Source organism: Bartonella sp. W8151 (genome assembly GCF_016100385.1).
In the GTDB taxonomy this organism is placed as follows: Bacteria; Pseudomonadota; Alphaproteobacteria; order Rhizobiales; family Rhizobiaceae; genus Bartonella; species Bartonella apis.
Map to the genome: position 1 here is coordinate 526,187 of NZ_JACFSO010000003.1, position 45,403 is coordinate 571,589.

Consider the following 45,403-nt stretch of genomic DNA (forward strand, 5'->3'; position numbering starts at 1 on the left):
CGCGATTCCTGAATCGGAACGGCGCAAACTTTCGTTGTTTTGTAACGTCCGTCCATCGGCCGTTATTCAGGCGCTTGATGTCGATGCAATCTATGATGTTCCGATTGCCTATCATCGCGAAGGGTTGGATTCGGAAGTTCTGGCTGCATTCGGTATTGATCCTGCTCCGGAGCCGAAAATGGATCGGTGGATTGAAATCAACCGCCGTCTTCATAATCCGGAAGGGCAGGTTACGATCGCCGTGGTCGGTAAATATACCGGCTTGAAGGATGCTTATAAATCTCTCAATGAAGCTTTGACGCATGGCGGCCTTGCCAATAAGGTCAAAGTCAATCTTGAATGGATTGAATCCGAAATCTTCGAGAAGGAAGATCCGGCACCATATCTTGAAAAGGTTCACGGCATTCTTGTTCCCGGAGCTTTCGGTGAGCGTGGTGCAGAAGGTAAGATTATGGCCATACGTTTCGCCCGTGAACGTAAAGTTCCATTCTTCGGCATATGCTTTGGCATGCAAATGGCTTGCATTGAGGCGGCTCGTAATCTTTGTGGTATCGAAAATGCATCATCCACCGAATTCGGTCCAACGGATGAACCGGTTGTTGGCCTGATGACGGAATGGCTTAAGGGGGATGCATTGGAAAGACGTGCAGAGTCGGGAAATCTCGGCGGCACAATGCGCCTTGGAGCTTATGAAGCTGTTTTAAAAGAAGGCAGTGCTATCGCAAAAATATATGGGAAAACCGACATTTTCGAGCGTCATCGCCACCGCTATGAGGTGAATATCGATTATAAAGAGCGGCTTGAAAATTGTGGCCTCGTTTTCTCCGGTATGTCACCGGACGGTGTTTTGCCCGAGACAATCGAGTATAAGGATCATCCCTGGTTCATCGGCGTTCAATATCATCCGGAATTGAAATCCCGGCCTTTCGAACCGCATCCTCTTTTTGCTTCATTTATCAAGGCTGCAATGGTTCAGAGCAGACTTGTATAATCGCTGTTTAGAAAACTGGAAGCTTGAACCTTGCAAAAACCTTCGAAACTGGTTTTTGCAGGGTTTTTTATTAAAAACAAAAGGCTTCTGGCGAAATATAACTCTATTTCAATATTTGCTTAATGGGCTAAGGCTATTTCCGGTGCTAAGAACTGCCCACCTTATAAAAAGGATTTTCGTGAACTCGATTTGATTTTTTATGCCCTGCGAATCCGAACCATTATTTGCCGGATAACAGGGGGCTTCATAAAATCCGATAAAATCGTTCAATCATGTTTTGTTTAAAAATATCGTAACGCCCCCCATCACATGAATATTCGCCCGGCATTGATATGAGAGCTTAAGTTTGATGCAGGAGATTATGAGAAACATCTTGCCGGAAACTGTTTGAAGAATGTTTCGCATTAATCGTATTGAACAGTTTGTATTTTATAAGGTAAAGTCTGCCAATCAGCGAAGATCAGATCAAAATGATTAGATTAGAGGAATAAATGACGAAACCGAATAGCACTGTCACCGTGGGTAATGTTAAATTTTCCAATAGTGCGCCCCTTTCAATTATTGCAGGCCCATGCCAGATGGAAAGCCGCGAGCACGCTTTCGATATGGCGGGCAAGATCAAAGAGATTACAGAAAAACTGGGCATCGGTTTTGTTTATAAATCGAGTTTTGACAAAGCCAATCGTACGTCTTTGAACAGCAAGCGCGGCATCGGTCTTGAAAAGGCGATGGATGTTTTTGACGATCTGAAACGGGAATTCCATATTCCGGTATTGACGGATATCCATACAGAAGAACAATGTGCAATTGTTGCTCCTCATGTCGACGTTTTGCAAATTCCGGCGTTTTTGTGCAGACAAACCGATCTTTTGGTTGCAGCAGCAAAAACCGGCCGCGTGATCAACGTTAAAAAAGGCCAGTTTCTTGCCCCTTGGGATATGAAAAACGTTTTGGCAAAAATTACCGAAAGCGGAAATCCCAATGTTATGGCATGTGAACGCGGTGTTTCTTTCGGTTATAACACATTGATTTCGGATATGCGTGCGCTGCCGATAATGGCGCAATTCGGCTCACCAGTTATTTTTGATGCCACCCATTCTGTTCAGCAACCGGGTGGGCAGGGGACATCTTCCGGCGGACAACGCGAATTTGTTGAAACTCTTGCACGTGCTGCTGTAGCAGTTGGTGTTGCCGGTGTCTTTCTCGAAACACATCAGGATCCCGATCATGCCCCGTCTGACGGGCCGAATATGGTCAAACTTGAAAATTTGCCACATCTGTTGGAAACGTTGATGGCGTTTGACCGGTTAGCAAAAAAACTTTAATCGATTTTACTATGCAATAGATATTCCCTCGCGAAGAGAGTTTGTCTATTCAATTGAATAATAACTAACCCTTATCGGGAAGGAACCGTGAGATGACTGCAATTATAGATATTGTTGGCCGTGAAATATTGGATAGTCGTGGCAATCCGACTGTCGAAGTCGATGTTGTTTTGGAAGATGGTGCGTTTGGTCGGGCTGCAGTCCCCTCAGGTGCTTCAACCGGCGCTCACGAAGCAGTGGAATTGCGCGACGGTGGAACACGTTACCAGGGCAAAGGTGTTGAGAAGGCTGTTAGCGCAGTCAATGGGGAAATTTTGCAGGAAATTGGCGGGCTTGATGCTGAAGATCAAATAGCAATCGATCAGGCAATGATTGCACTTGACGGCACGCCGAACAAGTCGCGCCTTGGCGCTAATGCTATTCTCGGAGTTTCATTGGCGGCGGCAAAAGCCGCAGCAAATTCGGCCGGTTTGCCGCTTTACCGTTATGTCGGCGGTACACAAGCCCATTTGATGCCCACCCCCATGATGAATATTATCAATGGCGGAGTTCATGCAGACAATCCGATCGACTTTCAGGAATTCATGATTTTGCCTGTTGGTGCGCCAACTTTGAAGGAAGCCGTCCGGTACGGAGCCGAGATTTTTCACACATTGAAGAAACGTTTGAAAGACGCCGGATTTAATACCAATGTCGGCGATGAAGGCGGTTTTGCTCCCAATCTCAAGAGCGCAGAAGCAGCGCTCGAATTTATCGTAGAATCTATCAAGGCAGCCGGTTACAAACCGGGCGAACAGGTGGCACTCGGCCTTGATTGTGCGTCATCGGAATTTTATAAGAACGGTTCTTATGTTTACACTGGCGAAGGCAAAACACGCAGTGCCGAACAACAGGCCGATTATCTGGAAAAACTCATTAGCGATTTCCCGATTATCACAATTGAAGATGGTATGGCTGAAGACGATTGGGATGGTTGGAAAATTTTGACCGACCGCATCGGTGAAAAATGTCAACTCGTTGGAGATGATCTGTTCGTCACCAATTCTGCTCGTTTACGCGATGGTATCAAAATGGGTGTTGCCAATTCTTTGCTCGTCAAAGTCAACCAGATTGGTACTTTGAGTGAAACACTTGATGCTGTGGAAACGGCTCATAAGGCCGGTTATACCGCAATTATGTCGCATCGTTCAGGCGAGACTGAAGATTCGACCATTGCCGATCTTGCTGTTGCTACCAATTGCGGCCAGATCAAGACGGGATCTCTTGCCCGTTCTGACAGACTTGCAAAATATAACCAGTTGATGCGAATCGAAGAAGAGCTCGGCAATCAGGCTCACTATGCCGGTATTTCGGCTTTTCGTATCTGATTGAAGACTAGCAATACCAAAACTCTGTTTTTGAAGAGCGGACTTCAGAGTCCGCTCTTTGTTCATTTTTATATAAATTTTTATCTCGGACTAGTTTTTTAAAACACGCAACTTATTTAAACCAATGGTCTGACCCCACAAAATAGCAATGTTTATCAAAAAGCAGAGCTGAATGCTCACTCAACTGAAGCACTTTGCTTTTTAAAAAAAAGATCAGGAGTTTTTATGCGCGGTTCGATTATAAGCTACACAAGGAACAAAGGTCTTATCTCGGGAGCTGATAACAATCGTTACGAATTTACGCGGCTTGACTGGAGTGGACAAGGCGAACCGTCGGCCGGAATCAAGGTCGATTTTGTGGCAGAAGGAGCGATTGCCAAAAATATCTTTCCCTTAAGCATTGATAGCAAGCATTCGAAAGTTGTTATGGCAATCGTCTGCTGGTTCTTCGGGGTTTTCGGAGTTCATCGTTTTATGGTCGGAAAAATCGGTACCGGTGTATTGATGCTTCTGCTCACAATCACAGTTATCGGTTCGATAATTTCGTTTATTTGGTCAATTATCGATTTTATTCTGATCCTCATGGGAAAATTCAAAGATAAAGACGGAAACCCGATCACAAGCGAATATCTTTGACTTGGAAATGATCACTAGAAAGGTCAACACCGGAAAACAGAGGGGAACATTTTTGCGATTGTCTGTCAGGCGATGAACTTTGTGAAGTTTTGAGTTCAATGTGTCAGCACGCGGCAAGTGGTTGAAATAACACCGGTTAAAATGTCTATATCGGTTATTTTTAAAAAAATTTCAAAAAATCAACCGGCAAAAGCTTTTCGTCATTTTGTTTTTTAGGAATTTACCACTGCGGTAATCTATCTTTAATCAAAATCATGCATCAATGATTAAAGCTCTATAGGGACAGAAATACAAAAATGATGTGGACGAAACAGAAACGCAGATCAATCAAGGGGCGGTTTATATTGCCGCTCATGACAATTGGTGTGCTGAGTTATTTTGGCTATCACATCTATCACGGAGAATATGGATTATATTCTCGCGTTAAAGTAGAACAGCATATAGATAGTCTCAATAGCGAGCTCAAATCCCTTGAAGAACAACGCAAGGGAATTGAAAAAAAGGTTTCGCTTTTAAAAGATGGACATATCGAGCGCGATATGCTTGACGAATATGCCCGCAAAAACCTTAATCTTTCAAAGCCGAATGAATTTGTTATTCTGACTGGTCAAGGTGATCTGTCAAATTAGGAAAAATTCTGTTTATTTCTAAAAAACAATCAAATCAATATTTTACACAGAGTTTTGCAACCATTTATAGTGCTTGTAACTTTGGCGGGGAAAGCGTATTTTTTGAAACACCAATTAAGGGAGTTTAATATGGCAGCACGGGCTAAAAAAACTTCTGCGAAAAAGACGCAGACCGTATTAACCAATACCGCCAGATCACCTGAGCCGGCGGAATTTACCAAAGAAGAAGAACTTCAATTTTATCATGATATGCTTTTGATCCGACGGTTTGAAGAAAAAGCCGGTCAACTTTATGGTATGGGTGTTATCGGAGGTTTTTGTCACCTCTATATCGGACAAGAGGCGGTAGTCACCGGAACTGTCAAAGCAATCAAACAAGGCGATCAGGTTATCACCTCCTATCGTGATCATGGGCATATGTTGGCAACAGGCATGAACCCTCGCGGCGTTATGGCTGAACTAGCAGGCCGCAAAGATGGCTTTTCCAAAGGGAAAGGCGGTTCCATGCATATGTTTTCCAAGGAAAAGAATTTTTTTGGCGGACATGGTATCGTTGGTGCACAGGTGCCGATAGGGACAGGATTGGCTTTTTCCAATAAATATCTTGGGCGGGATAATGTAACGCTTGTCTATTTCGGTGACGGAGCGGCCAATCAGGGGCAAGTCTATGAAAGCTTCAATATGGCTTCGCTTTGGAAACTACCCGTTGTCTATGTTATCGAAAATAACCAATATGCGATGGGTACGGCTGTTTCTCGTGCTTCTGCCGAAACCGATTTTTCGCGTCGTGGTCTGTCGTTTGAAATTCCTGGTTATGTTGTCGATGGTATGGATGTTTGCGCTGTAAAATCGGCAGCCGATGAGGCCGTGGCTTGGGCTCGTTCAGGAAAAGGACCTATTATTCTGGACATGCAGACTTACCGCTATCGTGGTCACTCAATGTCGGATCCGGCCAAATATCGCACGAAGGAAGAGGTCGAAAAAGTCAAGACCGAACATGATCCGATCAATCAGGTGAAGAACCGTTGTATTAAAAAGGGTTGGGCAACAGAAGACGAGCTGAAAGAAATTGACAAAAAGGTTCGTGCTGTCGTTGCAGATGCGGCAGATTTTGCTGAAAATGATCCCGAGCCGGATGTATCCGAGCTCTATACCGATGTTCTTCTTTAATAGCGAGGAAAGCGACTATGTCTATTGATATCTTGATGCCGGCGCTTTCGCCCACAATGGAAGAAGGCAAAATTTCTAAATGGGTCAAAAAAGAAGGCGATAAGGTTGAAGCTGGCGATGTTATTGCCGAAATCGAAACCGATAAAGCCACTATGGAAGTGGATGCAGCCGATGAAGGAACACTCGGCAAGATTCTTGTTCCCGAAGGAACAGAAGGCGTAAAGGTCAACACGCCTATTGCTGTTCTGCTTGAAGATGGTGAAACAGCGGCCGATATTAAAAACGCCGTTAATCCGGCAAGACAAGCGGCACCACAGGCACCACAGGCACCACAAGCTGCGGCATCCGCACCTGTGGCTCCCTCTGCACCGGCCGCACCGAAGCCTGCAGAGCCAGTCGTTCAATCAGACCCTGATATTCCGGCAGGAACAGAAATGGTCAAAATGACCGTTCGCGAAGCTTTGAACGAAGCTTTGGCTGAAGAAATGCGTCGTGATGACAAGGTTTTCCTGATTGGTGAAGAAGTTGCTCAATATCAGGGCGCTTATAAGGTCAGTCAGGGACTGCTTGATGAATTCGGTGCACGCCGCGTCATTGATACGCCGATTACCGAACAGGGGTTTGCTGGCCTTGGCGTTGGTGCAGCTTTCGGTGGCTTGCGTCCGGTCGTTGAATTCATGACATTCAATTTTGCCATGCAAGCAATCGACCAGATTGTGAATTCCGCCGCCAAGACCCATTATATGTCCGGCGGGCAGATGCATGCCCCTATGGTTTTCCGCGGTCCGAATGGCGCGGCCGCTCGTGTTGGTGCCCAGCATTCCCAATGCTATGCATCATGGTACAGTCATGTGCCGGGCTTAAAGGTTATCATGCCTTATACAGCTGCCGATGCCAAAGGACTTTTGAAGGCGGCAATCCGTGATGACAATCCTGTCATCTTCCTTGAAAATGAATTGCTTTACGGTCATCAGTTCGATGTACCGAAGCTCGATGATTTTGTTTTGCCAATTGGTAAGGCCCGTATCCATAAAGCCGGTAACGATGTAACAATCGTCGGTATGGGTATGGGGATGAATTACGCGGTTGAAGCGCTGCCGGAATTTGAAAAACTCGGGATTGATGTCGAGTTGATAGATCTGAGAACTGTTCGTCCGATGGACTTGCCGACAATTATTGAATCGGTGAAAAAAACAGGTCGTCTGGTCACAATCGAAGAAGGCTTTCCACAGTCATCTGTCGGAACTGAAATTGCAACGCGCGTGATGCAGCAGGCTTTTGATTATCTTGATGCGCCGATCGCTACAATTGCAGGCAAAGATGTTCCTATGCCTTATGCAGCCAACCTTGAAAAGCTTGCCTTGCCGAGTGTTGCCGAGGTTGTTGATGCCGTAAAATCTGTCACCTACAAAGCCTAAAGGAGAACGCACTATGGCTATAAAAATCACGATGCCGGCGCTTTCCCCGACAATGGAAGAAGGCACTTTGTCAAAGTGGGATATCAAGGTAGGTGACAAAGTCTCGCCTGGTGATACTGTTGCCGAAATTGAAACTGATAAGGCGACAATGGAAGTTGATGCCGCCGATGAAGGAACACTCGCAAAAATCGTCGTTCCGGCTGGAACGCAAGGCGTAAAAGTTAATGCTTTGATTGGTATTCTGGCAGAAGACGGCGAAAGCGCCGAGGATGCAATAAAAGCAATCGAAGAGGAAGAAAAGAAACAAGCTTCTGCTCCGTCGACAACAGCAGCGCCTGCTGTGGCCGCAAAAACAGACGCCGCTCCCGTTCAGCCTGCTCAGGCATCTTCGGCTTTAAATCAGCCTGCCACTGTTACTTCCCAAGCGCCTGTTACAGAAAAAGGCAACCGCATATTTGCTTCACCATTGGCGCGGCGTCTGGCCAAGCAGAACGGACTTCAACTGTCGCTTATTTCAGGCACAGGTCCGCATGGTCGTATCATCAAGCGTGATATTGATAGTGCGCTTGCTAACGGTATCGGTAAGACCGCAACCAATGCAACGCAGCCTGCGCAATCTGCTACACCGGCCGAAAGCTCGTCTTCAGACGAATTGACAATGAAGCTTTTCAATACCGATGAATACGAAATCGTACCTCACGACGGTATGCGAAAGACCATTGCCAAACGTCTTGTTGAATCAAAACATACAGTTCCGCATTTTTATGTAACAATTGATTGCGAGATTGATGCATTGCTGAAATTGCGTGCAGAATTGAACGCAGCAGCCCCTATGGTTAAAACAAGTGCAGGCGAAAAACCGGCCTATAAGCTTTCAGTGAATGATATGGTGATCAAGGCCACAGCATTGGCACTCAAGGCTGTGCCGGATGCCAATGTTTCCTGGCTCGATAGCGGGATGATGCGCCACAAATTCGTGGACGTGGGAGTTGCTGTTTCCATTCCGAACGGCTTGATTACTCCGATCATCAAACATGCTGAGGAAAAATCGCTTTCGACAATTTCCAATGCAATGAAAGATTTGGCAAAACGGGCGCGGGAACGCAAGTTGAAACCCGAGGAATATCAGGGCGGAACGACAGCGGTTTCCAATATGGGAATGTATGGTGTCAAGGATTTCTGCGCCATTATCAACCCTCCACATGCGACGATCTTTGCGATCGGTGCAGGTGAACAGCGCGCTGTCGTTAAAAACGGTGCCTTGGCTATTGCAACGGTCATGTCGGTGACATTATCAACCGACCATCGCGCAGTAGACGGAGCATTGGCAGCCGAACTTGCACAGGCCTTCAAAAAGTTCATTGAAAACCCGATGAGCATGCTGGTGTAATAATGTTAAAAACTGTTCTGGCTTATGGAGATTCCCTGACATGGGGATTAAATCCGATAAACCAAACACGTTATACCAACGAAATTCGTTGGCCGCGTGTGCTGGAACAGCAATTCAACGGTTCGATTGAAGTTATCGAGGAAGCATTGTGCGGCCGCACAACCTGTTTCGATGATAAAACTTCAATCGACGACCGGAATGGCGCAGCAATCCTTCCGACAGTCTTGGGGTCACGGCATCCGCTCGATCTGGTGATCATAATGCTTGGCACTAATGACTTGAAAAAATTTGTTGCGGGTTCGGCAATGGCCGCATGTCTGGGCATGAAACGGCTTGTCAATATTGTCCGTTCCTATCCCTATATGTCGCAGACCGAACCGCCGGAAATTATTATTGTTTCTCCGCCCCATCTGGCGGAGACCATCCACCCTTTAAGTGGCGAGCGTTTCAGTGGTGCTATTGGAGAATCCAAAAAGCTTTCGATTTTTTATTCGGATCTTGCTGACGAGATGGAATGTGCCTTCTTCGATGCTGCATCTGTCGCAGTCGCGTCACCGCTGGATGGTGTTCATCTTGACGAAAACAACACAAAAGCAATTGGCAAAGGGCTTCAACCATTGGTACATGTCGTTCTCGGCCTTTAGTTCTATCTTTCCCCATGGAGGAAAAATTGGCAAATTCATATGATGTTATTGTTATCGGTTCTGGCCCTGGCGGATATGTTACCGCAATTCGTTCTGCTCAATTGGGCTTCAAGACTGCAATTGTCGAACGCGAACACCTTGGTGGTATTTGTTTGAATTGGGGATGTATTCCGACAAAAGCGCTGCTTAGAACCGCAGAAATCAAACATTTTAGCGAACATGCAAAAGATTACGGCCTGAAACTCAACGGTTCGATTGATGCAGACATCAAGGATGTCGTGCAACGCTCCCGCACTGTTTCTGCCCGCCTTAACGGCGGTGTCGGCTATTTGATGAAGAAAAACAAGATCGACGTTATCTGGGGTGAAGCAAAGCTCACCAAGGCAGCTTCCGGCGCCGGTCTTGGTGAAATTGTCGTTGGCAAAATCACCAAAAAAATTATGCAGCCACAAAACCCGATTCCGAAGGGCACTTTGGGCGAGGGGACATATCAGGCAAAACATATCATTGTAGCAACCGGTGCTCGCCCACGTACATTGCCAGGTATCGAACCGGACGGGAAACTGGTTTGGACCTATTTTGAAGCGATGGTTCCTGAAACTATGCCAAAATCTATTGTCGTTATGGGGTCGGGCGCTATCGGAATTGAGTTCGCTTCCTTTTATCGTGATATGGGGGCGGAAGTCACGGTTGTGGAAATGATGCCGCAGATTATGCCAGTTGAAGATTCGGAGATTTCTGCATTTGCGCGTAAGCAATTGGAGAAAAAAGGCATCCGGATTCTTACCGAAGCAAAGGTTTCGAAAATCGAAAAAACGTCCAATTCTGTGACAGCTCACATTGATATAAATGGCAAAACCGAGACCGTTACTGCAGATCGTCTGATTTCTGCGGTGGGGGTGCAAGGCAATATAGAAAATATCGGGCTTGAAGCGTTAGGCGTGAAAACCGAACGTGGTTGTGTGGTAATTGACGAATGGGGACGCACCAACGTTCCCGGTATTTATGCTATCGGTGATGTCGCGGGTGCTCCTATGCTTGCCCATAAGGCAGAAGAAGAGGGCGTTATTTGCGTCGAGCATATTGCAGGCCTTGAAACAGCAGAACCTTTGGACAAGAGAAAGATTCCCGGTTGCACCTATTGCACACCGCAAGTTGCTTCCGTTGGATTGACCGAAGCAAAGGCGAAGGCCGCAGGCTATGACATAAGGGTCGGGCATTTTTCGTTCTCGGCAAACGGCAAGGCAATTGCCATGGGGGAGGATCAGGGAATTGTCAAAACCATATTTGACCGGAAAACCGGCCAGTTGCTTGGTGCGCACATGGTAGGAGCAGAAGTAACCGAGCTGATTGAAGGTTTTGTGGTTGCGATGAATCTTGAAACCACAGAAGAAGAGCTGATGCATACAGTCTTTCCTCATCCGACGCTTTCGGAAATGATGAAGGAAAGTGTCCTTGATGCTTATGGTCAGGTTTTGAACGCCTGACGAGCATCAAGATGTGAATTGCATTCTTGTTGCTTATACTCCATATGAGGGGAGAAAGAGCGTGAGGTACTAAATGGTTACCGTTGTTGACACTTTATCGCAGAAACGGGTCCGGCATCCGGAAAAAGCCAATCGACCGGATTCAGAGGTTTTAAAAAAGCCTGATTGGATCAGGGTGAAAGCGCCGTCGTTGCGTGGGCAATATGCCGAAACCCGTCATATCGTGCGTGATAACAATCTGGTGACAGTTTGCGAAGAAGCAGGATGCCCGAATGTTGGCGAATGCTGGACTCAGAGGCACGCAAGTTTTATGATTTTGGGGGCAATATGCACCCGTGCATGTGCCTTTTGTAATGTTGCAACCGGTATACCTCTTCCTGTCGATAAGGATGAACCTGAACGTGTCGCCGATGCAGTCAAACAAATGGCGCTTAAACATGTGGTTATCACCTCTGTTGATCGTGATGATCTTCCCGATGGTGGTGCCCAGCATTATGCCGATGTCATTCATGCAATCAGAAGAAAGTCACCTGGTACCACCATTGAAATCCTCACACCTGATTTCCGTCATAAAGAGGGCGCTCTTGAAACTGTGGTTGCGGCCAAGCCGGATGTATTTAACCATAATCTTGAAACAGTGCCGTCGAAATACCTGACCGTGCGTCCAGGTGCGCGCTATTTCCATTCGATCAGGCTGTTGCAGCGGGTCAAGGAGCTTGATCCATCAATCTTTACAAAGTCCGGTATTATGGTCGGACTTGGTGAAGAACGGAATGAAGTACTCCAATTGATGGATGATTTGCGTTCGGCCGATGTTGATTTCATGACCATTGGTCAATATTTGCAGCCGACGCGTAAACATCATCCTGTTATCCGTTTTGTTACGCCGGAAGAATTCAAATCCTATGCCATTATCGGCAAAACCAAGGGTTTCCTTCATATGTCTTCAAGTCCACTAACCCGTTCGTCACACCATGCGGGTGAGGATTTTGAAGCCCTGAGAAAAGCGCGGGCGGAAAAGCTTGCCCATCAACGCGGATAAAGAATGCCGAAATTCAATACTAACCGGAAAGTTCAGCATACCGATCTTGAGATGTTCAATCTCGTTTCGGATGTTGAACAATATCCCGAGTTTTTGCCAATGTGTGAATCCCTCAACGTTCGCTCGAGCGAAGAGAAGGGAAATAAAACGCTGCTTACTGCCGATATGACAGTTGGTTATAAAATGATTAGGGAAACTTTCACGACGCAGGTTCTGCTGGATAAAGAAGAGCGACGTATTGATGTCCGTTATATTGACGGGCCATTCCGCTACCTTGAAAATCGCTGGATATTCAAGCCCCTTGACGATGGCAAATCATGCGAAGTTGAATTCTATATTGATTACGAGTTTAAAAGCCGGATGCTTGGCATGCTTATGGGCGCTATGTTCGATATAGCATTCAAACGTTTTACAGAAGCATTCGAGATGCGGGCAGACAAGATTTATGGGGCTCAACAAGCCTGAAGCCGAACTGTTTGTGAAGTTTGCCATTTGATTTTGAAACAGTTTTGAAAATAGTTTCAAAAGTTTCTTTAAAAAAACTGGATAAAAATTGTAAAGTTTAATGAAATCAATATATTAAATAAGTTTAAGTTTTAATTTCGCTCGTCCCATTCTATTTTCTGATGAAAACAGAAAACAGGTTATGGCTCTTGATGAGAAATTTGAAGATTTCGTATTTTGTATTCATTTTTATTTGTATCGCGGTTTGGTTGGCAACCGGCGAATTCTACGGTATCAATAATGGTTATTTTGCGTTCAGGCGAGAAGCTATCCAACTCACAGGTCTTCTTGCCTTTGTGGCAATGACTATGGACGTGGTGATCGCCTGTCGTCTTAGAGTGATAGATGATGCATTGGGAGGGCTTGATAAAGCCTATCGGCTTCATAAATGGCTCGGCATTACTGCATTGGTAACGGCTGTCGGGCATTTTCTTCTCACCAAGGGTACAAAATGGGCCGTCGGCTGGGGATGGCTTGTAAAGCCTGTTCGTCAACATGTCGATATAGCCAATTTGCCTCAGAAAGTCGGGCTTGAATATGTTTTTTCCATCTTTAGAAAAAATGCAGAAGTTTTCGGGGAATGGGCTTTTTATATAGCGGTTGTTTTGTGTCTTGTTGCGTTGATAAAGCTTATTCCTTACCGGTTTTTTGCTCATGTCCATACAATTTTTGCAGCGGTATATCTTGTTTTAGTGTTTCATGCGATTGTGTTGACAAAATTTGCCTATTGGGGCGAGCCATTCGGTTTGCTGGTAGGTGTTTCATCAGTTTTCGGTTCGGTTGCTGCACTTACAGTTTTGCTCAAACGGTTTGGCTTTGGCCGGCACATTGCGGCGATAGTCACGGACTATGCGATTGATAAAGCCAATGATGCAGTACGCTTGACTTTAAAAGTTTCCAATAAATGGGCTGGTCACAAAAGCGGCCAATTCGCATTTGTTACATTGGATAAAGGCGAAGGCGCACATCCTTTCACAATAGCTTCCCATTGGAATCCGCAAAAACCCTTTTTGACGTTTTTTGTGAAAGGTTTGGGGGACTACACTGATAAACTCGTAAAACAGAATCTAACCGGCAGGACAGCGCGCATTGACGGGCCTTACGGAAAGTTTTGTTTTAGCGACGACAAATCACACGAACAAATATGGATTGGCGCAGGCATAGGAATTACGCCATTTCTTGCAAGACTTGACGAGTTGGCTTCATCAAAGAAAAACAATAAAGCGCAAATAGACTTTGTTTATGTTGCCCAAACGATCAGTGAAAGCGAGAAACAAAAGCTTGCCGAATTGGCACAATCGGCAGGTGTCAGACTGAAAATTTGGCTAACGCCTGAAGAGGGAAGGTTCAACGGATCTTTGTTAAGGCATCTGTTTGGGAACTGGAAACAATCGTCAATATGGTTTTGCGGGCCTATAAAATTCGGTGAGACGCTGGAAGATGACATGGTTAAAAGTGGCTTTGCCCGTCGGCATTTTCATCGCGAATTATTTCAACTGCGATAGGTTCACATAGCTCCAAAAGGTTGTACAATTTTATTCTTGGAAAGGTGCAACCTTGTTCAGGAACGCTTTTAAATTGGATAGTTCAAGGCCGCACTCTTCATGCCGATTTTAAGGCACTATCAAGATTGCCTGTATTAAATCTGAAAAACTTTAACTTATGTCAGAGGGGAGAGCGCCTAATAGCATAATGTTGCGGGTGAAAAAAATTGGCGACAAATATAGATTTCGCCAAGCTTGATTAAGAATCGTTATTTGATTTCCTCCGGTCCGGTTTAAATTCCCCGAGGAGCTTTGACCGTAACCGGTGGTCTGAAGTCAATCTCCATCGCAAACTGCGATTAAAGCTAAGGAAGGTAGTGATTTCCGTACCAGACTGAAATCGCACTGGCCGCTTAGTGGGAGTAACGTGCAGCAATCATCATAAGGCTAAGCTTTGTTGATCGCTTCTAGAACAAGGTCCAATGCCCGTTCAACAGTTGCATGACGAACGTTTTCGCGACCAAGATCGCCAAATCGGGCTTCAAAATGAAGTGTCGGCTTATTTGTCAAAGCAACAGCCATGTGGACAAGTCCGACCGGCTTTTCGGCACTGCCGCCACCCGGTCCCGCAACCCCTGTAACCGAAACCGCAATATCGGCACCTGAGTGTGTGACACCACCTTTGGCCATTGCGATCGCGACCTGTTTCGATACGGCACCGAAGGCCTCTATCATATCGGAAGGCACACCGACGAGCCTATTTTTTGCTTCGTTCGAATAGGTAATGAAGCCACATTCCACAACGTCGGACGAGCCTGCAATATCGGTCAGGCTACCGATGATCAAACCGCCCGTGCAGGATTCCACAGTTGCGAGTTTCAAATGGTGTAAACGGCAGGCTTCAAGAACTTTTGTTGCCTTTGCTTCAGCAATAAGTGTCATTCTGGAACACTCCCCGGATAGATAACTGTCGCAGTTGCGATCGCAGCAATCCCTTCTTTACGCCCGACAAATCCCAATTTTTCGTTGGTTGTGGCTTTGACCGAGATACGGTCGGCGGATATGCCGAGCATATCCTTAAGTTTTTCGGTCATTTCCTTGCGGTGTGGACCGACCTTGGGAGCTTCGGCTATCAACGTAATATCCACATTGGCGATGCGCCCTTTGGCTTCTTTTATAATGGAGACCGCATGACGCACAAAAATATCGGACGAGGCACCCTTCCATTTCGGGTCGGAAGGGGGAAAATGTGTACCAATATCTCCGGCACCCCGTGTGGCAAGCAATGCATCAGTCAAAGCGTGAAGAGCAACGTCGGCATCCGAATGGCCGCTCAATTTCTTTTCATAAGCTATTTTTACGCCGCAAAGCGTTACTCCGTCGCCCGGTTCGAATGGATGAACATCATATCCGTTACCGGTGCGAACATCCGGAAGTTGGAAAGAAGCGGAGGTCTGATTTTCCTGATTTGTCATAGCTTCCCTTTTCATACGCAATTCGGCAATAGCAAGATCGGCAGGCCAGGTAATTTTCATATTTTCACTGCTGCCAGTGACAAGTTTTATACCGAACCCCGCCCATTCCGCCAAGGCGCAATCGTCGGTAAAACCGGTTAATCCGAGTTTCGCGGCTTCTTCATGCAACGCTAAAATTTTTAGAAAAGGAAACGCTTGTGGCGTTTGCGCCCCGAAGAGATGATCGCGCGGAACTGTCTCGACAACGATACCATTATCATCCGCACGTTTAAGTGTATCGGAAACGGCTACAGCAGGTAAGATTCCGAAATCTTGAGACAGCGCATCATTAATCCGTTCAAGAAGCGAATGTGAAACAAAAGGCCGTGCACCGTCATGAATAAATACATATTGAGGTTTGTTGGCTTCGCCCAAAGCATTCAATGCGCGGAGACCGCAAAGGGTCGATATCTGTCGTGTGTTTCCACCGTGAACAATCGTGACATGGTCTGCCAAGTCACCAATTGCTTTATGACAAAGTATTTCATCATCGTGATGGATGACCAATATAATGGTTGAAAATAACCCGCTATCAAGAAAACGCTTGAGCGTATGAAAAATGACTGCATGACCGCCAAGCGGGCGATATTGTTTGGGGCCATTTTCAGGCGAACCAATGCGTTCACCCCTGCCAGCGGCTAATATGATGGCTGCGTTGGATATGATGCGCCCCTTCACAAACGGTTATAAACAACAAAACATGAAATTATTATGTGAATTCCGATCGGGATATTAGTTTAAAACTTTCACGTTTTCATCATGTGCATCGTGCTCATGGATACCGAGACGTTCCCTGAACGTTGGTCTTTGCAAATCGGCAATGGAAGTTGCCTTCAATACGTCGAAAAAAGCTTTCAACGCTTTGCTCAATGTTGCATTGAGACCGCACGAATTCACCAACGGACATTCGATGGCACCACTTTCAAAGCACTCCGCCATTGCAAAATTTTCTTCTGTAACTTTTACAACGTCGGAAACAAAAATCTCGTCAGCTGGCTTGGCGAGCTTAACACCGCCATTACGTCCACGTACGGTTTGCATGAGCCCGGCTTCGACCAGTGGATGAAGAATTTTGAACAAAAACAGTTCGGAAACCGAATAGGCTTTGGCAATTTCCGGTACGCGGCTCAACTCTCCTTCGTTAGCAGCGCAATACATCAACATCCGGATGGCGTAATTCGTCTGTTTTGTGAGCCGCATTTCCATTCCTTTCTGTTAGAGACATCTCTCTATAATTTAGAACGATTCTTAAAAATGTGAAGATGTTTTCTTTACTTTTTTTAGAAGGTTTTACTAAAACATAGCTGAAATGACTATTCCACCCCGACTTCGAGGGGGAATCTAATAAAACAACGTTTTTTGCTAAAGGCGCCCAATTTTAACACCTCTCCGGTGTTTAATTGGCAACGCATTCATAGAAATGCAAAATTCGGTTTTATAGCTCCTCAATCGTTCACTGAGTGTGAACAACCAAAAATCAATCCGAACGGTAATTCAAAAATAGCTTGAGGAAGATTTTGACACATTGCGCATGTGGAATGTGCGAGCGGTTTTTCGATGCATCATTAATTCGATTTAACAAAGTGGAATGAAAATCTCTGCCCATGAAATTATGTGCAAGCGGATAGACGTTTTTGATTCCATTAAAACCATATAATACTAGAAAGCCAATTCGGGTGAAAAAGTTCCTTAATGAAGGAGAGGGGAGGCAGGACATCCGATAGCGTACTGACACTAGAACAGCAAGAACAGGTCATGGACGAGTTTGAAAAGGCCGCTTTTGCTGGTTTGAAGCCAGACCAATACGTTATTTATAAGTTCGGCATCCACATACCGAAGGCGGCCGCATAGAATTGCATTTTGTGACGACGCGGACGGAACTAACAACTGGCAAACCCTAAAAATATTGCGCCGCCAAATTGGCAAAAGTTTTTCTATCCTCTGCAAAATGTGCTGAATTCAGAAAATCAGTGGGCTAACCCGTATTCACCTGAACATGCCGGAACCATAAAGAAAGTCACAGAGAACGCCCTGAGGACGCGAGATAGGGAAAAATTGATCGGCAAATAAATAGAAACGCTCGTGGAAGACTCTCTGGTGTTAAATAGGCTGAAATATCAAGGTTCTGGAGGAAGAAGGCTGAAAACAGTTGAAACGCGGCTAACGAATATTGAGAAAACATTAGCCGAAGTGTTCAAACCATTAATTCAGCGGTTGGAAAATTATCAAGTACAAATCGGGCAATTGAATAAATTAAATCAATCGTAAAACAACACGAACAGGTAAGAGAACAAACCCGCTCAAAAAAATATTTGAAAAAATTTGAAAAAAAAAGACCTAAAAGGCTTAGTAAAAGGGTTCTTTGTTGTTCGAAAATTTTTGACCTTTAACAATCTTCATTTTTGTTGCTTGTACCATTGCATTTCACGTGTGAAAACGCTGTGCGTATTTGTGATTTACAAGTTTTTAGAGGTTTAAAAATAGTGAACTATGATTTGGTTTAAGTTAATCTACATATTTGGGTAAACTTGCCATATTGAAACTTAACATTGAACCGTTTAGACAAACTTGGAGCCAAGTATAGGCTCTAAATTAAGGGAAGGAAAACTTGATGAATATTTGGGCAATGCGTACTTCGCGAAATTCAGAAAAACATATTAATTTTGTAAGAAATGAATTGGAAAATAAAGGCATACTTCGGCAGGGGTGGGGCTACTGTGACGAACAAGATTTAAGAAAAATATATGCTAAACAAAAAGCTCCTAATTTTGATTGGAAAGAATATTCATCTCATGAACTAGATGCATGGAGGAACGCAAAGATGCTTGGAAAATATCTTCCAGCTTCTTGGAATCCTATTCAAGTAGGTGATATCATCCTCGTTCCTAATATGCCTAATGATGGCTTCTTTACTTTATGCCGTGTCACTGGTGATTATTCTTATAGTAAGGATACAGACGTTCATGATTTGAGGCATATGCTTCCTGTTGAAGTTATCACCAAAGGTGGAGTTGCCTATTCTAATGAAAATGTTGATGCAGCATTGCGACAGTCTTTAAGATGTAGGGGAAGATTGTGGAATATTAATCCATACAAAGATTGTGTTGATAAGATTATTTCATTGGTAGAAAAAGGAAAGGAATCCGTTCTGCGTGAAGGGGCTGATCATGTGGACCGCGCTAAGCGGACCGTGGCCGCGGATATTATAACAAGTGTAGATAATTTATCAGAGACGATTGTCAAAAAATTACGTAGTGTTTTACAAGGAGCAGAGTGGGAACCTGTTTTGTGCTATGCTTTGGATCCATTAATGAGAAATATTCAGATTGAGCATACCGGTGGACCATCGGAATGTGGAGCTGATATTGTAATTAACATTCCAAATCCGTTTGACGAACTAGCCCCATGGATAATCGTTATTCAAGTAAAAAACTACATTGGTGAAATAGGTGTTGAAGTAGCAGAGCAATTGAAACAAGCAATTGATTCGAGGTCAACTCAAGGACAAGTTATAGCTGCATATGTTTTAACAACAGCGGATAAAATCAGTGAAGATCTTAAAAACGCTCTAAAGGACATTTATGTAGAATACAAAATACCAGCACGTTGTTTAAATTTATCTCAAATAAAACAAATAATAACAAAGGGTATGCTTGTCGCTTCTATATCTAATTAGTATGAGCGCTTTTTAAAAATGACCAGGATCGGAGGTTTTTGGTTCGTTAACAGCCTAAAAGATATAATATCATATTATATAGTATTATATCTCAATAGAAATCGAAGAAATTAGTTCATCATAGTGCTATTTTTTCCCACTGAGGCCATGATACATTTTGTGTTTGCTCTCACCACGCATAACGATTTTTTAAAATCATCAATTATGCTGGTAGCAGCTTCAAGTTCAGCCTCTAAAACAGCTAAATACATGTGTGTCGCATGAATAGGGTGCGCAGGGATGAGCGTTGCTTGGGCGATAGGCCAAAAGCATGTTCACTGCGCGCCCGATGGGCGCTCAGCGAGCAGTACAGGTACAACCATTTAATCCTTGATAAATCTACTTGGCGCCAGATTTAGTATGGATGCAGTGTTTTGCCTCATGCACTTAGCGGTAATTAAGTGTTATTTGTTTGTCCTTTAGGTGTTTTGCGATATTCACACGTAAAGGCAATTCGATCTCCCTTAAAAAATAGAGCAGGATTTACCTGATATTGATTTGGAGCTTCGGGATATAAAAACGCTTTTCCAATGAGTTCTTTTTAGGTCAGATTGAAAAGAGTTTTCAGACATATCAACAGGAGCACCATTCAAGCCATCACGCAAGAAAAAGAGGACGACCATATCGCTGTAACCTCCTGTCATCTTTGATAATTGATAGTCTTGAAGAATGGTCTGAAATAAACGGTATCCGGTCTTTGTTAAGTCAAACGCTGCTTTAACGCCATCAGCAAAAACATTTACAAAATGGTCTTCATCAGCCTTCTCTATAATATGAATTATAGATGCCATGACTGCTTCACCGGTTTCTGCGTCAATCAACTCTTTCGGCTTCAAGATACCAGTACGTGTAGGCATCTTCTTTATCACTTATTGTGACGGGTGGACGTGATTTGATTTTTTAGGTCAGGAAACAATCCCGATGCTCGGGAAAAAAGATATAACGGTGTGCAAAAACTCCGTTTTCAATTTTGAAAACCGAAATTTGCGTATATTTGATGGTAGTTCGATTGTTTCTGTTGCATTTTCGCCACAAAGTGTTGCATCATTGATACGACAATTGCTCGAAACGGGAAGAATCGCAAATTGGCAAAGCCTGTAGAAAAAAGCGTATATAGCGGCAAGCGGCGCAATATGCACGCATTTTTCGGTATTATGGTCATTGCCTTGGCGCTACTGACAGCGGTCGTCTCTTTCACGATCATGTTGGGCTTTACGCCGATTATACCGAGTACTTTTGTTACTCTTGTTCTCATTGGCGTAAATAGCGTTTGGGTGCTCGGGCTCATAGCAATCGCCTGTTATGAATTGATGCCGATTATTCAGGCATGGCGGGCACGGCGGGCAGCTTCGAGACTGCACGTCAGAATTATTTCACTTTTTGCGCTGGTCGCGACACTTCCCGCCGTTGTGGTTGCAATTGTTGCCGGTGTCACGCTCAATCAGGGGCTTGATCGCTGGTTCGACACAACAACTAGACAAATTGTTGCTTCGTCGATTGATCTGGCGAATGGCTACGCTGATGAAACTCTACAAAATTTGAAAAATTCTTCATACGCTATGGCATTGGCACTCGACAATAGACAATTGCTTGCTTTGAATCCGACTGAATATCGTTTGCAACTTACCCGCCATGCAGCCGGTCGTGACTTGAGAGGCGCATTTTTGTTAAGCCCCAACGGCACGGTTTTTTTGCAAAGTAATCTCGGCGGCGAGGACAAGCTTCCGATCCCGCCAGCAAACCTTATTGTTCAGGCAACAAAAGGAAGTCCTTTTACTTTCCAACCGGGTGAACATGATTATTTCGGTATTATTCTGAAGCTCAATGATATTCCGAATACGTTTCTCTATCTGGTGCGGGATGTTGACCAGCGTGTTTTATCGGCTTTGCGCCTGACCGAAGCAAATACTGCCCGTTATCACGATCTTAACGAAAATCGTATTCCGACCCAGATTGCTTTTGCAGTTCTTTATTTGTGCCTTTTTCTGAGCTTGCTGATCTCGGCTATCTGGACGGGTATTGCGGTAGCTGACCGGTTGGTCCGGCCTATACGACTGCTGATCGGTGCCGCCGATGATGTTGCATCAGGAAATATGGATGTCGTTGTTCCTGTAAGAGCAAAAGACGGTGATGTCGGCCAGCTGTCAAGAACCTTCAATTATATGGTGAGCGAACTTAAAAGCCAGCGCAACGAGCTTATCGCTGCGCGTGACCAGATTGACGAAAGGCGCCGGTTTTCAGAAGCGGTGCTTGCCGGTGTTAATGCCGGTGTGGCAGGAATTGACGAAAATGGCGATGTGACAACGATCAACAGGGCTGCCCAGGTGATGTTCGATCTTGATCCGGAAAAGGTTATCGGAAAAAGTCTGATGTCGCTCAATCCGGATATCGGACAAGTGTTTGAAGTTGCGCGCTCGTCAGGACGCAAAAACCATCGGGAACAGGTTACACTTTCGCAAGACGGGCGCAACCGCGTCTATAATGTGCAGGTCACAATGGAGGAAAACGACGGTAACGGGCAGTCATGGGTTTTGACGATTGACGATATAACCGATCTCGTTGAAGCCCAAAGATCAAGTGCATGGGCAGATGTTGCCCGCCGGATTGCACATGAAATTAAAAATCCGCTGACCCCGATACAATTATCGGCCGAACGCATACGCCGTCGTTATGGTAAAGTCATTCTGGATGATCGGGAAGTTTTCGATCAATGCATAGATACAATCATAAGGCAAGTCGGCGATATTGGCAGAATGGTGGATGAATTCTCGTCTTTTGCCCGTATGCCTAAACCGGAAATGCACCTTCTTGATATGCGTGAGCCGTTAAGAGAAGCGTTTTTCCTTGTCGAGGTTTCACGCCACGATATCAAATTCGAGCGCGATTTGGGCGACACACCTTTAATGGGCGAGTTTGATAGCCGCCTTATCGGACAAGCCTTCGGAAATGTGATAAAAAATGCGAGTGAAGCAATTGATGCCATTGCAGCTGATAAGGTTGTCAAAGGGCATATACTTGTACGCTGTTACCGCGAAGGAGATAAACTCGTTGCCGATATTATCGATAATGGCAAAGGCCTTCCCAAGGAACAGCGGCAAAAACTATTGGAACCCTATATTACGACACGGGAAAAAGGGACAGGACTCGGACTTGCGATCGTGCGTAAAATTGTTGAGGAGCATGGAGGCTATATGGAATTACATGACGCACCACTGAATTTTTACAATGGACGTGGTGCCATGATTCGTATGGTCTTTCCGGCAGCAGAAACGGAAAAATCCGGTGCTGTTAAGGTAGATGTTGAGAAATAGGACGGTTAAGTGAGATGGCTTCAGATATTTTGATTGTCGATGATGAAGCGGACATACGCGAACTTGTCGGCGGAATACTTGAGGACGAAGGGCATGAAACGCGACTTGCGGCAAATTCCGATGAAGCGCTTCAGCAAATCGAAAATCGTGTACCAAGATTGATTTTTCTCGATATCTGGTTACAGGGAAGTCGTCTGGATGGCTTGGCTTTACTCGACAAGATCAAAACGCGTTATCCGGATTTACCGGTAGTGATGATTTCCGGCCACGGGAACATCGAAACGGCTGTTTCCGCAATTAAACGCGGTGCTTATGATTTTATCGAAAAGCCTTTTAAAGCAGATCGTCTGATTTTGGTTGCCGAGCGGGCGCTTGAAACGTCGAAATTGAAGCGCGAAGTTAGTGAATTGCGCAAACAATCGACTGTTACGCCGGAATTACTCGGCAAGTCGCTTGTTATGAATCATTTACGCCAAACGATTGAAAAAGTTGCACCTACAAATAGCCGCATAATGATTACCGGCCCATCGGGGTCGGGTAAAGAGACAACAGCTCGTGCAATCCATGCTCTTTCAAATCGTGCTAACGGTCCTTTTGTTACTATTAATGCAGCAACAATTACGCCGGAACGAATGGAAATCGAACTTTTCGGAACGGAGATGGATGGTGGTGAACGCAAAGTCGGCGCTCTTGAAGAAGCCCATGGTGGCATTCTCTATATTGACGAGATCGCTGATATGCCGCGCGAGACGCAAAACAAAATTCTGCGCGTTCTGACTGACCAGACCTTCGAGCGAGTAGGGGGGAGCAAACGCGTTAAAGTCGATGTGCGTGTTATCTCTTCAACCGCCCAAAATCTTGAAGGTTTGATTGCCGAAGGGCGTTTTCGCGAGGATCTCTTCCATCGTCTGGCGGTGGTTCCGATTGCTGTTCCACCGCTTGCAAGTCACCGCGAGGATATTCCGGAACTTGTCCATTATTTCATCCATCAGATATCTGAACAGGCCGGTATAAAACCGCGCGAAATCGGCGATGATACAATGGCAATCCTGCAGGCTCACAACTGGCCGGGCAACATAAGACAGTTGCGCAACAACATTGAACGGCTGTTAATTCTTGCGCGCGGCGAAGGTGGAGATGGACCGATTACTGCCGAGCTTTTGCCCGCAGAAGTCGGGGATACTTTACCGCGAGCACCCACAGATTCCGATCTACATATCATGGCTCTACCGTTGCGCGAAGCAAGAGAGCTTTTTGAAAAAGAGTATCTTGTTGCACAAATCAACCGATTTGGCGGTAATATTTCACGCACTGCAGAGTTTGTTGGTATGGAGCGGTCTGCTCTGCACCGTAAGCTCAAATCGCTCGGGGTTTCTTAAAATATGCGCGTAATCATTTGTGGTGCCGGACAAGTCGGCTACGGAATAGCAGAACGTCTTTCCAGTGAACAACATGATGTTACGGTTATTGATATTGAACCGAAACTGATCGAAAAAGTACGCGATACGCTTGACGTTCGCGGCATTGTCGGCCACGGTGCGCGACCGGATGTGCTTCGTTCTGCAGGTGCTGACGAAGCCGATATGTTGATTGCTGTCACACTCTCGGATGAAGTCAATATGGTAGCCTGTCAGGTTGCTCATGCGCTTTTCAACGTGCCGACAAAAATTGCCCGCGTTCGCGATCAGTCCTATCTCGACCCGCAATATCAGGGGCTGTTCCAACGTGATGCGTTGCCGATTGATGTGGTCATTTCGCCCGAAATCGAGGTTGGCGAAATGGTGTTGCGTCGCATTGCATTGCCGGGTGCATTGGACGTTCTCTATTTTAGCTATGACGAGATTGTGGCATTGGCTCTCGAATGTATGGAAGATTGCCCCGTCATCAACACACCGCTTAGACAGCTCACCGATCTTTTTCCCGACCTTTTGACGACTGTTACAGCTGTCAAAAGAGGGAAAAAACTATTCATTGCCCATGCCGATACAGAATTGAAAGTGGGCGACATCACCTATCTTGTGGCATCACGTACACAGGTTCGCCGTGCATTGGGGTTGTTCGGTCACGATGAGCAGGCAGCCAACCGGATTATCATTGCCGGCGGTGGGCATATCGGTCTTTATGTTGCCCGTGCTATGGAAAAGCGCCAACACAAAGCCCGGTTACGTATTATCGAGGCAGATAAAGCACGCGCTCTGGCAATTACCGACCAACTTGATCGTACGGTTGTACTGAATGGCAGTGCACTTGACCCGGCAATTTTGCAGGAAGCGAATGTCGATCAAGCCGATCTTATTGTGACATTGACCAATCAGGATCAGGTCAACGTGCTGAGCGCCATCATGGCAAAAATGTTCGGTTGCAAGTCGAACATGGTGCTTATCAACAATATGGCTTTTCAGGAGTTTACCAGAACTGTAGGTATCGATTCCCATCTTAATCCACGCAGCGTTACAATTTCCAAAGTGCTTCAGCAAATGCGCAGGGGGCGCATACGCTCTGTCTATTCTGTCTCGAATGGAGAAGCCGAAATTATCGAAGCAGAAGCGATGCAAACTTCTCCTCTGGTGGGAAAACCTTTGTCCGAACTCGAACTACCGGAGGGCTTACGTATCGGCGCGATTTATCGTGACAATACGATGATACGCCCGAAAGGGGATACGCGTGTTCTGGCAGGCGATATGGTCGTTATATTTGCAATGGCTGATGCTGTGCGTGATGTCGAACAATTGTTTCGGGTCAGTCTGGAATATTTTTAAAGGGGTTTTTGATGGACATCTGCACTTTCTGGTATGGAGATCGGTTGCGTCCCATTGATTGGCTATGCCTTTCTTCCATGGTGAAAACCGGCCAGCATGTCAAACTCTATAGCCACGGAAACGTTATGAATGTGCCTGAAGGGGTGGAACTTTTGGAGGCGGAGCCGATATTGCCGCTTTCGACACTTTATCGAATTGACCCAGCGTTCCCCGATTTCAAGCCTATCCGCACGATCGTCCAGCTCTCCGATTTGTTTAGGGTAAGACTCATGAAAAATCAGGCAGGGGTCTGGCTTGATACCGATGTTTATCTTGTCAAACAATTCCATCCGGAAGAAGGTAAAGTGTGGCTTGCGCGCGAAAATCGTTCGCGCGTTGGTGTTTCGGCGCTTTATCTTCCGTCCGACAATCCTATCATCAAGGAATACGACGACTATCTCGAGAGCGGCAAAATGGTACCGAACTGGCTCGGTTTCCACCGTGGTATTTGGCTTCCATGGCGTCTCAAAAGACAAAAATTGCCTGTTGTCCCAGGGCGTTTGGGAATTACGGTTTTTGGCAATGATGGAATTTCGCGCCTTGCAAAAAGATATGGCTTTTTCAAAGACGCAAAGGAAAAAGAAACATTCTATTACTGGACCGGACGCGACACCGAACGCATTTTTGACCCCGCTTATGGTCTTGAGCCATTGAACGATCCGCGTTTTATCGGCTTTCATGTTCACAAGAAAGAAAGAACGGCCGATCCGATAAAAAAGGGAAGCTTTTATGATTGGGCAACAAAAAGGATTCCCGGCTTTGACGGGATACTTGCGCAAGAAAAGTGAAAACAACGATTTAAACGATGCCGGATTGGAACGGGTTCGTGGTGTTGTGAGTTTTTCAATTCGATCTACATTCATGCGAAGGGAGGGCGTTTGATAATGCAGCTTGTCCAACCTTGCGTTTCTGTCGATTTGGTCAATGTGAATGAAATATGTGAAATCCGCCGCTGTTGATGAATTTGTATTTTATCACCACCCATTCAATTTTTTCAAAATCGGATGTTTATTTTGGAAATAACTCATTTCAGATTAGAAAGTCACGCCACCAAAAAGATTGGAAAGACTTGAAGTCACAGGGCTTGAAGCACATATAGTGGCTTCCCTTAACAATTTTAAAAATTGATGGTTTTGAAATAGCAGAAACGTCGACTTTGTCGATTTTGTGCGATTTCGAGTAAATCCGGCTCGAGACGCAAAACAACAATCTATTGATCTTCTAATAGTTTGATATTCTAGTTATAACGACATTTTAGGTCATAAACGACGATTCGTATGATATGGAAGTGAAAATGAGTGATCCGATCCAGACTGCCCTCAATCTTGTTCCGATAGTGGTCGAACAGACAAATCGCGGCGAACGGTCCTATGACATTTTTTCCCGCTTGTTGAAGGAAAGAATTGTTTTTGTCAATGGCCCCGTTGAAGACAATATGGCAATGCTTGTCTGTGCACAATTGCTGTTTCTCGAAGCAGAAAATCCGAAAAAAGAAATCAGTGTTTATATTAATTCTCCGGGTGGCGTTGTTACGTCCGGCATGGCGATTTATGACACAATGCAGTTCATTCGCCCCGCTGTTTCTACCCTTTGCATGGGGCAAGCCGCTTCAATGGGGTCACTATTATTGACGGCTGGCGCAAAAGGCCATCGTTTTGCTTTGCCGAATGCACGCGTTATGGTGCATCAACCTTCTGGCGGTTTTCAGGGGCAAGCATCCGATATCGAGCGCCATGCCCAGGATATTATCAAAATGAAACGCCGTTTGAATGAAATTTATGTTCATCATACGGGTCAGGATTATGAAACAATCGAACGCACACTTGATCGCGATCATTTTATGACAGCCGAAGAAGCCAAAGAATTCGGACTGATCGACGAAGTGATCCAATACCGTGCCGAAGCGGAAGAAGAGAAAAACGATCAGGCATAAGATGTGTGATTGACGGCTACGAAAATGCGCTAAAACGAGGTTCTTTTTTGTAGCCGTTTTTCGAGGTTTATAGAAAAATAACGTTTGGCATTTACGTATCGGAATGGGAAACAATAGCGAGATAGATGATTGAACCTATTATTTGTGTTAGTTTCTTGGTGAAATGGTCTTGAAAAGTCTAACCGAAAAGGCAAAATATTTTATGCAATTCGGGCGAAAGGAAAGAAGTAATGAGCAAAATTGGTAATAACGGGGGCGATTCAAAGAATACGCTTTATTGCTCATTCTGCGGCAAAAGCCAGCATGAGGTGCGTAAACTGATCGCCGGACCTACAGTCTTTATTTGCGACGAATGTGTCGAGCTGTGCATGGATATCATCCGTGAAGAAAACAAATCTTCCGGCGTGAAGGCTCGTGATGGCGTTCCGACCCCTCAAGAAATCATGGCTGTTCTTGATGATTATGTGATTGGACAATCGCATGCCAAACGCGTTCTGGCTGTCGCTGTCCATAACCATTACAAACGTTTGGCCAATCAGTCGAAGAGCAATGACATCGAGCTGTCAAAATCGAATATTCTGCTGGTCGGGCCTACCGGTTGCGGCAAAACCTATCTTGCCCAGACACTTGCCCGTATCATTGATGTGCCGTTTACCATGGCCGATGCAACGACGCTGACAGAAGCCGGATATGTTGGCGAAGATGTCGAAAATATCATTCTGAAATTGTTGCAGGCTGCCGATTATAATGTCGAGCGTGCGCAGCGCGGTATTGTCTACATTGATGAAGTCGACAAGATCTCGCGTAAATCGGACAATCCCTCGATAACACGAGATGTTTCGGGCGAGGGCGTCCAGCAAGCGTTGTTGAAGATCATGGAAGGTACGATTGCTTCTGTTCCGCCTCAAGGTGGTCGCAAACATCCGCAACAGGAGTTTTTGCAGGTTGATACAACCAATATCCTGTTTATTTGTGGTGGTGCTTTTTCGGGCCTTGAAAAGATTATTTCGGCACGCGGCGAGAAGACATCAATCGGCTTTGGCGCGACAGTCAAAGCACCGGATGAACGGCGTATTGGAGAAATCTTTCATGATCTGGAACCGGAAGATCTCTTGAAATTCGGTCTTATTCCCGAGTTTGTCGGTCGTTTGCCGGTTATAGCAACTCTGGAAGACCTTGATGTCGATGCTCTGGTTCAGATTTTGTCCAAACCGAAAAATGCTTTGGTCAAACAATATCAACGCCTGTTCGAGATGGAAGATGTCAAACTGACTTTCCATGATGATGCCTTGCGGGCCATTGCAAACAAAGCGATCGAGCGTAAGACAGGTGCACGCGGCTTGCGTTCCATTATGGAAAAGATTTTGCTTGATACCATGTTTGAACTTCCGACGCTTGAAGGCGTTCAGGAAGTGGTCATTTCGAGTGATGTTGTCGAAGGTAAAGCCCGTCCGCTTTATATTTATGCAGAAAGAGACCATCCGAAAGAAAACGCATCTGCGTGATCTTTCATTTGTCTCTGAAATTGCATCAAGCTTCGGGCAGCTTCGAGTTTTCACCATTGCGTGGCTCTTGATTTATCAGTGGTCAATTACCACCTTATCCCTTTGTGCGTAGGCATTTGCTTCATGAAAGGAGTGTCCGCGTTGCAAACGAGCCTCAGGCTCCAGAAAGGAATTGTTATGCAACATGATTTAGAGAAGACGACGGATGTCGGCAAAAAGCTTTATGCCGTTTTGCCGCTTCGCGATATTGTTGTCTTTCCCCATATGATTGTGCCGCTATTCGTTGGTCGCGAGAAATCCATTCGTGCTCTTGAAGAGGCGATGGGTCAGGATAAGCAGATACTTCTGGCAACCCAGAAGAATGCCTCTGATGATGATCCGAAGGCCGACGACATTTATGATGTTGGTACATTGGCAAATGTACTTCAATTGTTGAAGTTGCCGGATGGTACAGTAAAAGTTCTGGTTGAAGGCGTGAAACGCGCCAAGATCAACGGTTTTTCCGATAATGCCGATTATCATCAGGCTTATGCAACGCCTCTTGATGAGCCGGAAGAGGATAAAGTCGAAATTGAAGCGCTCATGCGTTCGGTCGTTTCGGACTTCGAAAATTATGTGAAATTGAACAAGAAAATTTCACCGGAAGTCATTGGTGCAGTTAGTCAGATTGATGATGCAACCAAACTTGCCGATACAGTTGCCTCTCATTTAGCTATCAAGCTTTCTGAAAAACAGGAAATGCTTGCGTTACTATCTGTTCGGGAAAGACTGGAAAAGGCGCTTGCCTTTATGGAAGGCGAGATTTCTGTTTTGCAGGTTGAAAAGCGCATACGCTCGCGCGTTAAACGGCAAATGGAGAAAACCCAGCGCGAATACTACCTCAACGAGCAGATGAAGGCTATTCAGAAAGAATTGGGCGATGGCGAAGATGGCCACGACGAAATTTCTGAATTGGAAGAACGTATTAAAAAGACAAAACTGTCAAAAGAAGCGCGTGAAAAGGCAGAGGGTGAAGTCAAGAAACTTCGCAGTATGTCTCCGATGTCTGCTGAAGCGACAGTAATCCGCAACTATCTTGATTGGCTTCTGGGTATACCTTGGGGCAAAAAATCCAAGATTAAAAATGATCTCAACTATGCTGAAAAAGTTATGGATGAAGAACATTTTGGTCTTGAGAAAGTCAAGGAGCGTATTGTCGAATATCTTGCCGTTCAAAGCCGTGCAGCAAAGGTAAAAGGTCCGATTATTTGTCTTGTTGGACCGCCCGGAGTTGGTAAAACATCACTTGCACGCTCGATTGCAAAAGCGACAGGGCGCGAATATGTCCGCATGTCACTAGGTGGAGTGCGTGATGAAGCCGAAATTCGTGGTCATCGTCGCACCTATATCGGGTCGATGCCTGGCAAGATCATCCAGTCGATGAAAAAAGCGAAGAAAAACAATCCGCTTTTTCTTCTCGACGAGATTGACAAGATGGGGCAGGATTTCAGGGGTGATCCGTCATCGGCGCTACTTGAAGTTCTTGATCCTGAACAGAACAATACGTTTATGGATCACTATCTTGAAGTCGAATATGATCTTTCTGATGTGATGTTTGTAACCACTGCCAATACCTTGAATATTCCAGAACCATTGATGGATCGTATGGAAATCATCCGTATTGCCGGTTACACGGAAGAAGAAAAGATGGAGATAGCCAAACGCCATCTTCTGCCCAAGGTCATGAAGGAGCATTCTCTTTCCAAGAAGGAGTTTGTTGTTACTGATGAAGCGATCCGCTCGATCATCCAATATTACACGAGAGAGGCCGGTGTTCGCGGGCTCGAACGTGAGTTGATGAAACTTGCTCGCAAGGCAGTAACGGAAATTGTCAAGAAAGAAAAGAAAACCATCAAGGTTGACGATAGCAATATTGATGAGTTTCTTGGCGTCAAGATATTCCGTTACGGACAGATCGAAGGTGAAGATCAGGTCGGCGTTGTTACCGGACTTGCCTGGACAGAAGTCGGTGGTGAGCTTCTTACCATTGAAGGTGTTATGATGCCGGGCAAAGGCAAAATGACTGTCACAGGCAACCTGCGTGACGTTATGAAGGAATCGATTTCGGCTGCTGCGTCTTATGTACGCTCCCGTGCCGTAGATTTCGGGATTGAGCCACCTCTGTTCGAACGCCGCGATATTCACGTCCACGTTCCGGAAGGGGCTACGCCGAAAGACGGTCCGTCAGCCGGTGTTGCGATGGTTACCGCCATTGTTTCAGTCCTGACCGGTATACCTGTACACAAGGATATCGCGATGACAGGCGAGATCACCTTACGCGGGCGCATTTTGCCAATTGGCGGTTTGAAAGAAAAACTGCTTGCAGCATTACGCGGCGGTATCAAGAAGGTTCTCATTCCGGAAGAGAATGCGAAAGACCTTGTCGATATACCGGATAATGTCAAAAACAATATGGAGATTGTCCCCGTAAGTTTCGCAAGTGAAGTTCTTGATCACGCGCTTGTTCGTCGGCCGGAACCGATCGAATGGGTGGAGCCGACGACCCCAACGCTGACCGGCAATAGGTCGGGCGAAGAGGATGGTGTCAGTTCTGTAGCGCACTGAATCACGCTATAGGAAATGCGTAAAAAAGTTCGAGAAAAGGCGGTTTTAAGCCGCCTTTTCTTTTTATTTTTGTTTCGCTATCGAGGAATGTAGCATTTTTTCCGTTAATAACTGTGATTTTCCCCTGAAAACGGGCTTTTTTTAGTAAAATTGGCTTCTGTTTGCCATAGTTTTCAATAAACTCTCATCCAACCGGTTGAATCAATATTGTCCGGTGATAGAAAGAAAGGAATTATCCAATGAATAAGAATGAATTGGTCAGCTCTGTAGCTGAAAAAGCCGGCATCACAAAAACTCAGGCTGCTTCAGCCGTGGACGCATTCATTGCTTCCGTTACCGTTGCTTTGAAAAAAGGCGGCGACGTTCGTCTTCCCGGTTTCGGTTCATTTGAAGTTTCCCACCGTGCAGCTACAAAGGGACGCAATCCTTCAACAGGCGCAGAAATCAACATTCCGGCTCGTAACGTTCCAAAGTTCTCGGCTGGTAAAGGCTTGAAGGACGCCGTCAACAACAAATAATAAATAGCTATTTAAAAAGCCCGACCTTTATCTTGAATGTCGGGCTTTTTATTGTCTTATTTTTAAGGTTATTATCGGTTTTTCAAATCGACAAACGGCTTCAATGCGTCAATGAATTCCTGAAGTTCGTGAACATTTTTCGCGTGGTTATATTTTTGAAACCATTTGCGCACCGGAAAAAGTCCCGTTTCGCCTATTCCGTCAATCAATACAAGGGTCGGCTGGCCATTCCTCAAGCTTAAAAGAATATTGTCGAATTTAAGATCGTAGCAAATGACGTTTGTTGTCTTGACCCAGAAAATAAAATCTTCGATTTCCTTGCGGTAATGCGGAATTTCGTTTTGGTAAACACCAAAAGGCTTTGCGTAGTTTCCCGACGAATCCCGTTCGGCTTTGACGAGTAATCCCCAACCGATATCTGTCGAGACGATTCCGGCAATTTGCATCAGATGTTTTTCACCCCGAGCCATATCCGGATCGGCAAAATGCCGCATATATTCCCGAATTTCACGGGTGTTGGGCGAATTGATATCAATTGCTTTTCTGAATTGTCTTAGGCGCGAAAATCCGGCAATTTTACTGCGCCAGGCCGGTGAGGGGACTTTTACAAGATAATCGGGATCTTGCTCGTCAATATAAACCGAGCGGGTCAACCCTTCAAATAAAGGCTTTTTATTCGATAAGGTAAGAATATTATCCATTACGACTTTATCCCGCTTTCGTTTTTCCGGCCAAACGCCGCTTTTTTCCTCGTGTTTTCAATTGATATATTTTGCTACAAGATCAGGGGTGAGTTCGTTGAAATGACTGATTATTTTTGTCGGATTGAAAGCGCTGACTGGTCTATCTGTATATCCGAAATCGACAGCTATAACCGGAATATCGGCGCTTTGTGCAGCAAGAATATCGGCCTGGCTATCACCTACCATCACTGCTCTATCAGGGTTGCAACCGGCGCGTTCAATTGTGGAAAGGATGTGGCGTGCATCCGGTTTGTGGTAAGCAAATGTATCACCGCCGACAATGGTTATGAACCGGCTGGCCTCACCCATGCCCTCCAACAGGTGGCGAGCCAGTTTTTCATGTTTATTGGTACAAACAGCAAGCTTGTAACCGGCTTCCGAAAGTTTATCGAGTGCCAAATCAACGCCATCGAAAAATTGCGTTTTGCCCGGCATATTTTCTTCATAATGGCGTAAGAAAGTTCCTAACAACTTTTCTACATGCGCGTTGTCGGGTTTGATTTTCTGGAAAGTCAGTGCACGTTCTATCATGATGCGGCCCCCCATACCGACGAGGCGGCGGATGTCATCGGGAGTGAAAGTTTTTAATCCGTCTTGTTTAAGAGAAAAATTGAGACTATCGAGCAAATCCGGTGCTGAATCGACGAGTGTTCCATCAAGATCGAAGATAATTATGGGCGAGATACTCATTGGGTTTTCTCCTCGTTCAACCATGTTTTACAGTCGGCCAGTGCGCGCGCCGTCATAGCTTGCTTTTTAGCCAGAATTTTTTCTTTTCCACGTAGACGTTTACCTTCTTTTTTCTCGACTTCAATAGGCGGGAAAAGACCGAAATTGATGTTCATCGGCTGGAAGGATTGTTTAGTTCCATCTTCAATTGCAATATGGCCACGCGTTATGTGGTTAAGTAGCGCCCCGAAGGCTGTTGTAACGGGGGGTAATTTTTGTTCCAATCCTTTATAATCTGCAATCGCAAAGCGACCGGCCACAAGCCCCATCGCGGCCGATTCGACATAGCCTTCACACCCTGTCATTTGACCTGCAAAGCGCAACCGTTCAAGTTTTTTCAGCCTCAAAGTTTCGTCGAGAAGAAGGGGCGAGTTGAGATAAGTATTGCGATGTATGCCGCCAAGGCGTGCAAATTCTGCATTTTCCAGTCCTGGAATTGAACGGAAAATGCGGGTTTGTTCGCCATATTTGAGTTTGGTTTGAAAGCCGACCATATTATAGAGCGTACCCAATGCATTGTCTTGTCTCAACTGCACAATGGCGTAAGCCTTTACAGTCGGATTATGGGCGTTTGTAAGTCCCATCGGTTTCATGGGGCCATGACGCAAGGTTTCGGGACCACGCTCGGCCATTACCTCAATAGGAAGACAGCCATCAAAATAAGGTACGTTTTCAAATTCATGAAATTCGATTTTTTCCCCTTCTGTCAGTGCTTGTACGAAGTGCTCATATTGCTCCTTGTCGAGCGGGCAATTAATGTAATCTTTGCCGGTACCGCCAGGCCCGACTTTGTCATAACGGGACTGATACCAACAAATATCCATATCGATACTATCTTTATAGACGATCGGCGCGATAGCGTCATAAAACGACAGCGACTGGGCACCGGTAATGTTTGTTATCGCTTCAGCTAGACGGGGAGATGTGAGAGGACCTGTGGCAATGATCACGTTTCCCCATTCTTCCGGTGGCAGTGTCGCAATTTCTCCGCGGTCAACGGTAATTAACGGGTGGTTTTCTATCAGTTTCGTTATTGTTTTGGAAAAAGCTTCGCGGTCAACAGCGAGCGCACTGCCTGCCGGTACCTGATGATCATCAGCCACCTTCATAATGAGCGAGTGGGCAAGGCGCATTTCCGCGTGCAAAAGACCAACGGCGTTAGTGGAAGCATCATCAGAACGAAGCGAGTTGGAGCAGACGAGTTCGGCAAGCTGCGAAGTTTTATGTGCCGGCGTTTGTTCAACCGGGCGCATTTCGTGCAAAATAACAGGAATGCCGGCTTCGGCAATTTGCCATGCAGCTTCACTGCCAGACAGACCACCGCCAATAACGTGAAGCGGCTTCATTGAAAAATTCGACATCATCATTGTTTGCATCAAACCATAAAAATCAAGCGTGAGCCGGTCAATATCACCTTATGGTACAAAAAGCACGGAGACAATGACGGCTTTTCAGACTATTTATGCCGGTCTTCTAGACGATAAATCAGGCGCCTGAATGGGGACGATTTTTTTAATATATGGCGTCAACCGATAATTTTGTGGAAGCTGGATGTTTCCTTTGTACCAACTATCGGAAAACAGGCATAAGACGAATTTTTTCGTAATGGATAAATGCAATTATGACAGTCCGGAGAAGGGGCGAGACAGGTTATAATACTTGTTCTGCTTGACTGGCAACCTAGGTGTGACGACTGAACATTCAAACCGGCAATAATTGCTATTCAAAACTTTTCATGTTGCAATACAATGAATGGCCTTTTGTCATTCTATTTAAATAACATGAAATCATTGAGTGAAGGTGGTAAGAACGTTCGGAACTGTTTATTCATTCCCGTTTTGATGGGGGGCTTACCCAAGATTTTCCCCGATTGCTCTCTTTATAATTTTACGCATCAGGTTTTTGTTCTGTTTCTTTTTGCATATATGGGTTAAAAATTGCACGAGTCAGCTTTTTTCCTTTGATTGATAGAAATTGAATGATATAGAGACGCCGCTTGCCTATGGTTTGTTGCAAACCTGATTATCAGGATTTGCGGATGTGGCGAAATTGGTAGACGCACCAGATTTAGGTTCTGGCGGGTAACCGTGGGGGTTCGAGTCCCTTCATCCGCACCACAGCAACGGCCTTGAATGCAAAGAGAATTTTTGCGGGGTTCCGCTTGAGGCGGAAGTCCGCTTCATGGTATTCTGACGCTTTAGTGTTAGAGCAGAATTGGTATCGGACAGGGCTTAAGTACTTGTCCTCAGAAAAAATGAAGGTTGTTCGATGCAAGTTACCGAGACGCTTAATAAGGGATTGAAGCGCGAGATCAAAGTAGTGGTCCCCGCTAAAGATCTGGAAGCAAAGTTGAATGAACGTCTTGACGACGCTAAAGACAAGGTCAAGCTGAACGGCTTCCGCCCTGGTAAAGTGCCTGTCAGCCATTTGAAAAAGATGTATGGCAAGTCCTTCATGGCTGATGTCATCAACGGGATTTTGAAGGATACACCGCGTTCAATTCTTTCCGATCGCAACGAACGTTCGGCTACACAGCCCGAAATCGATATGAGCGAAGACGAAAAAGAAGCGGAAAAAGTCCTGAACGGCGATGCCGATTTTGTCTTTACTCTCAAATATGAAGTTTTGCCGAAATTCGACCTTAAGGACGTATCCGGTATTGCTGTCACACGCGAAGTTGTTGAAGTACCGGAGGCCGATGTCGACAAACAGGTCGAGAGGGTCCTTTCGTCAACACGCACTTACACCGAAAAGAAAGGCAAGGCCGAAGATGGTGATCGGGTAACGATTGACTATCTAGGAAAGCTTGATGGTACACCTTTCGAAGGTGGTGCTGATAATGATGCACAACTTGTTCTTGGTTCGAAACAATTTATTCCGGGATTTGAAGAGCAACTCGTTGGCGTAAAAGCCGGAGACAAAAAGGTCATCACTGTAAAATTCCCTGATGACTATAATGCCAAGCATCTTGCAGGCAAGGAAGCAACTTTCGACATTACGGTGAAGGAAGTTTCAAAGCCTGACGAGCTTAAAATCGATGACGAAGCCGCAAAGAAGCTCGGACTCGAATCACTTCAGAAACTGCGTGATGTCATTCGCGAGCAGATCGAGAACCAGTATGGCACAATTACCCGTCAAAAAGTAAAACGCCAAATTCTGGACGCGCTCGACAATGATTATGATTTTGAAACGCCGGAACGCCTTGTAAACGTCGAGTTCAATAATATCTGGGCACAAATTACCAATGAATTGAAACAGGCCGGTCGCACTTTCGAGGATGAAGAGACAACCGAGGAAGCAGCGCGCGACGAATATCGCAAGCTTGCCGAACGGCGTGTCCGTCTTGGCCTTGTTCTGTCAGAGATCGGTGAAAAAGCCGGTATAACCGTTTCTGAAGACGAATTACAGCGGGCTGTTTATGATCAGGTTCGCCAATATCCGGGGCAGGAAAAACAGATTATCGAATTTTTCCGCCGCACACCGGACGCCGTTGCCAATTTGCGTGCTCCGATTTTTGAAGAAAAGGTCGTTGATCACTTGCTGGGCAAGGTAAAGGTTACAGATAAAAAGGTAACTGCGGAAGAATTGGTAAAAGAGGAAGAAGACGAAACTTCTCCGAAAAAGTCGGCCCCGAAGAAAAAGGCCGAGAGCAAGAAATCGGAAAGCAAAAAGTCTGACGATAAAAAAGCACCTGCCAAGGCTCATAGTGAGGAAAAAGCTTCCGCTAAAAAGACTGCAGCCAAAAAGACAACGAAAAAAGATTGATCGACTTTTTAAAAAATAAACGAGGCCCGGTTTTACCGGGCCTTTTTTGTATGTATTGCACTCTTTGCTTGCACTTGACGCTTGTTTGGACTAGCCAATAGAAATAATTTTATTTTTTGAAAGAATGATGGATTTCTAATGACACTCGTTGATGCCCGTACAGCTGACCCGAAACGTTTCATCTCCGGAGCTACCGGTGACTGGGAAGTCATTATAGGATTGGAAGTGCACGCTCAGGTAACATCCAATTCGAAGCTTTTTTCCGGCTCTTCCACAAAATTCGGAGCTGAACCCAATGCCCATGTTTCCTTTGTTGATGCGGCTATGCCGGGAATGTTGCCTGTTATCAACATTGAATGTGTGAAACAGGCAGTCAGAACCGGATTGGGATTGAACGCCAAAATTAACCTGAAATCCGTATTCGATCGCAAAAATTATTTCTATCCGGATTTGCCTCAAGGCTATCAGATTTCCCAGTTTGAACAGCCAATTGTGGGCGAAGGCAAAATTACGATTTCTGTCGGGCCCGATAAAAAAGGCGAGTTCGAAGATGTGGAAATCGGCATTGAACGGCTTCATCTTGAGCAGGATGCCGGAAAATCCATTCACGACCAACATCCGACGATGTCATTTGTTGACCTTAACCGCTCGGGTGTTGCGTTGATGGAAATTGTGTCAAAGCCGGATTTGCGTTCTTCCGATGAAGCAAAAGCCTATGTAACGAAATTGCGTACGATTGTTCGCTATCTTGGAACATGCGATGGCAATATGGACGAAGGTGCCATGCGTGCCGATGTAAACGTCTCCGTACGACGCCCCGGTGAAGATTTTGGCACCCGTTGTGAAATCAAAAACGTCAATTCGATCCGTTTCATCGGCCAGGCAATTGATTATGAAGCGCGTCGTCAGATAGCTGTTCTCGAAGATGGTGGCACAATCGATCAGGAAACCAGACTTTTTGATTCGGCCAAAGGCGAGACGCGGCCGATGCGCTCCAAAGAAGAAGCGCATGACTATCGCTATTTTCCCGATCCGGATTTATTGCCATTGGTTTTTGATCAGGCTTTTGTCGACGAGCTTAAAGCAGGATTGCCTGCATTACCGGACGAAATCAAATCAGACTTCATCAATGAAATGGGCTTGAGCGCTTACGATGCTTCCATTCTTGTAAGTGAAAAAGCGATTGCCGACTTTTTTAAAGAAGTAGCCAACGGCCGTGACGGCAAACTTGCAGCCAATTGGGTTATTAACGATCTTTTGGGCGCACTCAACAAAGCAAGTCTTGATATTTCACAATCTCCGATGAGTGCAAATCAGCTTGGTGGAATTATTGACCTCATCAAAGAAGGCACAATTTCAGGTAAAATCGCAAAAGATTTGTTCGAAATCGTCTGGAATGAGGGTGGGGATCCTGCAAAAATTGTTGAAGCGCGTGGCATGAAGCAGGTTACTGACACCGGAGCTATTGAAAAAACCGTGGACGAGATTATTTCTGCCAATCCGGATAAAGTGGCTAAGGCCAAAGAAAAACCGACATTGGCAGGTTGGTTTGTCGGACAGGTCATGAAAAAGACCGGTGGCAAGGCAAACCCGCAAGTCGTGAACAAATTGATAAAGGCAAAACTCGGGATTGAATAACGATCATGTGGATTCGCACTGCATCCAGGAATGATATCAATGCCATTCATGACCTTTTGGTCGAAACTTGGCACGCTACATTAGATGATCTTGTCGGGCGTGAAGAAGTAGATCGTAAAATCGCCCATGATTACACGACCGATATGTTGAAAAAAATGCTGAGCCGTCCGGCATCCGAATATGTTGTGGCGGACGACGGCGATATGCTTCACGGCGTGGCTTATGCTGCACAAGGAGCGGTAAAGGGCGATTCCGAGATAGCGCTTGTACTGCATTTATGCGTTAAACCTGAAAGTCGGGGGCAGGGGATTGGTCAACGTTTGTTGATCGAACTTGAAGAGGCCTTTCCGGCAGCGCGGAAAATTCGTGTGGTACTCAATAAAAAAGATGTGCGGACACAAAAGTTCTTTGAAGAACAGGGGTATAAGCACCTCGGGAAAAGTGGTGACAACAAGTCGGATAATGATGTTGTTCTTGAGAAGACGCTGTTCTGATCACACGAATAATGACTTGCTTTTAATGCAGTTGGGCTGCATAACTGGAAAAGTGTATTTTTTCGTTTAAAGCTTATGGGCTGAATTGAAGGAGCTCGTACTGAAATGGCTGGTATCTGGAAACAGATTTTTACATGGTGGAATGGAAACACCATTAATACGCGGTTTTTTACGTGGCTCAATGGTAAGCGCGTCGGCGAAGACGAGTTCGGCAATGTTTATTACGAGGGTAGCCATCATAAAGATGGTTATACACGTCGTTGGGTAATTTATAAAAATTACTCCGAAGCTTCAACCATTCCTGCCGGTTGGCACGGTTGGATACACCATCGTACCGATACACCGCCGAGTGCAGAAGATTATCATGCACGTGAATGGGAAAAACCGCATATTCCGAATATGACCGGTACAAGCAAGGCCTATTCCCCGAAGGGGTCGATTGCTCACCATGGGCAGCGCCCGCATGTTACAGGCGATTATGACGCCTGGACACCCGGTAAATAACGAGTTCAACGGGAATGCATTCTGTTCTCCGTTGTATTGCCATAATTGTCAGTTAAGCGTGCAACCACTTTAAAGTCATTGTTGCGGTGCTATGAAATTTTTTAAACCGTTACCCACACATTGCCTGTTTGCTGTGGCCTGCCTGACTGGCTACCTTTCCGGTGTAAGTGCATCTTTTGCACAGGAAACAACGCGTCTGAGCAATCCTGTTGCAGTTTTCTCAGGTCTCGATAAAATTACCGGACGGATTACAACTTTCGATGTCTATATCGGAGAAACATATCAGTTCGGGGCGTTACAGGTAACGCCACGTGTCTGCTATTCGAACTCGGCAGACGAGGCAACCCGGACGGATGGATTTGTCGAAGTCAACGAAATTACGCTGGATAAAAAAATCAAACGTATTTTTACCGGCTGGATGTTTGCCGACAGCCCTGGTCTTAATGCGGTTGAACATCCGATCTATGATGTCTGGTTGAAAGACTGCAAACAGAAATCAAAAGTTCCTGCTCCCCAATAATCGTTTTTAAAATTATATAGTTATATCTTAGAATGTCGTTGCAGCATTGTGAGGCAATTCCGGAATTTGTGTTTTGTTGAAAAAAACTTTTCCGATAACAGTTCTCTTTCAATCCACCGGCAAAGGATTAACAGGATCATGCCCTTTTTGACTGCAGTTTGCCGTCAAACCGTCTGGAATTTGCGACCGATATAGGGCCGGAAAAATCAAGTGGCGGTTTGATTGGCGAAAATTTCATGTAACGGGTTGAAAATACGAAAAGATCACTTCAGTCACAGTAAGACAATGTTAAAAGTGTACTGAAAGTTTGTGCCCCACATGAATACAGGCCGATATTCTCTCCTAAGCCCGTCGCGTTTTTCGGTCTTTTGCCGGATGTATGGACGATCTCGAAGTCGAGCAATATCTCTTTAACAAAATTAAAGCTTCTCAAGCTTGGCGTAAGCGTCGGGGGGTAATCTCGCCATTAATCAATCACAGTGTTGAAAGGCTGGATATGCCATCGTTTCGTCTGGTAAAAAGGATTTTATCCTGTTTGATTTTGGCTTCTTGTCTAACCGCTTGTCAGTGGACAACCGAACCGTCCACGACGCATGATTACTATACGCGTGTTACCGAGCTTAGTTCCAAAAGTTTCTATTTTACCAATAATCCGCTGATACAATTGGAAATGCAGGCAAAGTGGATTAGCAATCAGGGGTATGTGATCGACACAATAGCAACGTCAACCAACAGCAATGATCTTGATATCAGTCTTGCATGGTCGCAAAAACGCAACTACCGCTATGTCGCGCGTGAAAAACTCAATATTGTATGTACTCTCGGATGCACAATGTCGGAAAAGGGACGCATCTTTATTCCTGAAGATGAATTTCGCCAATATGCAGTGAGCGGATTTATTTTCAAACTGGTTGGACGCGGAAATTATGTAGATGGTTTCCTTGATAAAAGAGCTTTCCAACAAGTTCTGGACCAAATGCAATCTATGCCAAAATATTAATCTTCACGATCATTTTATCTGATAACGAGTTAACGATTTTTTAACTTTTTGTTTCTTTTTTTCATCTTGACGCTTTAAGCTATTTCAGAAAATTGTTTGAAAATAGAGCGGGTGGGCTGAGATGTATTGGAAATTATCTTCTGTCTTAATTGAGGCGTTGTTTTTTTCATTTTCTGCGATGAATTTGGCTTCTGCCGACAATCTATTGGCTTTGGTTAATGTCTCGGATCAAACAATGACTGTTAAGAAGAATGGTAAAACACTCTATCATTGGAAAGTATCGACAGGGCGCAAAGGCTATGCGACGCCGAGCGGCACGTTCAGACCGGTCAGAATGCACAAAATGTGGCGAAGCCGCAAATATGACAATGCACCTATGCCTTATGCCATTTTTTATAATGAGGGGTATGCCATCCACGGGACGTCGTATGTAAGCAGGCTTGGTAGTCCGGCAAGCCATGGCTGTGTACGTCTTAATACTGCAAATGCCCAGATTCTCTACAAAATGTTGCAGGAAGAGGGGCTGGGGAACTTGAAAATTGTGATTAAATAATGGGTGACAAACGCTGTAATTGGCCAGATTTCTTCGAAAATAATCAAACAGTATTTTATACCGCAGCAATTTTTATTGGTATCGCTTTAGCCTGTTTTCCGTCGATATCAAAGTTCTCCGACGCAGCTTTGAAATTCGTTTTACCCATTTTATTGTTCGTTACTTTTTTACAGGTTCCTTTTGCGTCTGTGGTAAAAAGTTTCAGGAATGGACGATTTATAGTCGGACTGCTCGTCGGGAATTTTATTTTAATCCCGGTTCTCGTCTTCTTGTTAATCCGGCTCGGGCTGTCATTCTTGAATAGCTTGTTAAACATGTCGCCTTTGTCGAAATTAATAAGCGCCAACGATCCATATCTTTATTTCACAGCATTCGGCGCCATGCTCCTTTGTGCACCTTGTGTCGATTATGTTGTATCCTTTTGTCGTTCGGGCAAAGGCGATATAGCAGCTTTGACTGCGGCACTTCCTGTTTTGTTGATCTTTCAATTTTGTTTGTTTGGATTTTTATTTGTAAGCCCTTTCGCGGGAACAAAACTTCCCGGGATTGGTCACCAAAATTTAAGCATTTTGTTGCGTTCTGTTTTCGAGGTTCTGGTTATTCCTATATGCCTTGCCTGGTTTCTCCAGCGTTTTTCCTCTCGCAACCGAATGATTTCCGTTTCTACCTCCTTCATGAAAAACAGTGTTGTTATCGTCACATCGCTCACATTGGTGATTCTTGCCACTTATGCTTTTTCTCAGATTTTTTCGATATTCGGAGGTGATTGCCACGAGCTCACAACAGAAATGCCGTCACACAATGTTGTCGGTGGGCTAACGAACGTAGATTCGCTAACCACCCACACCGATGGTTTTGACGGGAGGTGTGAAAACCACAAACTGTTTGGCGCTCTTCTTTACGGCATAGTTTTCTATGGGATTTATGGGGGTCTTGCTCCATTTATCGGTTTTTTGGCAGCGAAATTGTTGAGGCTTCATGAAAAGCAGGCAATAGCGGTGAGTTTTAGTGTTTCGACGCGCAATTCACTCGTTTTGCTGCCACTTTTGTTATTTATCACACCCGCAAGTGCACAAACTTTGGTAGCGCTCGTTATTTTAACGCAAACTTGCGTCGAACTCGTTGCCGAAGTCTTTTATGTGCGCCTTATACCATTATTTGCAAAAAAGCATTTCAGGCATTAGGAGAGCGGATGTGAACAATGATTTTAATGACTATACGGGAAATCGAAAAACGCACACACCGCTGTTCAATATTCCTCCCGTTATCGTCACTATCGTTGCGATATGTGTATTGAGTTTTATTGTTCCGGAATATTTTTTTTCACCGCGACAATATGATATTTTTTATACTTACTTTTCGTTTGTTCCCGACTTCTTCCTGTCTGCTTTCATGAAATTCTGGTATACGCCGGTGAGCTACTCATTCTTGCACGCAAGTCTTATGCACGTAGCAGTCAATATGATGTGGCTTGTTATATTCGGCTCACCTCTTGCGAACCGGATCGGCAACATAAAATTCATTGTATTCTGGTTCGTTTGTTCGGCTATCGCTGCATTTGCCCATCTTTATGTTTATAGCGACAGTTATGTGCCAATGGTCGGCGCATCGGGCGCAATATCCGGTATGATGGGGGCAGCTAGCCGCTACGGTTTTCGTCAGGTGCAAACCGTCGGACAAAATCAACGATCGGAATTTGCCGGGCCGATCCTGTCCATTTCCCGATCATTGACCTCGAAAAATGTGCTTGTCTTTATCGGTACTTGGATTGTTATTGATATCATCACAGGTGTTGCGACACCTTCAATGGACGGAGAAGGGAGTTCGATCGCCTGGGTTGCGCATCTTGGTGGCTTGGCGGCAGGCTTTTTTCTGATCGGATTATTCGATAGACGCAGAAACCTCGAAATGTAAAACACGCAAAACCAGGCATCCCCGAAAAATCGTGCACGAGTTATGCTTTGGCCATCCGTTATGATTTTTGGGAATCATTTTTTATCAAGATGATTACGTGCAGCATAAAGCGAAATAGCTGCTGCGTTGGACACGTTGAGCGATTTTATCGCACCCGGCATATCCAGCCGTGCGAGCACTGAAACCGTTTCGCGTGTCTTTTGCCGCAAGCCTTTTCCTTCTGCTCCCAGAACCAAAGCAATATGGCCGCCTTTCAAACTTGGCTCGAGAGGAAGAGGACCTTCCGAATCAAGCCCGAAACTTGTGAAACCGGCTTTATGCAGTTCTTCCAGTGCCTCTGCGAGATTGCGCACGGTAATGTGGTCTATAAGCTCCAATGCACCGGAGGCTGCTTTTGCAAGGACTCCTGTCTCCTGTGCAGAATGTCTGTTTGTTGTGATAAGAGCACCGGCATTGAATGCAACGGCAGAACGCATGATAGCCCCGACATTATGGGGATCAGTGACCTGATCAAGCACAATGACAAGATCGGTATTCGAAAGCTCGTCAAGCGAACGCGGTTTCAACGCCTCTGTTTCAAGAACAATACCTTGATGCACGGCCTCGCTACCAACAAGCGAATCAAGCACTTTCGGGCTAACAATTTCCATCGGACAATTTATTTTTGATTCGTCGACGCCAAGCCGATCAAACGCATTTTTAGTGGCAAAAAGTTTAGTAAGCTTACGTTTTTTGTTCTGCAAAGCCGCTGCAACGGTATGAAGACCGTAAAGTCTGAGCTCTCCGGCACCGAAGGGGGACGGATCTACTTTTAACCGATTACTCTTGTCCGCTCTTTTGCCGGTTCTGTCGCGATATTGACGGCGTAAGCGGGCATAATGGGAATCTTTGGGAGTTTTTTCATTCATGCTTTTCTATAGCCGATTGCGCGGCTTATCCGATACTAAAAAATGTCGAAAAAGACTTTTTTGTTATGAAATTGAAAAGAACGGAATTTAACCTGTTGACAGAGGCAATGGTAAACGGCATAACGCCCCACACAAACAGAACGAGTTCTTTATGTATTTGGTCTGGTTGTATATGCCTTATCGCGCAACTCCGCTAGGTATTTTTAATGGAGGGGTGCCCGAGTGGTTAAAGGGGACGGACTGTAAATCCGTTGCTTTATGCTACGTTGGTTCGAATCCAACCCCCTCCACCATTTACCGGAGCCGGAGTCAACGTGCGGGTATAGCTCAATGGTAGAGCAGCAGCCTTCCAAGCTGAATACGCGGGTTCGATTCCCGCTACCCGCTCCAGACGGTCGTTGGCGATAAAGCAATTAAAATGTGGGGTTGAACTCCATTGTGACCAGACGGAAGTTTCCGTCTTTTTAGATTTTAGCCGGTGTGAATTTTTATTCCGGCAATGTTCGGTTCTGAAGCCCCGGTTGGGGTGTAAACAAGACGAGAGATCGACGGCGATGGCAAAAAGCAAATATGAACGTACGAAGCCGCATGTAAACATCGGCACGATTGGTCACGTTGACCATGGTAAAACAACGCTGACAGCAGCGATT

Annotated in this window: 40 protein-coding genes and 3 tRNA genes (1 of these 43 only partly in view); 35 read left to right on the forward strand and 8 right to left on the reverse strand. The window is 45.3% G+C overall.

Annotated elements, in window-relative coordinates; genetic code table 11:
* The 13 genes from H3V14_RS07745 to H3V14_RS07805 form a co-directional block, all read left to right on the forward strand.
* Positions 1–991, forward strand: partial view of a CTP synthase gene (locus tag H3V14_RS07745; RefSeq protein WP_075870389.1) — the 3' portion only. The gene continues 638 nt to the left of window position 1, outside the view; the window shows 991 of its 1,629 coding nt (coding positions 639–1,629); its start codon lies off the left edge, out of view; it ends in the stop codon at positions 989–991.
* Positions 992–1,482: 491 nt separating this feature from the next.
* Positions 1,483–2,316 carry a 3-deoxy-8-phosphooctulonate synthase gene (gene kdsA / locus H3V14_RS07750; protein WP_075914657.1) on the forward strand — a complete coding sequence of 278 codons (834 nt, stop codon included), beginning with the start codon at positions 1,483–1,485 and terminating at the stop codon, positions 2,314–2,316.
* A 92-nt stretch (positions 2,317–2,408) separates the two neighbouring features.
* The gene (gene eno, locus H3V14_RS07755; RefSeq protein ID WP_198227753.1) at positions 2,409–3,683 is read left to right on the forward strand and encodes a phosphopyruvate hydratase; all 1,275 of its coding nucleotides are present in this window, start codon (positions 2,409–2,411) and stop codon (positions 3,681–3,683) included.
* Between the two features lie 225 nt (positions 3,684–3,908).
* Positions 3,909–4,319, forward strand: coding sequence for a TM2 domain-containing protein (locus H3V14_RS07760; RefSeq protein WP_075869996.1), 411 nt, complete (start codon positions 3,909–3,911; stop codon positions 4,317–4,319).
* Between the two features lie 299 nt (positions 4,320–4,618).
* Positions 4,619–4,948 carry a septum formation initiator family protein gene (locus H3V14_RS07765; RefSeq protein WP_075869995.1) on the forward strand — a complete coding sequence of 110 codons (330 nt, stop codon included), beginning with the start codon at positions 4,619–4,621 and terminating at the stop codon, positions 4,946–4,948.
* A gap of 129 nt (positions 4,949–5,077) precedes the next feature.
* Positions 5,078–6,118 (forward strand): pyruvate dehydrogenase (acetyl-transferring) E1 component subunit alpha, encoded by a 1,041-nt coding sequence (gene pdhA, locus H3V14_RS07770; RefSeq protein ID WP_075869994.1) that lies wholly within the window; start codon positions 5,078–5,080, stop codon positions 6,116–6,118.
* 17 nt (positions 6,119–6,135) lie between these two features.
* Positions 6,136–7,536, forward strand: a complete 1,401-nt coding sequence (locus H3V14_RS07775; RefSeq protein ID WP_198227755.1) for a pyruvate dehydrogenase complex E1 component subunit beta — start codon at positions 6,136–6,138, stop codon at positions 7,534–7,536.
* Positions 7,537–7,588: 52 nt separating this feature from the next.
* Positions 7,589–8,926: a pyruvate dehydrogenase complex dihydrolipoamide acetyltransferase gene (locus H3V14_RS07780; protein ID WP_371809457.1), complete on the forward strand. Its 1,338-nt coding sequence runs from the start codon at positions 7,589–7,591 to the stop codon at positions 8,924–8,926.
* A gap of 2 nt (positions 8,927–8,928) precedes the next feature.
* Positions 8,929–9,570 (forward strand): SGNH/GDSL hydrolase family protein, encoded by a 642-nt coding sequence (locus tag H3V14_RS07785; RefSeq protein WP_198227759.1) that lies wholly within the window; start codon positions 8,929–8,931, stop codon positions 9,568–9,570.
* A gap of 26 nt (positions 9,571–9,596) precedes the next feature.
* Positions 9,597–11,057, forward strand: coding sequence for a dihydrolipoyl dehydrogenase (gene lpdA / locus H3V14_RS07790; RefSeq protein ID WP_198227761.1), 1,461 nt, complete (start codon positions 9,597–9,599; stop codon positions 11,055–11,057).
* A 73-nt stretch (positions 11,058–11,130) separates the two neighbouring features.
* Positions 11,131–12,099: a lipoyl synthase gene (gene lipA / locus H3V14_RS07795; protein ID WP_075869990.1), complete on the forward strand. Its 969-nt coding sequence runs from the start codon at positions 11,131–11,133 to the stop codon at positions 12,097–12,099.
* A gap of 3 nt (positions 12,100–12,102) precedes the next feature.
* Positions 12,103–12,564 carry a type II toxin-antitoxin system RatA family toxin gene (locus H3V14_RS07800; protein ID WP_198227763.1) on the forward strand — a complete coding sequence of 154 codons (462 nt, stop codon included), beginning with the start codon at positions 12,103–12,105 and terminating at the stop codon, positions 12,562–12,564.
* Between the two features lie 191 nt (positions 12,565–12,755).
* A complete protein-coding gene (locus H3V14_RS07805) occupies positions 12,756–14,108 on the forward strand; it encodes a ferric reductase-like transmembrane domain-containing protein (protein WP_198227771.1) in 1,353 nt (450 codons plus the stop codon).
* A gap of 426 nt (positions 14,109–14,534) precedes the next feature.
* Here the strand turns inward: H3V14_RS07805 and H3V14_RS07810 are convergent, their stop codons facing one another.
* The 3 genes from H3V14_RS07810 to rirA are packed head-to-tail and all read right to left on the reverse strand — an operon-like array spanning position 14,535 to position 16,801.
* Complete coding sequence (locus tag H3V14_RS07810) at positions 14,535–15,029, reverse strand: CinA family protein (protein WP_198227773.1); 495 nt, start codon at positions 15,027–15,029, stop codon at positions 14,535–14,537.
* Complete coding sequence (locus H3V14_RS07815) at positions 15,026–16,279, reverse strand: bifunctional 2-C-methyl-D-erythritol 4-phosphate cytidylyltransferase/2-C-methyl-D-erythritol 2,4-cyclodiphosphate synthase (protein WP_369522676.1); 1,254 nt, start codon at positions 16,277–16,279, stop codon at positions 15,026–15,028. Before H3V14_RS07815 ends, H3V14_RS07810 begins: the two co-directional genes overlap by 4 nt.
* Before the next feature lie 54 nt (positions 16,280–16,333).
* On the reverse strand, positions 16,334–16,801 hold the full coding sequence (gene rirA, locus H3V14_RS07820) for an iron-responsive transcriptional regulator RirA (protein WP_198227775.1): 468 nt from the start codon (positions 16,799–16,801) through the stop codon (positions 16,334–16,336).
* Positions 16,802–18,212: 1,411 nt separating this feature from the next.
* On the opposite strand from rirA, the gene H3V14_RS07825 reads away from it, so the two are divergent.
* A complete protein-coding gene (locus H3V14_RS07825; RefSeq protein WP_198227777.1) occupies positions 18,213–19,277 on the forward strand; it encodes a restriction endonuclease in 1,065 nt (354 codons plus the stop codon).
* 503 nt (positions 19,278–19,780) lie between these two features.
* On the opposite strand, the gene H3V14_RS07830 is transcribed toward H3V14_RS07825, so the two are convergent.
* Positions 19,781–20,173, reverse strand: a complete 393-nt coding sequence (locus H3V14_RS07830; RefSeq protein ID WP_198227779.1) for a hypothetical protein — start codon at positions 20,171–20,173, stop codon at positions 19,781–19,783.
* Between the two features lie 228 nt (positions 20,174–20,401).
* Here H3V14_RS07830 and H3V14_RS07835 point away from each other — a divergent pair, with 228 nt between their 5' ends.
* The 8 genes from H3V14_RS07835 to H3V14_RS07870 all read left to right on the forward strand — a co-directional run bounded on the left by H3V14_RS07835 (position 20,402) and on the right by H3V14_RS07870 (position 31,985).
* Complete coding sequence (locus H3V14_RS07835; RefSeq protein WP_246785079.1) at positions 20,402–22,627, forward strand: PAS domain-containing sensor histidine kinase; 2,226 nt, start codon at positions 20,402–20,404, stop codon at positions 22,625–22,627.
* Between the two features lie 14 nt (positions 22,628–22,641).
* On the forward strand, positions 22,642–24,006 hold the full coding sequence (locus H3V14_RS07840) for a sigma-54 dependent transcriptional regulator (RefSeq protein WP_075869983.1): 1,365 nt from the start codon (positions 22,642–22,644) through the stop codon (positions 24,004–24,006).
* 3 nt (positions 24,007–24,009) lie between these two features.
* Entirely contained in the window at positions 24,010–25,386 is a 1,377-nt protein-coding gene (gene trkA / locus H3V14_RS07845; protein WP_075869982.1) for a Trk system potassium transporter TrkA, read from the forward strand.
* 11 nt (positions 25,387–25,397) lie between these two features.
* Positions 25,398–26,213 carry a hypothetical protein gene (locus tag H3V14_RS07850; RefSeq protein ID WP_198227781.1) on the forward strand — a complete coding sequence of 272 codons (816 nt, stop codon included), beginning with the start codon at positions 25,398–25,400 and terminating at the stop codon, positions 26,211–26,213.
* Between the two features lie 506 nt (positions 26,214–26,719).
* On the forward strand, positions 26,720–27,358 hold the full coding sequence (gene clpP, locus H3V14_RS07855) for an ATP-dependent Clp endopeptidase proteolytic subunit ClpP (RefSeq protein ID WP_075870386.1): 639 nt from the start codon (positions 26,720–26,722) through the stop codon (positions 27,356–27,358).
* Positions 27,359–27,588: 230 nt separating this feature from the next.
* Entirely contained in the window at positions 27,589–28,863 is a 1,275-nt protein-coding gene (gene clpX, locus H3V14_RS07860; protein ID WP_075869979.1) for an ATP-dependent Clp protease ATP-binding subunit ClpX, read from the forward strand.
* A 177-nt stretch (positions 28,864–29,040) separates the two neighbouring features.
* On the forward strand, positions 29,041–31,467 hold the full coding sequence (gene lon / locus H3V14_RS07865) for an endopeptidase La (RefSeq protein ID WP_198227783.1): 2,427 nt from the start codon (positions 29,041–29,043) through the stop codon (positions 31,465–31,467).
* Positions 31,468–31,706: 239 nt separating this feature from the next.
* Entirely contained in the window at positions 31,707–31,985 is a 279-nt protein-coding gene (locus H3V14_RS07870; RefSeq protein ID WP_198227785.1) for an HU family DNA-binding protein, read from the forward strand.
* A 71-nt stretch (positions 31,986–32,056) separates the two neighbouring features.
* Here the strand turns inward: H3V14_RS07870 and H3V14_RS07875 are convergent, their stop codons facing one another.
* From H3V14_RS07875 to trmFO, 3 genes are read right to left on the reverse strand one after another with little or no spacing between them, the layout of a single operon-like run.
* Positions 32,057–32,686, reverse strand: coding sequence for a YrbL family protein (locus tag H3V14_RS07875; protein WP_198227787.1), 630 nt, complete (start codon positions 32,684–32,686; stop codon positions 32,057–32,059).
* A 57-nt stretch (positions 32,687–32,743) separates the two neighbouring features.
* Complete coding sequence (gph, locus tag H3V14_RS07880; RefSeq protein ID WP_198227795.1) at positions 32,744–33,418, reverse strand: phosphoglycolate phosphatase; 675 nt, start codon at positions 33,416–33,418, stop codon at positions 32,744–32,746.
* Positions 33,415–34,818 (reverse strand): methylenetetrahydrofolate--tRNA-(uracil(54)-C(5))-methyltransferase (FADH(2)-oxidizing) TrmFO, encoded by a 1,404-nt coding sequence (gene trmFO / locus H3V14_RS07885; RefSeq protein WP_371809459.1) that lies wholly within the window; start codon positions 34,816–34,818, stop codon positions 33,415–33,417. Before trmFO ends, gph begins: the two co-directional genes overlap by 4 nt.
* A gap of 673 nt (positions 34,819–35,491) precedes the next feature.
* Here trmFO and H3V14_RS07890 point away from each other — a divergent pair.
* From H3V14_RS07890 to H3V14_RS07935, 10 genes are all read left to right on the forward strand, one after another.
* Positions 35,492–35,574: transfer RNA gene (locus H3V14_RS07890), tRNA-Leu, on the forward strand.
* 151 nt (positions 35,575–35,725) lie between these two features.
* Entirely contained in the window at positions 35,726–37,222 is a 1,497-nt protein-coding gene (gene tig, locus H3V14_RS07895; RefSeq protein WP_198227797.1) for a trigger factor, read from the forward strand.
* A 138-nt stretch (positions 37,223–37,360) separates the two neighbouring features.
* Complete coding sequence (gene gatB / locus H3V14_RS07900) at positions 37,361–38,860, forward strand: Asp-tRNA(Asn)/Glu-tRNA(Gln) amidotransferase subunit GatB (RefSeq protein ID WP_198220465.1); 1,500 nt, start codon at positions 37,361–37,363, stop codon at positions 38,858–38,860.
* A gap of 5 nt (positions 38,861–38,865) precedes the next feature.
* On the forward strand, positions 38,866–39,354 hold the full coding sequence (locus H3V14_RS07905) for a GNAT family N-acetyltransferase (RefSeq protein WP_198227799.1): 489 nt from the start codon (positions 38,866–38,868) through the stop codon (positions 39,352–39,354).
* A gap of 105 nt (positions 39,355–39,459) precedes the next feature.
* Positions 39,460–39,858: an NADH:ubiquinone oxidoreductase subunit NDUFA12 gene (locus H3V14_RS07910; protein WP_075914628.1), complete on the forward strand. Its 399-nt coding sequence runs from the start codon at positions 39,460–39,462 to the stop codon at positions 39,856–39,858.
* A gap of 91 nt (positions 39,859–39,949) precedes the next feature.
* Positions 39,950–40,378, forward strand: a complete 429-nt coding sequence (locus tag H3V14_RS07915; RefSeq protein ID WP_083639798.1) for a DUF2155 domain-containing protein — start codon at positions 39,950–39,952, stop codon at positions 40,376–40,378.
* A 379-nt stretch (positions 40,379–40,757) separates the two neighbouring features.
* Positions 40,758–41,378, forward strand: coding sequence for a division/cell wall cluster transcriptional repressor MraZ (locus H3V14_RS07920; RefSeq protein ID WP_246785081.1), 621 nt, complete (start codon positions 40,758–40,760; stop codon positions 41,376–41,378).
* Positions 41,379–41,556: 178 nt separating this feature from the next.
* Entirely contained in the window at positions 41,557–41,931 is a 375-nt protein-coding gene (locus tag H3V14_RS07925; protein WP_225867811.1) for a L,D-transpeptidase, read from the forward strand.
* Between the two features lie 674 nt (positions 41,932–42,605).
* The gene (locus tag H3V14_RS07930) at positions 42,606–43,115 is read left to right on the forward strand and encodes a hypothetical protein (protein WP_198227801.1); all 510 of its coding nucleotides are present in this window, start codon (positions 42,606–42,608) and stop codon (positions 43,113–43,115) included.
* A gap of 10 nt (positions 43,116–43,125) precedes the next feature.
* On the forward strand, positions 43,126–43,845 hold the full coding sequence (locus H3V14_RS07935) for a rhomboid family intramembrane serine protease (protein WP_369522675.1): 720 nt from the start codon (positions 43,126–43,128) through the stop codon (positions 43,843–43,845).
* Positions 43,846–43,919: 74 nt separating this feature from the next.
* Here the strand turns inward: H3V14_RS07935 and H3V14_RS07940 are convergent, their stop codons facing one another.
* The gene (locus H3V14_RS07940) at positions 43,920–44,753 is read right to left on the reverse strand and encodes an RNA methyltransferase (protein WP_198227805.1); all 834 of its coding nucleotides are present in this window, start codon (positions 44,751–44,753) and stop codon (positions 43,920–43,922) included.
* 208 nt (positions 44,754–44,961) lie between these two features.
* Here H3V14_RS07940 and H3V14_RS07945 point away from each other — a divergent pair.
* The 3 genes from H3V14_RS07945 to H3V14_RS07955 form a co-directional block, all read left to right on the forward strand.
* Positions 44,962–45,046, forward strand: a tRNA-Tyr gene (locus H3V14_RS07945).
* A 23-nt stretch (positions 45,047–45,069) separates the two neighbouring features.
* Positions 45,070–45,143, forward strand: a tRNA-Gly gene (locus H3V14_RS07950).
* Positions 45,144–45,307: 164 nt separating this feature from the next.
* Positions 45,308–45,403: GTP-binding protein (locus H3V14_RS07955; protein WP_246713085.1), on the forward strand; the 96-nt coding region annotated here is incomplete at its 3' end.

Coding starts and splice junctions, on each gene's coding strand:
- H3V14_RS07805 (WP_198227771.1), top strand. CDS start 12,756: ATGAGAAATTTGAAGATTTCGTATTTTGTATTCATTTTTATTTGTATC.
- rirA (WP_198227775.1), bottom strand. CDS start 16,801: ATGCGGCTCACAAAACAGACGAATTACGCCATCCGGATGTTGATGTAT.
- H3V14_RS07850 (WP_198227781.1), top strand. CDS start 25,398: ATGGACATCTGCACTTTCTGGTATGGAGATCGGTTGCGTCCCATTGAT.
- H3V14_RS07825 (WP_198227777.1), top strand. CDS start 18,213: ATGAATATTTGGGCAATGCGTACTTCGCGAAATTCAGAAAAACATATT.
- lipA (WP_075869990.1), top strand. CDS start 11,131: ATGGTTACCGTTGTTGACACTTTATCGCAGAAACGGGTCCGGCATCCG.
- H3V14_RS07765 (WP_075869995.1), top strand. CDS start 4,619: ATGTGGACGAAACAGAAACGCAGATCAATCAAGGGGCGGTTTATATTG.
- clpX (WP_075869979.1), top strand. CDS start 27,589: ATGAGCAAAATTGGTAATAACGGGGGCGATTCAAAGAATACGCTTTAT.
- pdhA (WP_075869994.1), top strand. CDS start 5,078: ATGGCAGCACGGGCTAAAAAAACTTCTGCGAAAAAGACGCAGACCGTA.
- H3V14_RS07775 (WP_198227755.1), top strand. CDS start 6,136: ATGTCTATTGATATCTTGATGCCGGCGCTTTCGCCCACAATGGAAGAA.
- gatB (WP_198220465.1), top strand. CDS start 37,361: ATGACACTCGTTGATGCCCGTACAGCTGACCCGAAACGTTTCATCTCC.
- trkA (WP_075869982.1), top strand. CDS start 24,010: ATGCGCGTAATCATTTGTGGTGCCGGACAAGTCGGCTACGGAATAGCA.
- H3V14_RS07930 (WP_198227801.1), top strand. CDS start 42,606: ATGAAAAACAGTGTTGTTATCGTCACATCGCTCACATTGGTGATTCTT.
- H3V14_RS07910 (WP_075914628.1), top strand. CDS start 39,460: ATGGCTGGTATCTGGAAACAGATTTTTACATGGTGGAATGGAAACACC.
- lon (WP_198227783.1), top strand. CDS start 29,041: ATGCAACATGATTTAGAGAAGACGACGGATGTCGGCAAAAAGCTTTAT.
- H3V14_RS07800 (WP_198227763.1), top strand. CDS start 12,103: ATGCCGAAATTCAATACTAACCGGAAAGTTCAGCATACCGATCTTGAG.
- trmFO (WP_371809459.1), bottom strand. CDS start 34,818: ATGTCGAATTTTTCAATGAAGCCGCTTCACGTTATTGGCGGTGGTCTG.
- kdsA (WP_075914657.1), top strand. CDS start 1,483: ATGACGAAACCGAATAGCACTGTCACCGTGGGTAATGTTAAATTTTCC.
- H3V14_RS07810 (WP_198227773.1), bottom strand. CDS start 15,029: ATGACACTTATTGCTGAAGCAAAGGCAACAAAAGTTCTTGAAGCCTGC.
- H3V14_RS07840 (WP_075869983.1), top strand. CDS start 22,642: ATGGCTTCAGATATTTTGATTGTCGATGATGAAGCGGACATACGCGAA.
- tig (WP_198227797.1), top strand. CDS start 35,726: ATGCAAGTTACCGAGACGCTTAATAAGGGATTGAAGCGCGAGATCAAA.
- H3V14_RS07830 (WP_198227779.1), bottom strand. CDS start 20,173: ATGCCTACACGTACTGGTATCTTGAAGCCGAAAGAGTTGATTGACGCA.
- H3V14_RS07785 (WP_198227759.1), top strand. CDS start 8,929: ATGTTAAAAACTGTTCTGGCTTATGGAGATTCCCTGACATGGGGATTA.
- H3V14_RS07760 (WP_075869996.1), top strand. CDS start 3,909: ATGCGCGGTTCGATTATAAGCTACACAAGGAACAAAGGTCTTATCTCG.
- H3V14_RS07940 (WP_198227805.1), bottom strand. CDS start 44,753: ATGAATGAAAAAACTCCCAAAGATTCCCATTATGCCCGCTTACGCCGT.
- eno (WP_198227753.1), top strand. CDS start 2,409: ATGACTGCAATTATAGATATTGTTGGCCGTGAAATATTGGATAGTCGT.
- H3V14_RS07915 (WP_083639798.1), top strand. CDS start 39,950: ATGAAATTTTTTAAACCGTTACCCACACATTGCCTGTTTGCTGTGGCC.
- gph (WP_198227795.1), bottom strand. CDS start 33,418: ATGAGTATCTCGCCCATAATTATCTTCGATCTTGATGGAACACTCGTC.
- H3V14_RS07925 (WP_225867811.1), top strand. CDS start 41,557: ATGAATTTGGCTTCTGCCGACAATCTATTGGCTTTGGTTAATGTCTCG.
- clpP (WP_075870386.1), top strand. CDS start 26,720: ATGAGTGATCCGATCCAGACTGCCCTCAATCTTGTTCCGATAGTGGTC.
- H3V14_RS07780 (WP_371809457.1), top strand. CDS start 7,589: ATGGAAGAAGGCACTTTGTCAAAGTGGGATATCAAGGTAGGTGACAAA.
- H3V14_RS07920 (WP_246785081.1), top strand. CDS start 40,758: ATGGACGATCTCGAAGTCGAGCAATATCTCTTTAACAAAATTAAAGCT.
- H3V14_RS07875 (WP_198227787.1), bottom strand. CDS start 32,686: ATGGATAATATTCTTACCTTATCGAATAAAAAGCCTTTATTTGAAGGG.
- H3V14_RS07870 (WP_198227785.1), top strand. CDS start 31,707: ATGAATAAGAATGAATTGGTCAGCTCTGTAGCTGAAAAAGCCGGCATC.
- H3V14_RS07905 (WP_198227799.1), top strand. CDS start 38,866: ATGTGGATTCGCACTGCATCCAGGAATGATATCAATGCCATTCATGAC.